Raw genomic sequence first — 57,671 nt, 5'->3', positions numbered from 1 at the left:
CCATGGCCGCCGGGCATGCCGGGACCGGACTTTCGATCGCTCTCGGCATCGCCGAGGGAGCCGCCAACCGAAACGAGCATTCCTGGACGATTGCCGTGGTCGGCGACGGCGCGATGACCTCGGGATCGAGCTTCGAAGCGCTGAACAACATCGTGCACCTGAACCCCGAACGGTTCATCGTCATTCTCAACGACAACGGAATGTCGATCTCCGAGAACATCGGGTTCCTGACAAACTGGCGCAAGCGCCTGATCACTCACCCCGAATACCAGGGGATCCTGGACCGGATGAAGGCCATTTCCAGGCGAGTTCCAACCGGCGACCTGATCTACAGCCTGGTGAAGCGGTTCAACACCGCCCTGGCCGGATTCATAGTCCCGACGATGTTCTGGACGGAGATGGGCTTCGAGTACCTAGGCCCGATCGACGGGCACGATTTCGGCCAGCTTGAACAAACCCTGCGTCAGGCCAGGGTCCCGGACCGACCGGTCATCGTCCACGTAGTGACTCACAAGGGCCACGGCTACGAACCCGCCGAGGACGACCCGGTAAGGTTTCACCAGCCCAGCTCGCCGCTGGACGGCGGATCAGGCGCGCCGACCTATTCGGCGGTGTTCGCCGAAACTATTACCCGCATCATGCGCGAAGACACGTCGGTGGCGGCGATTAGCGCGGCCATGCTCGAGGGCACCGGGCTGGTCGGTGTCCGGCGGGAATTCCCCGACCGGGTCTTCGACGTCGGGATTGCCGAACAGCACGCGGTCAGCATGGCGGCGGGGATGGCCTCGGCCGGGATCGTGCCGTTCGTATCGATTTACTCGACCTTCCTGCAGCGCTCGTTCGACCAGATAGTCCACGACGTCTGCCTGCAGAACCTGCCGGTGACCCTGATTGCGGACCGGGCCGGAATCGTTGGCGAAGACGGCAAGACCCACCACGGCGCGTTCGACATCTCGTACATTCGCTGTCTACCCAACATCGTCCTGGCCGCGCCCAAGGACGAGAACGAGTTACAGCACCTGGTTTACACGGCCTACAAGCACGCCGGTCCGTTCGCCATTCGGATCGCCCGGGGCGAGGCGGTTGGGGTGCCGATGGACGCGGATCCGAAAGAGCTACCGATAGGCAAGGGAGAGCTCATCAGGGAAGGGCGCGACGTCGTGATCTTCGGCCTGGGCAAATCGCTCTCGGCCGCCAGCGAGGCCGCCGAAATTCTCCACGAGCGGGGAATCTCGTGCGGGGTTGCGAATCCGATCTTCGTTAAGCCGCTCGACCTTGATTTGATCCTCGACGCGGCGCGCGCGACCGGGCGGATCGTCACCGTGGAGGAGAACGTGCTCGCCGGCGGTTTCGGTTCGGCGGTCGTGGAGGCCCTGGCTGAGGCGGGTCTTAGCGCAACGCTCGTCCACCGCATCGGCATGCCCGACTCGTTCATCGAGCATGGGGCGGCGGCCGACCAGCGGCGCCGGCTGCAGGTCGATGCCGAAGGCATCGCCGACCAGGTGTCCGGCGCACTGTTTCCCGAGCTGGTCCACTGATCGAAACCGGAAGCGCGGCTACCCGAACGTCAAGTTGCCGGTCGGCGAGATCTTGCGGCCGGTTTAGCTGACCAGGGACCCTGGCCGCAGTAGATTCCGCATCCCGGCCGTTTGGCCCGCCGAGGGAGTCAAGCCGCCGCGGATATCGCGATCAGCCGATTGAAACTCTCCGCTTCCAGCGAAGCGCCGCCGACCAGCGCTCCGTCAACATCCGGTTCGGCGGCGATTTCCGCCCAGTTGCCGGGATTGACGCTGCCTCCGTAAAGAATCCGTAGAACGTCGGCCGCGTCCCCGTAGCGGTCGCGGAGCCAATCCCGAACCGCGCGGCACGCGTCGCCGGCCTGCCGCGGGGTGGCATTGCGCCCGGTCCCGATCGCCCAGACCGGCTCGTAGGCGATCGTGACTCTCGAGACCTGTTCCCCGCCGACCGATTCGAGGCCGGCCGCCAGCTGGGCGGAAACCACCTCCAGGGTCGCGCCCGATTCCCGCTCGTCAAGGATCTCGCCCACGCAGAGCACGACCTCCAGGTCCGACTCGAGCGCGGTCGCTACCTTGCTCCCGATCAGGGTCGACGATTCGCCGTAGAGATGGCGCCGCTCGGAATGGCCGAGCAGGACCAGGGGACAAACTTCGGCGAGCATGGCGCACGAGACTTCGCCGGTGAACGCTCCGCTCTGGCGTTCGTGGGCGTTCTGGGCGCCGACCTGGAGCCTCCTGCCCGCAGCCGAGACTGCGGCGGACAACGAGACGAAGGGGACGAACAGGGCCACGTCGACCCCCTTATGTGAGCTCGCTGCCGCACCGATCTCGTCAGCCAGCCGGGCGGCCGCGGCCGGACCGTGGTGCATCTTCCAGTTGCCGGCCATGAGAGGGGTGCGGTTTGACATTGTTCGGGGTCGGGAGCGGTCTTGTGAGGAAACTAGCTTGCTTGCGGCGCGGTCGCCGGCGCCGAACGGTGGCGGTCCCGAACCTGCTGGATAAATTTTGCCAACCAGGCCCCGGTGTGCGACCCGGTGCTGCCGGCCACCGCGAGCGGCGGACCCTCGGCGACCAGGTCGCCGCCGCCGGCCCCGCCTTCGGGCCCCAGGTCGATCACCCAGTCGGCGCGCGCGATCACTGACAGGTCGTGCTCGATCGCCACGACCGTGTTGCCGTCCGCCACCAGCCGGTCGATGACCGTGAGGAGTTCGCGGACGTCGGCCGGATGCAGGCCCACCGTTGGTTCATCGAATATGTAGATCGTCCGACCGGTGGCGGGCCGGGCCAGTTCGGCCGCCAGCTTGACGCGCTGGGCTTCCCCGCCGGAGAGGGTGCGGGCCGACTGACCCAGGCGGACGTAGGAGAGACCCACGTCGGCCAGCGCGTCGAGCGGACGCTTGGCGCCGGGAACGTTGGCGAAGTGGGCGCGCGCTTCCTCCACGGTCATGGCCAGGACGTCGGCGATCGACGCGCCGCGGTAAAGCACCCGCAGCGTCTGCTGGTTGAACCGCCGCCCGGCGCAGACCTCGCATTCCATCTCCACGTCGGCCAGGAACTGCATCTCGACCCGCACCTGGCCCTCGCCGCGGCAAGCCGGACAGCGCCCGGCGCCCTCGTTGAACGAGAAGCGGCGCGCCGCGAACCCCAGCGCGCGCGACTCGGGGAGGCGCGCGAAAAGCTGCCGGATCGCGTCGAACGCGCCCACGTAGGTGGCCGGCGTGGAGCGGGCGCTGCGGCCGATCGGGCTCTGGTCGACAACGATCGCCTTGTCGAATTGCTCGACTCCCTCGATCCCGGTGTGGGCCCCGGGCAGTGCGTTCGCCCGGTGCAATCGGCTGCGCAGCGCGCGGGCCAGGATGCCGTTGACCAGCGAGCTCTTGCCGGACCCCGAGACCCCGGTGACCGCGCCGAAGCAGCCGACCGGGAACTCCACATCCAGATCGCGCAGGTTGTTGTGCGCCGCGCCCAGCACGCGCAGCTGCCCGCGCGCGGGGCGCGGCAGCATCCGCACCTTGGTCGGACCGAGCAGGCCGGCGAGGGCGTTCCCGGTCGCCGTGCCGGCGTCGATGACGTCGGTGGGCAAGCCGCTGGCGACCACCTCGCCGCCGTGTTCGCCGGCTCCGGGCCCGATGTCGATCACGTGGTCGGCGGCGCGGATCGTCTGCTCGTCGTGCTCGATCACTATCACCGTGTTGCCGATGTCGCGCAGGCGATAGAGCGACCGCAGCAGACGCTCGATATCGCGCGCGTGCAGCCCGATCGTCGGTTCATCCAGCACATAGATGGCCCCTACCAGGCGCGTCCCGATCTGCGTGGCCAGCCGGATCCGTTGCGCCTCCCCGCCGGAGAGGGTGGCGGTGCGCCGGTCGAGGGCCAGGTAGCCGAGCCCGACTTCGAGCAGGAAGGAGAGCCGGTTGGCGATCTCGCGCAAAGCCGGGGCGGCGATTTCACGTTCGTTGGGACTGAGCCCGAAGGAGTCCGGGTCGGCGCTGACGGCCGCGAAGTGTTCGGTGGCGTCGGCGATGTCCAGGCGCAGTATCTGCGGCAGGGTCAGCCCGGCGAACCGCACCGCCGCCAGGGCCGGCTGCAGGCGGTCGCCGCCGCAGCGGTTGCATTCCCGGGTCCGCATGAAGCGCTCCAGCTTGCGCTGTCGGTCCGGATTCTGCGAGCGTTCGTGCCAGCGCGCGAATAGCGGAATGAATCCCTCCCATTTGCGCTTTGAGACCGACTCGCTTGCACCGGTCTCGTTGCTGGATACCCAGCGGCTCTCGATCAACTCCTCGCCGGCGCCGTAGAGCAGCAGCCGGCGGTGCTCTTCGGTCAGATCGCGCCAGGGGCGGTAGAGATCGATTCCAAAGTGCGTGGCAAGGGCCTTGGCCCAGCGCCCCCACCAGTGCTCCATGGGATCCGATTCGATCAGGGCCACCGCCCCGCCGGCGTAGGAAAGTTTCGGGTCCGGCACCGCCAGGTCGGGGTCGATCTGCAGCAACGTGCCGAGCCCGTCGCAGGCCGGGCAGGCGCCCAGGTAGGAGTTGAACGAGAAGTGGCGCGGGGTCAGGTCGGCGCCCACTCCAGCCCCGCACTGCGGGCAGATGGCCGAGGTTGTGTAGGCCCGGTCGGCGGTCTTCCCGTCGGGGGTGGCCAGCTGGGCTGCGAGCCGGCCGGCGCCGCGCGCCAGGGTCAGCTCCACCGAGTCGCCGAGCCGGTCGCGGCGGTCGGGGCGCACCACCAGCCTGTCGATTACCACTTCGAGGCGGGCGTCCTCCGCGGACGCCAACTCATCCGGGAGCGCGGCCAGATCAATCAGTTCGCCGTTCAGCCGCGCCCGCACGAATCCCTCCCGCAGCAACCCGCGCAGCTGCTCGCGCAGGTCCTGCCCCGGATCCGGCTCGACGGGCGCGGCCAGCACCAGCCGGGTCCCGGCCGGAGACCGGGCCAGATCGTCGGCCACCTGGGTTGACGTCATTCCCGAAATGTCGCCGTGGCCGTTGGGGCAGAACGGGCGTCCGGCGCGGGCGTAGAGCACCCGCAGGTAGTCGTAAATCTCGGTCGAAGTCGCTACCAGCGAACGCGGCGTGCGCGAGGCGTTTTCCTGCGAGATCGCGATCGCCGGCGCCAGGCCGCTTATCGATTCAACCTGGGCGTCGTCGGGCCTTCCCAGGAATTGGCGCGCGTAGGCCGACAGGCATTCGACGAAACGGCGCTGACCCTCGGCGAACACGGTGTCCATCGCCAGCGTGGACTTGCCCGATCCGGAAACACCGGTGATCACGGTCAGCCGGTCCTTGGGGATGTCCACGTCGATCGAGCGCAGGTTGTGCTTGCGGGCGCCGGCGATCGAGAGCATGCGCTCCGGGCCGCGGCGCGGGCGCCGGCGCCGGCGCCCGTCGGGCCGGTCGCGGTCCGCGCCCAGGATCCCGGCCAGCAGTTTGCCGGTGTGCGATTTGGCTTTGGCCGCGCAATCCTCGGGGCTGCCGGCGAACATCAGTCGGCCGCCGCCGGCCCCGCCCTCGGGGCCCAGGTCGATCACCCAGTCGGCGCACTTGATCACGTCCGGGTTGTGCTCGACCACCAGTACGGTGTTGCCGCTGTCGACCAGCCGGTCCAGGACCGCCAGCAAGTTCCGCACGTCGGCGAAGTGCAGGCCGGTGGTGGGCTCGTCCAGGATGTAGAACGTGCGCCCGGTGGCCGGCCGGGCCAATTCGCTGGAGAGCTTGATGCGCTGGGCCTCGCCGCCGGAAAGCGTGGTGGCCGGCTGTCCCAGTTGCAAGTAGCCGAGGCCGACGTCCACCAGCGTCTGCAGGATTCGCGCCACCGCCGGGAGGTTGGTAAAGAACTCCAGGGCGTCGTCGATCCGCATCGCCAGGACATCGGCGATGCTCTGACCCTTGTAGCGGACCTTCAGCGTCTCGCGGTTGAAGCGCCGTCCTTCGCAGACCTCGCAGACGACCTCGACGTCGCCCATGAACTGCATCTCGACCTGGCGGGAGCCGCGCCCCTTGCAGGCCTCGCAGCGCCCGCCGCTGACGTTGAAGGAAAAGCGGCCCGGCGCGAATCCGCGCGCGCGCGCCTCGGGGAGCTGCGAGAAAAGGCGCCGGATGTGGGTGAAGACCCCGGTATAGGTCGCCGGGTTGGACCGCGGGTTGCGGCCGATCGGACCCTGGTCGATCTCGATGACCTTGTCGATCGCCTCCACGCCCTCCAGGCCGCGGTGCGGACCGGGGGCGGCAAGTGCGCCGTGCAGCTGCTGCGCCAGCGCCCGCCGCAGCACGTCGTCGACCAGCGAGGACTTGCCCGATCCCGAGACCCCGGTGACCGCAATCAGGGTGGCCAGCGGGAATTCCACGTCCAATTCGCGCAGATTGTTGGCCGCCGCGCCCAGTACCCGCAGGCTCGTTCCGCTGCCGGCGCGGCGGCGCCGGGGAGTGGGGATCTGTTCGTCGCCGCGCAGGAATGCCCCGGTCAGCGAACCGGGTTCGGAAAGTACGGCGGCCGGCGGGCCGCTGGCCACGATCTGCCCGCCGTCGTCGCCGGCCCCGGGCCCGAAATCAACAACGTGGTCGGCGGCGCGTATGGTCGCTTCGTCGTGCTCGACAACCACGACCGTGTTGCCCCGCTCGCGCAGTGCGCCCAAGGTCTGCAGCAGTCCGAGGTTGTCCTTCTGGTGCAGGCCGATCGAGGGCTCGTCGAGAACGTAGAGCACACCCTCCAGGCGCGAACCGATCTGGGCCGCCAGGCGAATGCGCTGAGCCTCGCCGCCGGACAGCGACGGGGCGCGACGGTCGAGATTCAGGTACCCGAGGCCGACCTTGACCAGAAACTCCAGCCGGGTACCGATCTCGCGCATGATCGGCGCGGCGATCTGGTTCTGGCGGGGATCGAACGCCAGCCCGCTCAATTGCTCTCTGGCCTCGGCTACCGTCAGGGCCAGGGTCTGGGCGATATTTCGCCCGCCCAGCCGCACCGCCAGCGCCTCGGGCCGCAGGCGCGCCCCGGCGCAGGCGCGGCAGGTCTGGTCACTCATGTAGGGAAGCGCCCAACTGGCGATGTCGTTGCCGCGCCGACAACGGTTGCGCAGGATCGGCAGGATCCCCCGCCAGGTCCGTTCGCGGACCGCCACCCGCCGCCAGCGTCCGTCGCTGGTGGCGCGGTTGATGCGCTCGGTGTACTTGCGCCTGCCAGCGCCGCTCAGGATAAGGTCGCGGACCTGTTGCGACAACTGGTTCCAGGGGGTGTCGACCGAGAAGCCGAACGCCTCGCCCAGCGATTCCCAGCCCAGCATGTCCATGCGCAGGTACAGCGTCCAGCCGCTGCGGTTGGTCAGCGCCAGCGCGCCGTCGGCGATGGAACGCTCGGGATGGGCGATCAGCTTCTGGGGGTCAAAATCGAACGTGGTTCCCAGTCCGTGGCAGGCCGGGCAGGAACCGCGCCGGCTGTTGAACGAAAACAACGCCGGTTCCGGCGGCTCGACCCCGGCGCCACAACTCGGACAGCCGTGGCCGGAACTGTACATCGCCTGCTCGTCCCCCCAGTCGACCAACAGCAGGCCGTCGGCGAGCTCGAGCGCGGTCTCGACCGCCCCGGTGATGCGGTCCAGGCCGACGGTCCCGATCGTGATCCGGTCCACGATCACGTCAATGTCGTGCCAGTGGGTGCGCGAGAGGTGCGGGGTCGGATCAAGGCGCATCGTCTCGCCATCGATCCGGGCCCGGACGAAGCCGCGGGCGCGCAATCGCTCCATCAGTTCGCGGTGCTCGCCGCGCCGGTGCCGGACTACCGGCGCCAGCAGCAGCGCCCGGGTCTTGTCCGGCAGGTCGGCCACCCGCTCGGCGATTTGCTGGGCACCAAGGGCCTCGATCTCCGATCCGCAGGCGTGGCAGTAGAGCTCGCCGACCCGGGCGTAGAGGAGCCGCAGGAAATCGGAAATCTCGGTGATGGTCCCGACGGTCGAGCGGGGGTTGCGGCCGGCGCTCTTCTGATCGATCGCCGCCGCCGGGGCCAGCCCTTCGATGTGCTCGACTTGCGGTCGCTCCAGCTGGCCCAGAAACTGGCGCGCATAGCTGGACAGGGACTCGACGTAGCGGCGTTGACCTTCCTTGAATATCGTGTCGAATGCCAGCGACGACTTGCCCGACCCGCTGACCCCGGTGAATACGGTCAGCGACTCGTGCGGTACGTCCAGGTCCACCGCTTTGAGGTTGTGCTCACTCGCGCCGCGAACCGAAATGGATTGAATTGGCAGGCCGCAGAACTCCTGGCCAGCGGCGCCTTTGCAAGCGCCGCCAATCTACGCAAATTGGGGGTAACTTGCCGCAAAAACACGGCTCTAATTATCCGATTTGCGTAGCGCGCAAGACAGATTGGGCCGGGTGGACGGCTGCCCGGATCTGATTGCGCCGCGACGTCCGCGGCCACGCGGCCGGCATCATTCGGGGGCATAAATTCCGCGCCCGCCGCGCTTGGACTGCGGCCCGTGGTTCAGACGGTGCCGGTTTTGATTCGATCCATCAACGCTAGGGAAGACGCATCCGCCGGGTCGGGATCAGGGACGCGGCAAAAAGCTGGTCGGCGCTCGGCGCGGACACGGTTCGGTTGCGGAGCGGTCGGGGCCAGCGGTAATGCAAGCCTGCCGCGGGCACAAAGTCCGGAATTCGCAATGGAGGGTTCAGATGTTTCGGGCCGGCCGGGCCATCAAACGGACTGGGCCTGAATCGCGTCCGCGATTCAGGGATGCCGGTACAACCCGCTCCTAGGGCGCATCGGGTTTAGTCGTTCCGGTCAGGTAGGAGGTCGCGTCTGGCGATTGCCGCAGCGCTCGCAGGACCAGTACTGTTCCTTCTTAAATCCCATCATGGTCTTGCGTTCCCGCAGCATGATGTTGGTCCGCTGGTGGCACGACGTGCACTCGGCCACCACTTCATCGCCGACGCGGTGTGTTGAATCTGCCATTTTCAGCTCCCCCCTCCCATCGAAAGCCGCGCCTTCTTAGACTTTCAATATAAATTCCGCACCGGCCGCGCGACGCGCATTTAAGCATCGCGGCGGCCGCAGGCGACTCCAGAAGACCAGGAGCGGTGGCCGGAATATGACAGTCAGCGTCCGAATCCCGCGCGTCCTGCGCGGCCACACCGACGGGCAGGCGATCGTGCAACTGCAGGCGGCCAACATGGCCGAACTGCTCGATTCGCTCTACCGCGACTTTCCCAGCCTGCGCGAGTCGCTCGGCGGCGGCTCCGAAGACGTCCTCAAGTTCACCAACTTCTTCATCAACGACACCGAAGTCGTCGAACGAGGCGGAATGGCGGCCGAGCTGTCCGACGGCGACACGGTCACGATCCTGCCCTCGATGGCGGGCGGCTACCGCTAGTTTTCGGCGCCCGGTCCGCGCCCCAGAATCGCATCCACGAATACACCCGGGTCGAAACCGGCCAGGTCGCCGATCCCCTCCCCGGTGCCCACGAACTTGACCGGAATCCCCAGCTCTTCCACCACCGACAGCGCGATGCCGCCCTTGGCGGTCCCGTCCAGCTTCGAGATCACGACCCCGTCCAGGCCGACTCCTTCGGCGAACTTGCGCGACTGCGAGAGCCCGTTCAATCCGCTCATGCCGTCCAGCACCAGCAGCGTTTGGTGCGGGGCGCCGGCGATCCGGCGGGCGAGCACGCGGGCGACCTTCTCCAGTTCGCGCATCAGGTTCGAATCGGTCTGCAACCGACCGGCGGTGTCGACGATCAGGTAATCGGCGCCGGATGCCTGCGCGGCGTCGGCCGCGTCGTAGGCAACCGATCCCGGGTCGGCGCCGGGCGCCTGGGCGATGACCCGCAGGCCGAGCACCCTGCCCCAGTGCTGGAGCTGCGCGATCGCGCCGGCCCGGAACGTGTCGCCCGCCGCCAGCACGACCGCGTGACCCTCCTGCTTGAGCCGCGCCGCCAGCTTGGCGATGGTGGTGGTCTTGCCCGACCCGTTCACCCCGACGATCAGGATCACCGCCGGTTTTCCGGGCGCGGGCAGGGAGACATCCGGTTCGCCCAAACGATCCAGCAGGCGACGGCGCGCGATTTCGACCAGCTCCGCATCAGATCCGGCGCCGGAGCCGCGCAGCTCCTCGACCAACTCGGCCGCGAACGTCGGGCCCACGTCGGCGGCGATCAACAGGTCTTCGAGCTCCTCCCAGTCGTCCTCGGATAGGCTGCCGCGGCCGAAAACGCCGGCAAGCTGGCTGGCCAGTCCGGAGCGAAGCTTGGCAACCCCGGCGAGCAGACGCGGGCGGTCGCCCTCAGCCATCGTCTTCGACCGGCTCCAGGCCCTCGGGTTCGGGCCCGAAGAGGCCGATTTCAGCGGCCGAGATGTACTCGCCGTGACCGTGATTGGAAAGGACTCTCAGGACGTACCAGCGGGTTTCGGGGCGCTCCGGGTCCACTTCCACGAATTGGGGATTGGATCCGACGGTTCTGGGCGATTCGAACGCACCCAGCAGCTCCAGGCTGCCGGAGTTGAGCCGCGGATCGACCGGCGCGCCGTAAACCTCGAATTCGGCGATGAAGGAGGCGGGTTCCTCCAGTTCGTGGTTCCAGATGACCACTTTTTCAAGCGGGAACGGTTCCTCGCTCCAGAAGACGAGATCGAGCGGGAACTGTGCCGGGCCGGACTGCCAGCCCGGGAGGTTCGGTTCCAGCAGGCCGTCCACCAGGCGCGCCGAGGTGTGCCGGTCCGACAGCGGCACTACGACCATGGTTCCGGAGCGGAACTTGTGATCGCCGCCGACCCCGTTTAGGGCGGCGACGTCACGCGGGTCCACCCGCAGTTGGTCGGCCAACCCGATCACGGTCTTGTCGCCGTCCAGCAGGAGACGCCGGGTGGCCCCGGCCGGGGCCCAGGCTCCACCGCCGTTTATGGCTTCGACCAGCGAAATCCCCTGCCCGTCCAGGGAGAAGTCCTGGGTGAAGCCGACCCGCGCCCGGCGGATGGTCTCGTAAGGGAGCGGAGTCGAGGCGAGGTTTATAAATACCACCGTGCCGCCGCCGATGATCAGCGCCAGAAACAGCAGCAGCGCCCCGAGGACTGCCGCCCGCGGCGAACGCAGCCAGGCGAAGAAGTTTGCCCTGGTCCAGCGCTGCGCTTCGGCCAGTTCGGCCGCCAGCTCGATTTCGGTGCTGCATTTGGGGCAGACGCGGACGTCTTCGACTACCTCGAGCGCCTCGGCGGAGAAGTATGAGCGGCAGCGACCGCAGGGGTCGGTGGCGAGTTTGGTCGGGAAATACGGGCAGCGCCGGGTGGGTGGCGCGCCACCGGTTCTGCGGCGCTCTTCAGGCAAATGAAGCCCTCGCGCTCAGCGCACCGCCGCTAGCGCCGGGCCGAATGACGGAGGTCGACGACCGGTTCGTTCATGTAGACCTCGCCGTTGCGGATCTTGAGATTGAACTTGCAGGTTGGATTAGTGCAAACCCACGCCTTGTAGTGGACCGATGCCCCGTGTCCGCCGAAGTCCGATAGAGGCACCAGGACCCCCTCGCCGCAGGCGATGCAATCGGGGAACTGCGATTCAGAATAGGCTTCGTCCACGATTAATCCTTTGAGCGTCGACAACCGCCCTGCACTGTCCGATTCACCGCACACACCAACACCCATCCTCGAAACGGAAGTGCGATGCCGCAGGGCGCTCTGATTTTAGTGGCGCATCGCCTATTGGGGCTCCCGGGCGCTGGCGTAGGACTCGGCCAGAAGTTCGGCCAAATGCTGGACCCGCATCGCGTTCCCGCGCAGATCCAGACCCTGGGCCAGGTGCATCTGGCAGCCCGGGTTGGTGGTGACCAGCCGGTCGGCGGCCGTGGATTCGATCGTGTCCAGCTTCTCGGAACGCACCTGCTCGGAAACGTCCGGGTTCAGCAGGCTGTAGATTCCGGCATTGCCACAGCACAGGAACGAGCGATCGGGCTCGATCAATTCCAGTCCCGGCACCCGGGAAAGCAGCGAGCGCGGCTGTTCGGTGATCTTCTGGGCATGGCGGAGGTGGCAGGCATCCTGGTAGCAGACCCGCGCGTTGATCGGCCCCAGTTCGCCTTCGAGCCCGATGTGGTCCAGCCATTCGGATAGATCGTAGGTCTTGGCCCGGACCCGGGCGGCGGCCGCGGACAGCCGGGGGTCGTCCTCGAGCATTTCCTGCCACTCCTTGGCCGAGGAGCCGCAGCCGGCCGAATTGATCACGACCGCGTCCAGGTCGTCGCGGTCAAAAGCGCGCACGTTGCGGCGCGCCATGGCGCGCGCAGTCGCCCGGTCGCCGTTGTGCCAGCTGAGACCGCCGCAGCAACCCTGCTGCCGCGGCAACACGGCCTCGCAGCCGTTCTCGGCTAGGACCTCCAGCGTGGCCCGGTTCACGTCGCCGAACGCGACCTGCATGATGCACCCGGTCAGGACTCCCACGCGGTAGCGTCGGCGGCCGCGCGGTGGGAACACCTGCAGGTCGGCCTGACCGCAGAACTCGGCCGACATCCGCGGGGCGCCGCGCGCCGCCCGGGCAAGCCCCGCCGGCAGGATCCGCATCCGCTGCAGGGGGCCGACCAGGCGGTCCAGACCCAGCTGCTGGGAGATCCGCAGGCCGCGCGCTATCAACCGCAGCAGCCAGATGCGGGAAAGAATGAGACGCATCAGGCGGTTGGCGGTCTGCAGCCCGGGCGGCAGATTTCCGGCCAGGGTCGCCTGGGCACGGGCGGCTTCAATGATCTGCCCGTATTCCACCCCGGACGGGCATGCGGATTCGCAGCCCCGGCAGTCCAGACACAGGAATATGTGCTCGCTGAACGAGGGTTCCGCCAGGTCCAGCCGGCCCTCGTGCACCGCCCGCACCAACTCAATGCGGCCGCGCGGCGAGTCGGTCTCCACCCGCAGGGCCCGGTAGGTCGGACATTCGGGCAGGCACATCCCGCAGTGGATGCAGGTGGAGATCAAACCCGGGTCGGGAGCGTCGGTGGCGGAGAAGGTCGAGCTCTGCTGCCAGATGGACATGGTGGGGCTGCCTCAGATTCCGCCCAAGTATCGGCCGGGCGAGATGACCGCGCGCGGATCAAGCGCGGTTTTCAGGCGCTCCATCGCCGCCTGCGCGACCGGATCGGCGGGGCCCCAGGGGTCGAGCTGCCCGGCCAGCTGGTCCGGCAGGTGTTCGAATACGCAGGCGCCGCGGCCGGCGGTGCATTGCTGTCTGAGCCATCCGAGCTCGCCGGCCAGCGCCCGCGGGCCGGTGGACCCGGCAAGGGCCACGTGGAACCAGCCGTGTTCGGTCCGGCCCCAACCCGAAAATTCGATTCCGGCCTCCCGCCAGCGCGCCAACCCTGCCTGCAAAAGCTCGACGCGATTGCGGGCCGGGAGGGCGATGGCGGCAACCGCGAAACCGGTTGCCTGACACTCCGGCTGCAGGGCGGCGGCGTTATTCCAGAATGCGGCCGAGTCCGCGCCGGCCAGGACCTGGGGATCCGGCGCACCGGCCCCGCTCAGCAGCGCGACCGCATCGGATTGTCCACGCGCGTTGGCGCTGGCCCGACCGCCGAACCGCAGCGCCAGCAGGAATTGCCCCTGACCGGCATTGCCCAGATGGGCCGCGGCACGGCCCAGGAAAAGGTCGGCGGCCAGCGGCCAGAACGGCGCTACCGCGAGCCGTTCAAGCAGGGGCAGCGGATTCGTTCCGGTTCCCAGCACGGTCAGTTCCGCCTCGGGCTGCGGCCAGACTTTCAGGTTCACGTCGGTGATCAGGCCGAGCGTTCCGTAGGCGCCGGTATGCAGCCGGGTCAGGTCGTAACCGGACACGTTCTTGACCACCTGCCCGCCGGCCCAGGTCAGGGTGCCGTCGGGATTGGCGACCCGCAGTCCAAGCAACTGGTCGCGCAAAGCCCCGTAGCGGCGTCGCAGGGGACCCTCGGCGCCGCTAGCCACCAGCCCGCCGAGGGTGGCAACGTCCCCCCAGGGCGGGTCGACGGCCAGGAACTGGCCCGCCGCGGCCAGTTCGGCCTGCAACCTTGCCAGCGGCACCCCGGTCTGGGTCGAGACTGTCAGGTCCGCCGGCTGGTGGTCGCTGACTTGATCCAGGGCGGCGGTCGACAGCAGAACGTTGGCCTTCCGGGGAAGACGCCCGCGGGCCAGTTTGCTGCCCGCCCCGACCGGGATGGCGGCAGCCTCGCTCTCGGCGCAGACCCGCAACGCCGCGGCTGCCAATTCCGGGGTTGGCGGCGACGCCTGCAGCAAGCCCGGGGCCGCCAGCATGGCGGCCAGTTTCGGATCCGCCGGACCGATCGCTGCTGACCCCAAAAGCTCTTCCAACTGTCGGCGGAGGCGCTCTTCGGTGATCGGAATCCCCTTTTTCGATCAAGCAACAAGGGCGCGGTCGGGCCTTGTGCGCCGCTTCAAATATTGCCCTATTGCGATAGCGGCCGGCCCAGGCCGGACGCTATCCGGAAGTCGGGATCCCAAGGCCCGCCAGGCGAACATCACATGGCGCCCTCGTAACTTCCAAGAGCGTTCACGCCCGACGGGCACCGATCTTCGCTCGGAAGTGACCATCGAGGATTCGCCGCAGTCTGCGGGGCGGTATCGGAGCCGACGCCTCGCACCCCCGCCTGCGGAGTCCATTGACATCGGTGAGCTGTCAGCCAACGACGCGAACGCCGGGCAAGGACTCGATTGACGCGCAAGAGCACCGACCCGCTCCGTCGGAATGTTCAGATACCGCGCCGGATCGAGATTCGTCTCGTTTCCGAACGCTTGCGAACACGGGCCCAGCGGCGCAAATTCCCTGTCACCCGCGGCGATTCGGATTGCGGCATTACCTGAATCATACCAAGTTATGATCAGGTATGAAAACTGCGATTTCAATTCCCGATGAGATTTTCCAGGCTGCCGACAAGCTGGCCAATGACCTCGGAACCACCCGAAGCGGCCTGTACGCACAAGCGGTAGCCGAATACGTCGCCAAGCACCAGCAGGCGGATTTGACTGCCCAACTGAACAAGGTCTATGCGAAGGTACCGAGCAAGCTGCCCGCCGACATTCGGCACTCCCAGACCCGCATCCTGGCGTCTTCGGATTGGTAGTCGAACGCGGCGAGATCTGGTGGGCTGACCTTGGCGATCCGGTCGGAGCGCAACCCGGTTTCCGCCGACCCGTTGTCATAGTCCAGGCGGACGGATTCAACCGCAGCCGCATAGAGACGACGATCGCGTTGAGCGTCACGTCGAACCTCCAATTGGTCGACGCACCCGGCAATGTCCTGTTGCCATCCGCCGTCACCGGTTTGCCGAAAGACTCGGTGGCCAACGTATCGCAGATCATGACGCTTGATCTTGAGCAATTGGTGGGGCCGGCCGGGCGGGTGGGCGGATCCGAATTGACCCGAATCTCGCGCGGGCTGCGGCTGGTGCTTGGCATCTGAACCGAGAGCGCGGCTGAGCTCTATACCGCAAGCCGGGCGGTTCGGAAGCCGAGATATACGCCGGCACACATCAAACCTGACTTGGCCTGCGACGCCCAGGCGATGGAACATCGCAAATCTTGAAATAATCTTGCGATGACTTGACCGCTGCGACCGGTCCCAATATCGACCGGCAAAGGATCAAAATTGGCAATGATGCGCAGCCAGAACCCGTGATCCTGGACCTGTTTCCGCTCAATACGGTCTTGCTACCGGGATGCCAGTTGCCGCTGCATATCTTCGAACCGCGCTATATGCAGATGACTCAGGACTGCCTCGAGCGTCGGCGCTGCTTCGGCATCGTCCTGATCACCAAGGGTTCGGAAGTGGCCGATCACGAGGCCGAATTCTGCGACGTGGGCACCAGCTGCGAAATCGTGGACTGCAAGGACAACTCCAACCAAACCCGCGAAATCCGGGTCGTCGGCCGACAGCGATTCAAGGTACTGGAAGTCCTCGAAACCGCTCCGCTGGTGAAAGCCGAGGTCGAGTTGATGCCCTGGGGCAAGGCCTCGCCCAGCGGGATGGCCGACGCCGAACGCCTGCGGGCCGGGTTCGCGCGCTACTGGAAGCTTGTTCTGCGGCTCAAGTCCTTCTACCGGAGCGCGCCGCCGCTCGGCCGGGACCCGCTCCAGGTCGCCTTGACCGTCGCCGCCAACCTGCAGGTTCCGGCGACCCAGCGGCAGCACCTCCTGAACGCGCCCGGGATCGACGACCTCCTCGAAGCCTGCCTGGAGCTGCTGGGCAACTGCACGCGCGAATTGCAAAATCAGCTAAGCAACCGCCGGGAGCAGCACTTCAACTGATGGCGCTGGCAGAAAAGATCACCGACCGGACCTACGACGTGGCCGCTTTGGCCGCCGAGCTGCGGCAGGCGCTGGGTCCGCGAAACGTGCTGGACAAACCGCACCAGACGATGCTCTACGAGAGCGACGGCTCGACCGACCGCCATCCCTGCGACATCGTCGCCACCCCGGAAAGCACCGAGCAGGTCGCCGAACTGGTGCGGATCTGCCGCCGCCACCACGTGCCGATCGTGGCCCGCGGGGCCGGAACGTCGCTCTCCGGGACCGCGGTTCCGGCCGAGGCCGGGGTGGTGGTTTCAACCGCCCGCATGGACAAGATCCTGAGCGTCGACCCGCTGTCGCGGACGGCCGTGGTCCAACCCGGCGTGGTCCAACTGGACATCTCGCACGCCGCAGCCGAGTTCGGGCTCTACTACGCCCCCGACCCTTCCTCGCAGAAATCGTGCACCATCGGCGGCAACGTCGGCACCAACGCCGGCGGGGCCCACACGCTCGCCTACGGAGTCACGTCCAACCACGTGCTGGCCCTGGAGTGGGTCGACGCCGACGGGGCGGTGGCGACCATGCACGCCAGCCGCGAGGGGCCCGGTTACGACCTGACCGGGCTGTTGATCGGTTCCGAGGGGACCCTGGCATTCGTGACCGAGATCACCGTCGGGTTGCTGCGCCTGCCCGAATCGACCCGCACCCTGCTGGCGAGTTTCGAGACGGTCACCGCCGCCTGCCACGTCGTGTCCGAGATCATCGGCGCCGGGATAATCCCGGCCGCCTGCGAGCTTATGGACCAGCCCTGCGCGCAAGCGGTCGCCGGCTGGGTGCCGTCGGCCGGGATACCGCAGAACGCGGGGGCGGTGATGGTCGTCGAGGTGGAGGGCATCGACGCCGGGCTGGACGAGGACGCGGCCGCCATCGAGCAGATCTGCCGGGCCAGCGAAGGCCTGATCGAAATACGGCGCGCCGCCGACGAAGCCGAACGCGAGGACCTCTGGAAGGCCCGCAAGGGGGCGTTCGGGGCGATCGGGGTCCTGGCCCCGGACTTTTACGTCCAGGACGGGGTGGTGCCGCGAACCCGGCTCCCCGAAGTACTGGAAGAGGTCGCCGCCATCGGCGAACGCTACGGTCTGCGGATCATGAACGTTTTCCACGCCGGCGACGGCAATATCCATCCAACCGTCCTCTTCGACCGCGCCGGCGACCCGGATTCGCTGGAGCGCGTCAAGGCCGCCGGAGCCGACATCCTGCAGGTGTGCATGGAGGTCGGCGGAACCCTGACCGGCGAGCACGGCCTCGGCATGGAGAAGAACATGCTTCTGGGCGAGCTGCTGGACCCGCCGTCGCTGGAGGCGATGGTCAAGGTGCGTGACGCGTTCGCTCCGCACCGCCTGCTCAACCCTTCCAAGCTCCTGCCGCTGCCGCTGTCCCGCTCGGACCTGGCCGACTACCGGCGTCCGAACCGGGCCGCCCGGGCCGCCTCGTACTCCTCCGGGTAGTTAAAGTGCGGCGGCGCCCAGGCCGGGTCCGCCGCGACCGCCAGCAGGCGATCGGAGTTGGCCGAAACCACCGCCCGCAATCCCAGCGACTGCTCGTCTACCGCGGCGAGTTCGGGGTAAAGCTCGGACCGGAACAGGACCGGGTGGATCCGGCGACCCGCCACCTCGGGGCAGACGACGAGCGCTTCAGGGCTCGCGCGGGCCGCGCCCAGCAGTAGCGCGACCAGCTCGCGGCGAAGCGGTTGGTCGACGTTGCAGAGGATCGCCGGGTCCGATCCCGCGGCGGCCAGGGCCGCCGCGCGCACCGAGGTCGAGCGCCCCGACCGGTGATCGGGGTTGTAGAGTGCGGCCACGCCGGGCAATCCCTCAAGCGCGGCTCCCACCGCAGCGTGCTCGGCGCCGGTGACGACCAGAACCTTCTCGCACCCGCCGGAAATAAGGGACCTGGCCTGCCAGACGACCAGCGGCACCCCGCCCCAATCGAGCAGCGCCTTGGCCTGCCCCATCCGCCGGCCCGATCCGGCGGCCAGGACGACTCCCAGGGCCACCGGTTCAGGGACCGATTCGGGCCAGTCCGCCACTTTCGGTCGATTCGTAGATCGCGTCGATGACCTGGGTCACGGCTCGGGCCTGCTGCGGCTCGACCAGCACCGGCCGGTCGTTCTCGACCGCGTCGACGAACCGGTCGATCGCCGCGCGGTGCTGCGCCTTGTAATCGAGCTCCTCGAACGGACCCGGCTCGATGTCGTAGAGAGCGTCGCCGTCGTCCCCGAAGAGTTTGAGCGGAAAGACCTGGGCGCCACCCCGATCGCCGGCGATGGTCAGCTGCTGCTGGGCGCGGGCCTGGAAGTTCGCCGCCCAGGAGCATTCGAAGTTCACGATCGCGCCGTTGTCGAATTTGACGCAGGCGAACGCCGAGTCGTCGACGTCGAATTCGGCATGGTTGTGCGGACCGAAGGAATTCCAGATGTCGTCACGGCGGCCCAGGTAGTCGAACGTGGATCCGAACGCGGCCACCGGCTTCGGCGAACCCATCAACCACATGGTCAGGTCCAGAATGTGCACTCCGACGTCGATCAGCGCCCCGCCGCCGTTGTGAGCGCGGCTGTGGAACATCCCCCAGGAAGGGATTCCCCGGCGGCGCAAGTACTGGGCGCGGGCAAAGTAGATCCGTCCCAACTCGCCCTGCTCGATCTTGGACTTGAGCAGCCTGGCCTGCGGGGTCTGCCGGGTCTGGAACTGCACCGAGAGTTTTTTGCCGGCGCTTTCGGCGGCGGCGATCATTTCGCCCGCCTCGGCGCTGTTCATCGCCATCGGTTTCTCGCATAGGACGTGCTTGCCCGCGCCGAGCGCGTCCACCGCGCAGTCCCGGTGCGCAAACGGCGGAACGCACACCGAAACCAGGTCGATTTCGGGCAGTTCCAGCAGCTGGCGGTAGTCGGCGAACGCCCTCGGCACCGAGAATTCGGCCGCCACCTCGCGGGCCCGTTCCTCGACTACGTCGGCGACCGCGCGCACTTCAACCCGATCGGCAATGGCCTGGTAGCCGGGGATGTGGCACATCGTTGCGATGCTGCCCACTCCGATGATGCCGACACCTAATTTCTCAGCCACGAAGCTATCCTGACCTGCTTGGTTTGGAGCGGTCTTTGGGTAAACCGACCGGGCGGTTGCCGGTCCTGCCGATTGGGCCGGTGCGGGCCCTGGCGGCCGGGTCCGCCAAACTTAATCTTGAGCATAGTCGCAGCACCGCCAGGGTTCTGCAATCCGGGAGCGGAACCGGTGGCTGCAACCGGCAGATGGGGATGCGCCAATGGCCAAAAACGACCCGACGCTGGTGATGATCCACGTCGACGACCTGGGAATGTCGCACGCCGCCAACCGTGGCGGGATCGAGGCGATGGAGGGGGCGGCCACCTGCGGCTCGATCATGGTCCCCTGCCCCGGCGTTGAGGAGATGGTCGCGATCGCCCTAGAGCGCGAAGATCTCGATTTCGGATGCCACATAACGCTCAACGCCGAATTCCCCGACTACCGCTGGCCGCCGCTGCTGGACGACGTTGCGACGTTGAGTGACGAAAACGGCTTCCTTTTCCAGACCGCGCGCGAGACCATCGCCCATGCCGACCCCGCCGAGGTCAAGCGCGAGATGCGCGCGCAGGTCTCCTACCTTCTCGACGCCGGGGTAAAGATCAGCCACATCGACGCCCACATGGGGACCGCCACCGATCAGAATTTCTTCGACGACTACGTGCAGCTCGCTGAGCACTTCGAGTTGCCGGTGCTGCTGCGCCGCCTGCCGGACGGCGCCGGCGACTTGTTCAACATCGAGCACGGCCTGCGGCGCGACCGCGAGCACTTCGAAACCGTCCTGGACCGGATGCAGGCCCGGGGCAATCCGGTGTTCGAGCGCTCGATTCCGGGCACGCCCTGGTACAACCCCTTCGTGGCCGCCGAGCACAATCGCGCGCGCCTCGAGCAGTGCCGACCGGGGCTCAACTACCTGGCGGTGCATTCGGCCTATCCGACCCAGGAATTGAAAGACTTCGCCCCGGACTGGATGATGCGCGACGCCGAGCGGTATCTCTACGCGGCCGGAGGGCAGATCGAAGCGGCTATCGCCGAACTCGGTTTCTCGACCGTCAACTACCCCGTTCTCCAGGGGATGATCCGGGCCGGGCAAATCTGAGCCCCGCGGCGGCATCCCTCGGAACAAGCGCGCCCGGGAACGGCGGCGGCGCGGTGGAAGCCTTCGTCGTAGTACACGTCGACGATCTCGGCATGTCGCGCCCGGCCAACCTGGGCGGCGTGGAAGCGATGGAGGGGGCGGCCACCTGCGGCTCGATCATGGTCCCCTGTCCGGGATTTGCGGAAATGGTCGAAATCGCCCGCGAGCGCCCCGAACTGGACGTCGGCTGCCACATCACCCTCAACAACGAATTTCCGGGGTTCGGCTGGGGGCCGGTCCTAGATGACGTGCCCAGCCTGTGCGGTCCCGACGGGAATCTCTGGCCGGATCCCGGCGACACGGTCGCCCACGCCGACCCCGAAGAGGTGCGGCGCGAAATGCGGGCCCAGCTCGAGCTGCTGCTTGAAACCGGAATAGACGTGACCCACATCGATTCCCACTGCGGTACTGCCTGGGACCAGGCCTTCTACCGCGAATACATAGAACTGGGACTGGAATTCGACATTCCGGTGCTTACCCTGCCGGTCAACATACCCGCCGAGGACCTCGCCAGCGCCGGCCTGCGCATTGATCCGGACCTGAATCGCGAGATGGAACACGCGGTGGCCGAGCTGGGATTCCCGGTTTTCGACCTCGTGGAAGTCGACACCCCAAATTACGACCACATGGAGGCCGAACAGCACCACCTGCGGCGAATCGACCGGCTGGTTGAGGGATCGAACTACTTCGTGCTGCACTCGGCGCTCGGGGGACCCGAACTGCGGGCGATCGCGCCCAACTGCCCGCAGCGCGACGCGGAACGGTACCTGTTTGCTCCGGGCGGGGCCCTGGAGGGCGAAATCGCCAGCCGGGGAATCGCCACCACGGGAATGCGCGAGTTGCGCGATCGGGCGCGGGCGGAGCGGACCCGATAGGCCGCCGTCCCCGGCCGGGCCGGCAACCGCGGAATTCCCAGCCCTTCCGGGGAAGATCAAGGAGGGGGTCTAAAGACAACCCGCGCCAAACTGCATTTGTGCCGGTCAAGTTGCAAGGACGCAGCTAATGGACAACTTCACGGTGATTCACGTAGACGATCTCGGCATGTCGCGCCCTGCCAACCTGGGCGGCGTGGAAGCGATGGAGGGGGCGGCCACCTGCGGCTCGATCATGGTCCCCTGTCCGGGATTTGCGGAAATGGTCGAAATCGCCCGCGAGCGCCCCGAACTGGACGTCGGCTGCCACATCACCCTCAACAACGAATTTCCGGGGTTCGCGTGGGGCCCGGTCCTAGATGACGTGCCCAGCCTGTGCGGTCCCGACGGAACGCTGTGGCAGAAGTCGCGCGAGACGATCGCCCACGCCGACCCGGCGGAGGTTCGGCGCGAGATGCGGGCCCAGCTCGAACTCCTGCTGGATACCGGCATCGACGTGACTCACGTCGACGCCCACATGGGCACCGCGCTGGACAAGGCCTTCTACCGCGACTACATCGAGCTGGGGCTCGAATACGACCTGCCGGTCCTGGCGCTGCCGCCGGCCATGTCCGACGACGTGGACATGCTCGCCCAGCACGGACTTCGGACCGACCCGGCCCTGACCCGGGAAATGGCCGCGTCGGTCACCCAGCGGGGATTTCCGGTCTTTGACCTCGTGGAGGCCGAAACTCCCTGGTACAACCCGTTCGTGGCCGAACATCACCACCGGCTGCGGATCGACGGGCTGCCCGACGCCAGGAATTACTTCATCCTGCATTCGGCCCTGGGCGGCAGCGACCTCAAGGCGTTTGCGCCCGACTGGATGCAGCGCGACTCGGAACGTTTCCTGTTTGCGCCCGGCGGGGCCCTGGCCGGTGAGTTCGCCGCCCGCGGCATAAAGACCCTCGGGATGCGCGAACTGCGCGATCAAGCCCGCTCCGGCCGCGGTTAGCGGACCGGTTCGGCGTTAACTAGGTCTCGTCTACCGCGCTTCGCACGTATTGGGTGGAGTAAAGCTGGCGGCACTCCGACGCGTCGTCAAACTCCAGCCCCAGTTCGCGCCCCAGGCGCCGACCCAGCCCGGCCGACTCGAACCTGGGCCAGGCGGACTCGAAAGAATCCAGGTCCTCGAACCGGCATTCGACCCGCAGCAGGTCGCGGTCGGCATTGCTGTGAAAGATCCGCGGCGGCGGCCAGCCGATCCCGGCAAACTGCCGCTGCAGCCAAATTCCAGTGTCCTCGGCGGCCGGCGGCTCGCCGTCCCCGGCCAGCCTGAGCGACCACTCGAAAATGATCAAGCGCACCTCGTGAAGCGTCTCGTCGCAGCGCCAAGCGATTATCGAATTTCCGGGCTCGGCCCGGCGGGGGCTTAAATTGACTGCGGCGCCCCCGAGGCCGATTGGCGGCCCGACCGCCGACCGGGAGGGAACATCGAAGCCGACGATCGCCGCCTGATTGTGGTATCCAACCGGTTGCCGGTGCGTCGCGACGACGAAGGGCGCTGGGTTACCAGTTCCGGCGGCCTGATCAACGCCATCGCCCCGGTCCTTCGACGGGGCCGCGGCAGCTGGGTCGGCTGGTCCGGCGTGCCGCAGGACGGTCCCTACGACTTCGAGCACGAGGGCTTGAACCTGCGCGCGGTACGCCTCAGCGCCGAGGAAGTCGACGACTACTACTACGGGTTCTGCAACGGGACCATCTGGCCGTTGTTCCACGACGCCTTGCGCACCCCCGAATATCACCGCCACTGGTGGCGGCCGTACGTGGATGTGAATCGCCGCTTCGCCGACGCCGCCTCCGGCTTGCTGCGTTCCGGCGACATCTGCTGGGTCCACGACTACCAGTTGAACCTGGTCCCGGGGCAGCTGCGCGCGTTGCGCCCTGACGTTGCAATCGGGTACTACCTGCACATCCCTTTCCCGCCGGTAGACCTGCTGGGTCAACTTCCCTGGCGCCGTGAAATGCTCGAAGGAATGCTGGGGGCTGATGTACTGGGATTCCAGACGCGCCGGGCCCGCAACAACTTTTCGCTGGCCGCCCGCCAGTACACCGCCGCCGAAGGGTCGTTCACCAGCCTGCGCTGGCAGGGCCGTGAAGTAACGCTCATGGAAGCGCCGATCGCGATCGACTACAAGTTCTTCGCCGACCTGGCGGTTACACCGGCGGTGAAGCGGCAAACCGCCCGTCTGCGCGAGATTTTCAGCAGCGATGCCGCGATCGTACTGGGAGTGGACAGGCTCGACTACACCAAGGGGATCGACATCCGCCTGCGGGCATTTGCCACGTTGCTAGAGCGCTACCCGCAGATTGCCGAACGCTGCGTCCTGGTGCAGGTGGCGGTCCCGACCCGCGAACGGGTCGGCGATTACGAGCGCATTCGCGAACGGATTGAAAGGCTCGTGGGCCAGATCAACGGCCGGTTCGCGCGCCTGGGCCGCGTTCCCGTCCACTACCTGTACCGCTCGCTGCCGGTCGAGGAGCTGATGAGTTACTACCTGGCCGCCGACGTGATGCTGGTAACCCCGCTGCGCGACGGGATGAACATGGTGGCGCTGGAATACTGCGCGGCCCGCCACGACAACAACGGGGTGCTGGTCCTCTCCGAATTCGCCGGCGCGGCCAACTACATGCCGGACGCGCTGCAAGTAAATCCGCACGATATCGACGGGCTGGCGCGAACGATGTACGAAGCGATCACCCTGCCGGGCAAAGAGCAGGAGCGCCGCATGCGCCGGTTGCGGCGAAGAGTACGGAACCGCGATGTATTTGATTGGGCGCAATTGAACCTGGAGGCGCTCGAGCGGGCCAATCGCGGTTGAGCATTCGGTTGGCCCGCCGGTCGGCCGTCCGAATTGGGCGGCGTCCGATCGGTTCGCTTGGTCGGATAGTCAATTCCGCCGCCAATCCAGGTCGGCGCCGGCCCCTGCGTCACCGTTTAGGAAAGACGCCTGAACCGTTGGGAGTCCCGGGGGATCACGTCCGGTCCCCGGCATCGGCGCCACGGCGATTCCCGGTGGTTGCGCGCCTTACCTAGAATTTGGCTTCCTTAGCGGTTGCGCCCCGCTTGCGGCCGCGACCCTCCCCCGACCCCCAACCACACCACGATGCCGACGTATCAGTACGCTTGCGACGCCTGCGGCGCGGGCTCCGAAGTCCGCCAGCGCTTCGCCGACGACCCGCTGGTCGACTGCCCCGACTGCGGGGCCCCCAGCCTGCGGCGCGTGATCTTTCCGGCCGGGGTGATTTTCAAGGGCTCGGGCTGGTACAAGACCGATTCGCGCCCCAAGCCCAAGACTTCCGAAGCCGTAGAGGCCAAGAAAGAAGCGGCGGCCAAAAAGGATTCGGACTCGGCGCCGAAGTCCGACGCGGCGCCCGCCAAGGCCGAATCCGCTTCGGCCAAATCCGAGTCACCGACCAAGTCCACCCCGGCCGGAGCCGCGGCCGGTGGCTGACGGCGGGCCTGGCCATGAAGGCGGTGCTGCAGCGGGTATCCGGCGCTAGCGTCCGGGTGGATGGCCGCGAGGTCGCGGCCATATCGCGCGGTCTGCTGGTGCTGGCCGGAGCGGCCGACGGCGACAGCGATGACGATGTCGACTGGCTGGCGCAAAAGATCGTTAATCTGCGCATCTTCGATCGCGACGGCAAATTCCAACGCTCGCTGATCGACTGCGGCGCCCAGGTGCTGCTGGTTTCGCAGTTCACCCTGCTGGGCTCGACCCGCAAGGGTCGGCGTCCGAGTTTTGGCGGGGCGGCGGCCCCGGAACTGGCCCGGAGACTGCTGGAGCGCCTGGCCGCCAGAATCGCGGATCTGGGCCCGGAGGTTGCCACCGGCGAATTCGGGGCCAATATGGAGGTGGAGTTGATTAACGACGGACCGGTCACCATCCTGCTCGACAGCCGCGAACGCCTCGAGCCCCGCCGGGCGGGACCGCGGTGAACACTTCGACGGTTGACCGCGTCGAGGGCACGCGCGACCTGCCGCCGCAGACTTGGGCCGCGCAGCGTGCGGTCTGCTCCCTCATGCTGGACGCGATCGCCGGATTCGGCTACCAGGGGGTTGGCGTTCCGCTGATCGAGGCGGTCGACCTGTACGAGCGCCGAGCCGGCGCAAGGGTCGTCTCGCAACTGCTCGAATTTCCGAACCGTGGCGGTCAAATTCTGTGCCTGCGGCCGGAATTGACGGCTTCGGTGGCCCGAGCCTGGGCCGCGGACCGGCGACGCCAGTGCCCGGCCCGACTGATGTACTCGGGGTCGGCATTCCGACGTGGCGAAGGCGGCGGAGGGGACATCGAACAGTTCACCGAGGTCGGCGCCGAACTCATCGGGATCGGCGGTCCAGCCGGCGACGCCGAGGTGATCGCGCTGGCCTATGCGGCGCTCTCGCAGGCGCAGTTGTGGGAACGCCGGATCGTGCTCGGACACCTGGGGCTGCTCTCAGACGTCCTGGCCCAGTTGGGGCTCTCGCCACGCGCCCGATCGATCCTGCTGGAGGGCCTGGCCGACCTGCGCGCGCCCGGCGGCGGCATCGATTCGGTGCGCGAGGATGCGCTCCGGAAGTACCGCGCCGCCGCGCCCCAGGACCTGGGATGGGGGCCGGGCCTTGACCGCGACCGACTCGACGCTCTGGTGGCCTCGATCGCCGGGGGCGGGGAAGATCCGATCGGGGCGCGCAGCCGCGACCAGATAGTCGACCGCCTGGCCGCCAAATTCGAACGCGGCGACGAAACCGAGCGTCTTAATCAGGCCTTCGACCTCCTGAGCGAATTGGCCACGTGCAGCGGTCCGGCGGATTCGGCGCTCGCATCCACCGGCATGGTGCTCGCCCAGCGCGGGATCGACGCCGGCCCGCTGGCCGAAATCGACCGGCTGGTCAAGCTTCTGCGCGCCAGCGGCGAGGACATCGACGGACTCGAGTTCGATCCGGCCCTGGGGCGCGGACTGCAGTACTACACCGGCCTGGTGTTCGACGTCTACTGCCGAAGCGCGGACCAGTGGCTGGCGGTCGGCGGCGGCGGTCGCTACGACGACCTGCTCTCCGCAATCTCCCCGCAGGCGCCGACGCCGGCGGTGGGACTCAGTTTCAGGATTGAAAACCTGCTTGAAGCCGGTGGGGAGCGGCTGACGGGATCCGGCCAGCGCTCCCCGGCCGACGTTCTGGTACTGGCCGACGGCGACGTCGGGGCCGCTCTGGCCCTGGCCAGGTCACTCCGCCGGGCGTGGCTCCGGACCCGCCTGGGTGATTCCGACCAGCCGGTCGAACCCCAGATCGACCGTGCCCGCCGCGAAGGACTGGCGGCGGCGGTCCAGGTCGGACCGCGGGATGGCGACGAGGTCGTCCTGCACGACATCGCCGGCGGCGCGCAGCGCCGGGTACCGCCCGCCGATGTCGCCGCGCTGGTGCGTGAATTGATGGCCGAGGACAAATGAGCGCCGACCGGCTCGATTTCACGGTTCCCAGCAAGGGACGAATCGGCGAGCAGACCATGGCCATGCTCGCCAGGTGCGGTCTGGCAGTCTCGATGCGCAGCCCGCGCAGCTACGCGGGTACGGTGCCGGCCCTGCCGGGAGTCGCCGCCCACCTGCAGCGCGCCAGCGACATCGTCGAACAGGTCCGCTCCGGCAACGCCGATCTGGGGATTACCGGACGCGACATCCTTGCCGAATCGGGAGCCGGAAGCGATGAGGTCGTCGTCCTCTGGGACGATCTGGGCTACTCGCGGGCGCGGCTGGCGATCGCGGTGCCCGACGCCTGGGTCGACGTGGTATCGGTAGCCGACCTGGCTGAGGTCGCGCTCGAGCTTCGCGGCGGCGGCCGGGCGCTGCGGGTGGCGACTTCCTTCCCTGCCCTGACCCGCAATTTCCTGATTGAACACGGGGTCTACAACCTGCGCGTGGTCAATACCTCCGGAAGCGTCGAAGCGGCCCCCAGTCTGGGTTCGGCCGACATCGTCTGCGACATCGTCGAGACCGGCTCGGCCCTGCGCCAGAACCGCCTCCGCGAACTTCCCGACGGGGTGGTGATGCGTTCGGCGGCCTGCCTCATCGGCAATGTCGCCGCGCTGCGGGCCGATTCCGCCAAGCGCGAATTGGCCGGGCGAATGCTCGAGTACGTCGAAGCCCACTTGGCCGCGGCCGAGGCCTACACGATCACCGCCAACGTGTCCGGCGCCTCACCGGAAGCGGTCGCCGCCTCCATCCTGGGCGACTTGGACCTTTCGGGCATAAAAGGGCCGACCGTCTCGCCGGTCTATGAAAAAAGCGGGCAGGCCAGCTGGTATGCGATCACGGTCACGATCGCCCGCGATCGGCTGATCGACGCGGTCGCGCACCTGCGTTCGGCCGGCGCGGCGTCGATCATAGCGCGCCGGGTGGACTACCTGTTCGGGGAATCTTCGGCGGCCAAGGCCCGGATGCTGGAGAAGCTGGGCATCGGGGAGTGACGCGGCTGCGAATCGTCGAGGGCCGGTCCCGGATTCAATCCGAGCTGCTGCACCGCCGCCCGCTCCCGGCACCCCGGCTCGGGCCGGAACAGCGCCGGGTCATGCGCGGGGTGTACGGGCGCGACCTGGCAGTGGCCGATTTCGTGGCCGAGGTCTTTGCAGAAATTCGCGGCGACGGCTTGGCGGCGGCCGAACGGATAACCCGGGCCCTCGGTCTGCCGTGGTCCAGGGATGTTCGCCTGGGCCCGGCATCGACCAGGGCCGCCCTGGCCGGGTTGCCCCGTCAAACCAGGGACGATCTGCAGTTTGCAGCAGACCGGGTGCGGGCTTTCTACGAGGCGACGATGCCGAATCCGGGCCCGGTCGGAATCGGCGGCTGCTGGCAGCGGTTTCACCCGGTCAAGGTTGCCGGAATCTACGCCCCCGGCGGGCGCGCCGTCTACCCATCGTCGCTGCTGATGACGGCCATTCCGGCCCGGGTGGCCGGGGTTTCCGAGATCGTCGTGGCCTCCCCGCCGGGTCCCTCCGGTGATGTTTCGCAGGTAGTCCTGGCGGCGGCGGCGGTCGCCGGAGTCGACGCGGTGTACGCGCTCGGCGGAGCCCAGGCGATCGCGGCCATGGCGCTGGGCGCCGCGCCGCTGCCGCGCGCGGACGTTCTGGCCGGCCCGGGCAACATCTTCGTGGTCCTGGCTCTGCGACATGCGTTCGGGGCCGCCGGCGTGCCCTCGCTGCCCGGTCCGACCGAGACCCTCATAGTCGCCGACAACGGCGCCGACCCCGCCCACGTTGCCGCAGACCTGCTGGCCCAGGCCGAACACGATCCCCTGGCGAGCCCGCTGCTGTTGACCGACAGCGCGGAATTGGCCGCCGCGGTCGAGAGCGAACTTGAGGGCCAGCTCGCCGACCTGCCACGCGCCGACATCGCCAGCGCCGCGCTCGCCCAGAACGGCGGAGTCGGCCTGCTGGCAGACCTTTCCGAAGCGGTCGATCTGGTCGACCAATACGCCCCCGAACACCTCTGCCTGCTCGGTGATCGCGCCGCCGAACTGGCCGATTCGATCACCGGCGCCGCCGGCGTCTTCGTTGGCGACTGGTCGCCGGAAGTCCTGGGCGACTACGTGGCCGGACCTTCCCACGTTATGCCGGTCGGCGGCACCGCGCGGTTTTCCTCGCCGGTAAGCGTGTACGACTTCCTAAAGCGCGTCAACCGGTTCGAACTGAGCCGCCAGCAGGCCCGCCCGCTGTTCGCGGTGGCCGCGCGCCTGGCCCGCCTCGAGGGGCTGGAGGGGCACGCCCGGGCCGCCGAACGGCGCTGACGGCGGCGCGCGATGTCGTACGCCAAACGCCATACTTTGAGGACACCGACCCGTCGACGCACCCCTTGCGGCCGGACGACGGGCTAGCCCCCGCAGAGACAAAATGCGAACCGGCAAGGCTGAACGGACCACCGCGGAGACCAGCATCGCGGTGCACATCAATCTGGATGGCACCGGGAGCGGCGAGATTTCCAGCGGCATCGCTTTTTTCGATCACATGCTCGCCCAGCTGTCCAAGCACGGCCTGATCGATCTGGATCTGCGCGCCAGCGGTGATATCGAGATTGACGCCCACCACACCATCGAAGACTGCGGAATCGTGCTGGGCCGGGCGCTCGCCCAGGCCCTCGGCGACCGCAGCGGAATCACCCGCATGGCCGATGCGCTGGTGCCCCTCGACGATGCCCTGGCGCGCGTGGTGGTGGACCTCTCCGGGCGCGGCTACCTGGCCTACGAAGGCGAATTCGACGGCTCCCGGGTCGGCGATCTCGACACGCAGTTGATCCGCGAATTCCTCTATGCGCTGTCCATCAACGCCGGATTGAATTTGCACGCTTCGATCCTGGCCGGACACAACGACCACCATCGCGCCGAAGCGCTGTTTAAGGCCCTGGCGCGCGCCCTGCGCCAGGCGGTCAGCATTGATCCGCGCCGCGGCGGCCAGGTCCCTTCGACCAAGGGGACCCTGGACGGCTGAGCAGGAAACCGACGGCTCCGATGCGAATCGGATTACTGCTTAGTCCGCGCGCCCGCGCCGACCGGCCGGCCGTGCGGGCAATCGCCGACGGCCTGGAATCGGCCGGACACGACACCTGGTCGGCGGCAGTCGAGTCGATCGCCGACTGCACTGCCCGAATGGAGCGCTCCGATCTCCTGGTCAGCCTGGGCGGCGACGGGGCGATGCTGCGCGTTGGTCTGGCAGCGGCGGCGGTCGAGGTCCCGTGCATGGGCATAAATTTCGGGCGCCTGGGTTTCCTGACCGAATTCGAGGCCCATGACTTCGTCGGCCGTATCCAGGATCTTGACTTTGCCGCCGGTTGGATCGAACGCCGCCTGCTTTTGGACTGGGCCCAGGTCCGCGACGGCCAGATCATCGATCGCGGCAGCGCGCTCAACGACATCGTGGCCGCGCGCGGCCAGGTCGCGCGCCTGGTCGATGTCCTGGTGCACATCGACGGAGTGGCGGTCCTGGGCTACCGGGCCGACGGAATCCTGGTGGCTACCCCGACCGGAACCACCGCCTACTCGCTGGCGCTGCAGAGTTCGATCGTCCATCCCGCCGCCGAGGTCATTTCGATCTCGCCGATCTGCCCATTCCGCAATTCGGCCAACGGGCTGGTCGTCGACGCCGGGGCCAAGATCGAAATCAAGCTGAGCGGGTTCAGCGAGGCGGCGCTGACGATCGACGGGACCAACCTGCACAAGCTGCGGGACGGCGACGTCGTCAGCTGCCGGCGCAGCGCCCGCACGGTGCACTTTCTGCGCTTTGGGCCGGCCGACTACTTCTACCGCGACCTGGCCGACCGGCTACAGCTCTCGCCTCCGCCGCGCAGCTGATGCTGACCCGGCTCTACCTGCGCGACTTCGCGCTGGTCAACGAATTGGTGGTCCGCCCCGGTCCGGGCCTGAACGTGTTCACCGGCGACACCGGCGCCGGCAAGTCGATCATCGTCAACGCGGTCGCGCTGCTCGCCGGCGGCCGGGCCGAATCGCACTTGGTGCGCAGCGGATCGAAATCCGCATTCATCGAGGGCGTGTTCGAATTGCCCGCCGCCCATCCGGTCTGGCCCGGTCTGACCGAGCTGGGAATCGACGACGATGAATCGGGTCAGTTGATAGTCCAGCGCGAGATCTGGCCGGGCGGGCGTTCACAGGTGCGGCTCAACTCGCGCAGCGTCACCTTGCGGGCGCTTGAATCGATCGGCCGGCTGCTGGTCGAGATAAACGGTCAGAACCAGCAGCTGGACCTGCTGCGGCCGGCCCGGCAGCTACTGTTCCTCGACGAATTCGCCGGATGCATCGATTTGCGGAACCGCTACCGGAGCGAATACGACCGCCTCGCATCCCTCGAAGCCGAACGCGAGCGCCTGGGGGCCGACGCCGCCGCCCGGGCCCGCGAGGTTGACATGCTCTCCTACCAGATTGGCGAGATCGACGACGCGCGGGTGGAACCGGACGAGGAGCGGCAACTGCTCGCCGAGCTGCGCCGCAGCAGCAACCTGGCCGAGCTGACCGCGCTGATCGACGGGGCACTCGGCGCGCTGGCGGGATCGGACGGAGCCTCGAATCGATTGGGCAGCGCGCTGGCGGGCCTTGCGCGCGCGCAAACCCTGGACCCCGACTCGGCCGATTCCCTGGAACAGCTCCGGGTGGCCCAGGAAATCGCCGACCAGGCCGCCGCCGATCTTCGCGCCCGACTTGAATCGCTCGACTCCGACCCGGGCCGGGCCGAACAGCTGGCGGCGCGGATGCGCCAGATCGACGACCTCAAGCGCAAATACGGAAAATCCGCCGCCGATATCGCCGAATTCGCCTCCCGCGCCGCGGCCCGCCTTGAGCAGTTGCAGGCGGCCGACAGCCGGATCGCCGAGATCGAATCGCAGGTTGCGGCGATCGGCAAGCGGATGGGCGAGTTGGCCGCCGAGTTGCGGGCCACCCGGCGCCGTGCCGGGAACCGGCTGGAGGCGGCGGTGCTGGAGAACCTCTCCGCCTTGGGAATGGCTGGGGCCAGGTTCGCGGTTGCCGTCGAAGCGCTGCCCGAAACGGCCGGCGCCTTCGCGTGTCGGGAAGTCGGCGGGATGGGTCCGCAGGGCGCCGACGGGGTCCGCTTCGATCTGGCCGCCAACCCCGGCGAACCGCTGGCTCCGCTGGCGCAGGTTGCCTCGGGCGGGGAGATCTCCCGCATCATGCTCGCGCTGCGTTGCGCTTTGCTGCAGGTCAATGCCCCGGCGGTGATCATATTCGACGAAATCGACGCCGGCATCGGCGGTCGCCGCGGTCTGGCGGTGGGACACCAGCTCTGGAAACTTGGCAACCGCGGCCAGACCGTGTGCGTGACCCACCTGCCGCAGATCCCGGCTTTTGCCCAGCGGCACTTTTTCGTGGCCAAAGAAGAACGCGACGGGCGCAGCCAGATCGCGGTCGAAGCGCTGGACCGGGACGCCCAGATGGCCGAATTGGCGGCGATGGCCGGCGGCGCCGAGGCTGCCGAGGCCGCGGCCCAGATCAAATCCCGCGCCGGCGAGCTGATGCGCACCTTCGAACCGGCCGGTTGAGACCGGCGGCGGGGAAGCCGCAGCCGCCAAACTAGAGGGAAGCCAAATACGGAGCGGAGCGCGCCCGTTGCCGAGCCAACCCAACATCGTCGTGCTGATCGCCGATGACCATCGTCACGATTGCCTGAGCGGGATCGGCCACTCCCAGGTCCGGACCCCGAACATGGACCGACTGGCGGCAGACGGCACCCAGTTCACCCAGGCCTACCTGCAGGGCTCAACCAGCGGGGCGGTTTGCATGCCATCGCGGGCCATGCTGATGACCGGCGCCGGCCTGTTCCATGTCTTTGCGCCGGGCCAGACCGACCCTTCCTACTACCCGATCCGGGACGATTTGCCGCTGTTGCCCGAGCTGCTGGGTCGGGCCGGTTATCAGACTCACGGAATCGGCAAATGGCACAACGGCCGCGAGGCGTTCGCGCGCGGTTTCGCCGGAGGAGCCCGCATCATGTTCGGCGGGATGTCGGACCACGATGCGGTTCCGGTGCACGATTTCGATCCCAGCGGCGCGTTTCCCCCCGAGGACGGTTACGAGGCCGACGGTTTTTCCTCGGAGATCTGGGCCGATTCGGCAGTCGATTTCATCGAGCGGCGCGACCGCGAGCGGCCCTTTTTCCTGTACGTGGCCTTCACCGCCCCCCACGATCCGCGCACCCCACCCGACCACTGGCGCGAGCAATATCCGCCCGACGAGATAGAACTGCCAGCCAATTACATGAGAGAACACCCGTTCGAAACTGGCATGCTCGACATCCGCGACGAGGTCCTGGCCGACCACCCGCGGCGCGACTGGGAAGTGAGGCGACACATTGCCGAGTACTACGGCATGATTTCGCACCTGGACGAATGCGTCGGCAGGATCCTGGACGCCATCGACCGCGAATCCCTGACCGAGGAGACGATCGTCGTCTACACCGCCGATCACGGGCTTTCCGTCGGACAGCACGGGCTGCTCGGCAAGCAGAACCTCTACGACCACAGCGCCCGCATCCCCTTGATCGCGCGCGGACCGGGGATCGGCCGCGGACGGCGCTGCGATTCGCTCTGCTACCAGCACGACCTCAATCCCACGCTCCTGGAAATGGCCGGCGCGGAAGCGCCGGGCGGTGATTTCAAGAGCCTGCGACCGGCATTCGATGACCACCGGGCGGTCGTCCACGAGGAGATCTACGGCAACATGCAGCTGGCCCGCAGCAGCGATCCGGACACCCCGCACCAGCGCATGATCAGGCGCGGCGACCACAAACTGATCCGGATCGCCTATCGGGGGTTCGAACGCTGGCAACTCTTCAACGTCGTAGATGATCCGCACGAGCTTCGCGACCTGGCCGAGTGCGCCGACCAGGCTACCCTGCTCGCCGACCTAAAGCAGCGGCTCGCCCATGCACGGGCGACCGCCGACGACCCGATGGCGTGAGGCCAGCCGGAAAAAACGCCCGGCCTTTTTCGGCGGCGGGTCGGGCATGAATTTGCTCCGGCCCCTGTCCGGTCGGCGGCCCCGCGGCCGATTCCGGGCCGTGCCCCCGGCCGGCGACGCCGCGCCCGCCCTGCGGGGACTGCTCGGATCGGCCGCGGCAAGACTGCGGCGCCTGGAGGTGGCGGCCAACCTTCCACGGGCGACGGCGGTCCCGATGGCCGCGACGGCGCTGGCCCTGCCCACGTGGCAATTGCAACTTGAGGCGCTGGCGGTTCTGATGCTGGCGCTGGGCGCGGGATGGGCGGCCTGGAATCTGGCGCCGGCCTTCTCGGCCCCCGACGCGGTCGCGGTGGCGCATCGCCTGGACCGGGCCAACGCGCTCGACGATCTCCTGGCCAGCGCGCTGACCGTCGACCGGTCCGAACCGGGCATGGTCGCCGAACTCCATCGCCGGGCCGCCGAACGCGCGGCGGGGATCGCGCCGCGTTCGGTGGGCGGCGGGAGGTTCGACCGCGGCGGCGTGGCCGCAATGGGGTTGGCGCTGGTCCTGGTGGGAATGTCGGCCGCACTCGTTATTGAGCGGGACAGAGCTGCCACCCCCGCAACCGTCCCGGCCCTTGCCACCGATTCTGCTCAGGCCGCTCGCCAGACCGAAGCCATGGAAGCGGCGCGGGCCGAGCTTGCCGGCGCGCTGGATCCCGCCGCGGAATCCCGCGCGGCCGGGCTGGAGGAACTGGCCCGGACATTCGCCGAGGATCCGACAACCCGCGACGCCGGCCGGGCCATGGCCTCCGGCGACGCCGCCGGTGCGGCCGCCGAACTCAGCCAGCTCGGCGAACGCCTGAGCGATTTGACCGCCCTGGAGCGGGCAAACCTGCAGTCAACCCTGGAAAAGGCGCTCGCCGAATCGGCCGCCGATCCGCTCCTGGCCGGTCCGTTGGAAGACGCCCGCGACGCCCTGTCCGAACACCGGCTGGCCTCGGCCGCCAACGCTCTGGGCGAACTCGGCGAAGCGCTGCAAAGTACGCAGGCGCAACTGGCCAGCCAGTCCGAACTGCGCGAGCGCATGGAAGAACTTGAGGAGCAGCTGGGCGGCGGGGCCTCGGCGCTGCAGCCGGCGACCTCCGAAAACCCGGGCCCGCCCAGCGGCGGCGGCGACAACGGGTCCGGCGAGGGCTCGGTCGAGCGCATCCGCACGGACGGAACGGTCGAGCTTGTCCCGCTCAATCCAGAGTCCGATCCGGCCTCGCTGCAGCCGCGACCGCTAGAACTGGGCATTGAAACCGAGCCCGGCCGCAACCCCTCGGCCGGATTGCTCGGATTCACCCGTACCGCCCCGGCGACCCGTTCGCCCGCGGGAATCGAGGACGACCAACTGCTGCGTTCCTACATCTTTGCGGCCGACGATGAGTAGCCACGCCGACGAGGCCCGCATGGCCGATGTCCTGGATCTCGAGCAACGCCTGCGCGATCAGATCGGTCGCGTCCTGGTGGGGCAGGACCAGGTCGTCGGCCAGGTGCTCACGACGCTGCTGGCCGACGGGCACTGCCTGCTCGAAGGGGCGCCCGGACTTGGCAAGACCCTGCTGGTGCGGACGTTGGCGGCATGCCTGGGGATGGAATTCTCCCGGGTGCAGTTCACCCCCGACCTGATGCCGGCCGACATAACCGGAACGACCTTCGTCCGCCAGGACACCGGGGGCCAGCATCACTTCAATTTCGAACCCGGACCGCTGTTCGCCGAGGTCGTTCTCGCCGACGAAGTGAACCGCGCCACCCCGCGGACCCAGTCGGCGCTGCTGGAGGCGATGGCCGAGGGCTCGGTCACGGTCGGTTCGCAGACCCACCGGCTGCCGGAGTGCTTCTTCGTACTCGCCACCCAGAACCCGATCGAAATGGAAGGCACCTACCCCCTGCCGGAAGCCCAGCTCGACCGATTCCTTTTCAAGATCCTGGTCCCGATGCCCAGCCCCGGACAGGTCGTCGAAATCCTGGCCCGCACGACCACGAGCGTCCAGACCACGCCCGCCCCGGTCGCCGGCCGCGACGAATTGGTCGCCGCCCAGGCCACCGTGCGCGACGTAGTTCTGGCCCCGCACGTGGCCGGGTACGCGGTCGAACTTGTAAACGCCACCCACCCCGGCAGAGACGCCCCCGCGGTGACCAACCGATTCGTCCGCTACGGGGCGTCCCCGCGTGGGGCCCAGGCGCTGGTGCTGGGCGCCAAGGTAGCCGCTCTGCGGGCCGGCCGCGCCCAGGTCTCGCTGGACGACATTCGCGCCCAGGTGCAACCGGCGCTCCGTCACCGGCTGGTCCTGGGTTTCGAGGCCGAGGCCGAGGAACTGGATGCCGACCAGGTCCTGGAAGAGATCGCCATGGCGACACGTCCCGGCTGAACCGCCGTCGCCAAATGGCCCCGTTCGATCCCGAGCGCTCCCTGCCGCCGGCCCTGCTGGTCCAGCTCGAACGCCTCAATCTAGTAAGCCGGCGACGGCACGACAACACGCGTCAGGGCAGTCGCGCCTCGCGACTGATGGGGTCCTCAATCGAATACTCCGGCTACCGCGAATACACCCCTGGCGACGACTGGCGGCACCTGGACTGGAACATCTACGCCCGGTTGAACCAGCTGCAGGTAAAGCTCCGCGAGGCCGAGGAGGCCCTGGTGGTGTGGCTGCTGCTCGACGGCAGCAGTTCGATGGACGGCAAGCTCGGCTTCGCGGCCGGGCTGGCGGCGGCCGTCGGCTACGTGGCCCTGACCGGCGGCGACGAGGTCCGGCTCAGCGTCCTGCGCGAAGGATCGGCTACCGCGCCGGTGCAGCTGACCAGCCGCCGCCAGTTCCGTCAGCTGACCCGGCAACTGGCCGAACCGCGTGCGTACGGGACCACCGACCTGGCCATGGCGGTCCGCCACCTGCTCGACTACGGCGGCCCGCACGGAGTCTGCCTGCTGATTTCCGATCTGCTCGACGACGGCGCCGAGCGCGCCCTGGCCAGCCTCGCCGCCGCCGGCCACGAGACCTGGGTCCTGCACGTCCAGAGCCGTTTCGACCGCGACCCTGACATTCCGTCCGCCGCCGTCCTGGTCGACGCCGAGACCGGCGCCGAACTGACCCTGGACGGATCGGTCGACCCGATCACCGCCTACCGCTCCAACCGCTCGGCCTGGTTCACCCACCTCGAGCGCTACTGCCTCCGGGCCAGCATCGGCTACCTGCGGCTTTCCAGCGAACAGGAGGCGGGCGAGGCGGTGCTGGGTCCGCTGCGGCGGCGGGGGCTGTTGCGCTGACCCTTTTGGCCGCCGGAGCGCTGGGGTGGCTGGCGCTGGGCCTGGTCCTGTACCTGTTGCACCGCCTGCGGCCGCCGCTGCCGCTGATCGAAGTACCTTCGCTGCACCCCTGGCGGCGACCGCCGCGACAGGGTCGCCGGCGCCTGCGCGACTGGCTGCGGCGGCACCTGGCGCTGCTGCTGCAACTACTGGCCCTGGCCCTGCTGGCGCTGGCGCTGGCCAGTCCCAGCGTGCGCCTGCCGGGAGGGGGCGGTGGAATCGTCGTGACCGTCGCCCAGCCGGGGCTTGACCCGGCGCCGCTGGCGGCGGCGCTGGAGGGCCTGGAGCATCGCCGGCACGCGCTGGTACTGGCCCAGCCACACCCCCGCCTCGCGCTGGTGGACGGCGATCCTGAGGCGGTGTTGATCTCCCTGGCCAGGGTCCCGGGCAGTCACGGTGGCGGGGACTTGAGCGCGGCGCTTGATCTGGCCTCCGGGCTTATGGCAGGCCAGGACGACGCCCGCGGATTGCTGCTGGCGGCCGGCACCGGGGAGATTTCCGCCGGTCCACGCTGGAGCGTGCTCGCTCCGGCGGTTCCGGACGGCTTTCGGTTGGGACCGCTGCTTTCGGTCGGGGGCCGGCCGGGCGAGTCATTGCTCTACCACCTCTACGGGCGTCCGGGTTCCGAATTCGAACTGCTGGCCGAAACCGGGCCCGACGGGTCCGCGGACGGCCCGGGCGAACGCGCCAGGATCGTGCGGTCGGGTCGAATGCCGCCGAGCGGCCGGTTGGACGGCTTGCTGGAAGACCTGCCGGCCGACGCTCAAATCCGGCTGTGGCTTGGCGGTCCAGACAGCGGTGACCACGTCAGCGCGGCCATCGGTCCCGCCGACCAGACCCGCGGAAAAGTCCTGGTTGTTGGCCCCGACCCGGTCGCCTACGAGCGGGCGGCGCGGGCCGCCGGACACCAGGTGGCCTCCGGCCCGGAGGACGAATACGACATTGCCGTATATGTTGGCGAAGTGCCCGAGCAGTTGCCGGCCGTCGGGATAGTCCTGGTCGACCCACCGGCCGGAACGGGCATCCTGGAACGCGCCGAAGCTACTTTCGACCTGGCCCTGGCGGACCCGACCGGCTCGCTGCTTTCCGGGGTGCCGGCCACGGCGCTGGCCCCGGGCGCGGTCCGCGCCCTACTCGCCCCGGCGGCGGCGCGCAGCCATGCCGCCTCGGGCTCGGGGAGCTGGCTCTGGCAGGCCCGCATGGCCGGTCGCGAAATGGCGGTCCTGGCGCTGAACCCGGCAGCCGGGCTCTCCGGGCAGGCGGCGTTCCCGCTGTTCGTGCGCGACCTGCTGGCCCTGGTCGACCCCATGAACCCGCTGCCCGGTTCACTTCCCGCCCGCGCCGGCGTGGCGGCCCTGCTGCGGCCGCACCCGCGCGCCGACGCGCTGTCGATCCTCGATCCGGAGGGACAGGTAGTCCTTGCAACCGACCTGTCGCGCGCCGAGCCCCTTGCCCCTGACTCGGTCGATCCCCAGTTGGCCGGCCGGGGGGTCGCCTGGCGCCCGCAGCGGACTGGTCTGCACTGGATTCGCCAGGCGGCCGAAGGAAGCACCATCCTGCAAACCGCGGTCTGGGTACAGGCTGTCGGTCCGGCGGTCGCACCGGGCGCCATACCCGAACCGCTGGGCGGCGGCACCGCCAGCCGGGTGTTCGAGTTGTGGCCGCTGTTGGCCACCCTGGCGGTGGCGGCCCTGATTGGCGAATGGGCCTGGTTCAGCCGTCGGCGGGGGGCGTTCTAGCCATGGACCCGGGACTGGCGATCTGCGGCGGTTGGACTTCGCTGGCGCTGGCCGGCGTGGCAGTGGTTGCGGTGGCGGCGATCGCCGTGCTTTCACTGCGTTCGCGGGCCCTGATCGGTCCGGTCCGTCTCTGGACGGCCGCCGCCGTGCGGATCCTGGCGGTGTTGGCGCTGTTCCTGGCCCTCGATCTGGGGGTCTGCAACCTGCGCGATCGGGACGGGGCGGTCGTGGCCGTTGACGGATCGGAAAGCGTGCAGCTGGCGGCCCAACTTGCGGCGCGCGATTCGGCGCGCGAGCTGCTTAGCCATGGGGCGGTGGCCGGGGCCTTCGAATTCGGAGCGTCCGGAAGCGATCTCGCCGCCGCGATCGCGGCCGGCGTAGGCGGCGGGGGCGACCTGTACCTAGCCAGCGACGGGGCCGCCACCGGCGGCGACTTGGAATCGGCGCTGGCGCACGCGGCGGCGGAAGGCAGCGCCATTCACGTCCTGCCGGTCGAGGAATCCGGAGAGCCCGACGCCGCCCTCCTGGCGGTCCTGCACCGCTCGCAAATTGAGGCCTCCCAGCCCTTCGCGGTCCAGGTCCAGGTGTGGGCGGCCGGGCAGCGGCGCGGGCGGATCCGAATCTGGAGCGGCCAGGACCTCCTGGTCGACGATTCGGTCCTGCTCGAGGAGGGCGTTTCGGTATTCAATTCCCGCCTGCGGGCGCCGGCAGTGGCGGGTCCGGCCAGCCTGGTTACCGAATACCTGGATCCGCGGGGCTCCAACGCCAATGACGTGATGGCCACGGTGCTGGACGTGCGCGCCCCGCGCCCCTTGCTGCACGTAGGCGAATCCGGCCCGCTGGCGGAGACGATCGCCGGGTTGGGTCACGAGTTGGTGCTGCTCGACTCCGCACGGCTGCCGGACGACCCCCAGGAACTGGCCGGATTTGCCGCGGTGCTGCTCAACGACGTGGCAGCATCCGATTTGTCCGCGGGTCAGATCGCAGCCCTTGAAGCGGCCGTCTCCGAATACGGGACCGGGCTGGCGGTTGTCGGCGGCCCGAATTCGTTTACCGCCGGCGGTTACGCCGATTCGCCGTTCAACCACCTGCTGCCGGTGGACTCGGACCCCTGGCGCGACCAGCAGCAGGCCGAAATAGCCCTGCTTTTGTTGATCGACCGCTCGACCTCGATGGCGATCTCGCAGGCCACGCCCGACAGCAAGCTGGCGCTGGCCCGCGAGGCCGCCATCGCCGCCCTGGAGCTGCTCGAAGACGGCGACCAGGTCGCGGTGGTGGCGTTCAGCGGCGAGCCTGAGTTGATCGTCCCGCTTACCCGGCTCGGGCCCGATTCGGACCGCGCCGCGCTGACCGCCGAGATCGCCGCCATCGGGCCGGACGGGACCACCGACATCTTCCGCGCCCTCAATTTTTCGCGTCGCCAGCTGGCCGGCCAATCCGCCCAAATCCGCCACATCATCCTCATCACCGACGGGCAGGCCAGCTACGGACAGTTCGGAGCGCTGGTTCAGCAGGCGCGCAACGATGGGATCTCTATCTCGACCATCGCGGTGGGCGACGACGCCGAATTGGATCTTCTCAGCTCGCTGGCAACCGGCGCGGGCGGACGCTTTCACGTGGCCCGCGACCCGGCCCAGATCCCGGCGGTTCTGACCCAGGAAGCGGAGCTGGCCAAGAACTTCGTCACCGTCTCCAGCCCCATGCAGCCGCGGCTGGCAAGTCCCAGCGAACTGTTCGCCCTCACCCCGGCCGCGGCGGCCCTGCCCTGGCTGGGCGGGTACGTCCGTACCGAGGTCCGTCCGCAGGCCAAGACCGTGCTGGCCTCCAACGAGGGTGAGCCGATCCTGGCGAGCTGGCACTACGGCCGCGGCCCGGTCGTCGCCTGGACCAGCGATCTGAGCGGGGTCTGGTCATCCGAATGGACGTCCTGGGATCAGTTCCCCGCGTTCGCGGCCGCGCTGGTCAATCAGATCAGCGGAGCCTACGTCCCCGAGGTGGAATGGCGGATCGCCAACGGCGCCGGCGGAGCAGAACTCGAGATTAGTTTTCCTGATCCGGCCGCCGCGCCGGCCACGACCGTACTTGAACTCGAGCTTTCCGGGGAACAAGGACAGGTGAGCACGTCCCTGTCGGCGGTCTTCCCGGGGACCTACCGCGGGCGCGTCGGCCTTTCCCCGGGTACGTGGTCTTACGTACTCGGCGACGGCGAGCGGGATCTTTCGGTCGGGCGGGTCGCGATCCCCTACTCGGGAGAGTTGCGACCCGACCCCGGGGCGCAGGCGCGACTGGCGCGCATCGCCGCCCTGACCGGTGGCCGCTTGCTCGATGCCGCCCCGGCAACCGGGGTCCCGGCGCCGAACTGGCTGACTGCCGCCATAATCTTGCTGCTCGGCGACACGCTGATCCGCCGTCTGCGGGTCTCACCGCGACAGGCGGCGAGACAACTCTGGGGGCAAATGCGCCCTAAGCTTGGCTTTGAGGGAGTTTTGCGGCGGGGCGGTTGAAGCCGGGTTACCACTTGCGGGCGTTGGCATTGGATTTTCTGGGCGATATCGCAATTGTTTTCGAGCGGGCCGGGCATTCCATATACCTGGTCGGCGGCTCGGTGCGTGACCGCATCCTGGGCCGCGCGGCGCCCGATTTGGACCTTGCCACCTCGGCCCTGCCGGAAGAGATTTCGCGTTTGCTGCGGCAATCGGGCGGCAAAGCGATCGTCGAGATCGGATCGGCGTTCGGCACAGTTTGCGCGCGCTTCGGCGACGGTCAGGTGGACGTGACCACTTTCCGCTCGGAGTGGTACCCCGATCCGCATTCGCGCCATCCCCAGGTCCAATTCGGCACCAGCCTTCGGCAGGACCTGGAACGACGCGACTTCACGATCAACGCGATCGCCCAGGACATCTCCAGCGGACACCTGATCGACCCATTCGACGGAGTCGGGGACATCGCCCGGCGACGGGTGCGGGCGGTCGGCCGGGCCGAGGACCGCTTCTGCGAGGATCCGCTGCGGATGATGCGCGCCATCCGCCTGGCGGCGCAGTTGGACATGGAAATCGACGCCCCGACCCGGTCGGCGATTGCCGCCAGCGCCGGTCGCCTGCAATTTATCTCCGCCGAACGCATCCGGGCCGAGCTGGAAAAGATATTGCTATCCGAGGACCCGGCCGGCAGCCTGGCCGACGTGATCGATTTGGGGCTGTGCCGGTTCGTGATCCCGGAGCTGCTGGAGTTGGCCGAAACCGACAACGACGAGCGTTCGCGCCAGAAAGACGTGCTCTCGCACACTCTGCGCGTGGTTAATGGGGTGCGGGCGCATCTGCCCCTGCGCCTGGCCGCGCTGCTGCACGACATCGGCAAGCCGGCCACGCGGCGGGTGCGCGGCGGCAAGGTGCATTTCTTCCGCCACGAGCTGGTCGGGGCCCGCATGGCGCGGCGGATTTTGGGCCGGTTGCGGTTCGACCGCGCGACCACCGAAGAGGTCAGCTCGCTGGTCGCCCTGCACATGCGCTCGAACCTCTACTCGCGCGACTGGACCGACGGGGCGGTGCGACGCTACCTGCGCGAGGTCGGCGGCCACCGCGAATTGTTGCTAGAACTTTCGCGCGCCGATATCACCAGCTATCGGCACCGCAAGATTCGCGACGGTCTTGCCAGGGTGGCCGAACTGGAAGCCCGCTGCGAACGCCTGGGGGCCGACGGCGTCGTGGCGCGCATGCGCAGTCCGCTGGACGGAAACGACCTGATGGAGCTGCTGGACCGACCTCCCGGACCCTGGATAAAACCGCTCAAAGAACACCTTCTCGGGCTTGTGCTGGACGGCCAGCTCGATCCCGACGACCGCGAACGCGCCGCCGCGATCGCCGTCGAACTGGCGGCGCCGGAAGGCGACCCGCCCGTCGCGCCGGCCCCGGTCGGCGGGGAAAAATCGGGGTAGGGACGCATGCTGCGGTTCGACCGGGGCAAGGACCACCCACCGCCTCGCCACCAGACCACCTGGCTTTCCTGCCTGGGAACGATCGCGGCCGTGATCGGGGGGTTCATCCTCATGGGGGTGCTGGGAGTCGGCCTGGCGTTACTGCTGGGCCTTTTCGATACGGTCAATTCCCCAGCCCCGGAGGCGTTGGCGGCAATCATCGCCTAAGCCCGCACACGGCGGTACTTTCGCGAGTAGGTGATGCTGCACGGTCCGCAACGTGGGCTACGCGTTGCGCAGCTGGCGACGTTCGTCCGCGCGCTCGAGTCCCAGTTCGATCAGACGGTTTAGCAACTCTGGATAGGGCAGGCCGGATTCGGACCAGAGCTTGGGATACATGCTGATCGGCGTAAACCCCGGCATCGTGTTGACCTCGGAAATGTAAAGGTCGCCGCTGTCGGCCGAGAGCAGGAAATCGACCCTCGCCAGGCCGGCCAGATCCAGGGCCACAAATGCGCTCCGGGCAGCTGCCGCCACCGCGCGCGCGGTGGCCGGGTCCAGATCCGCCGGGGCCTGGGTGCGGGAAGCCGAATCCTCGTACTTGGCGGCATAGTCGTAGAACTCGCGCGCTGGGAACACCTCTCCCGCCACCGAGACCTCGGGCTCGTGATTGCCCAGCACCGCGATCTCGATTTCGCGCGCATCGGGGACCGCCTTTTCGCACACGATGCGGGTATCGTAGGCGGCGGCCAGATCGATTGCCGCAGCCAGGCTTTCGCGGCCGTCGGCCTTGCTGATCCCCACCGACGAACCCAGGTTGGCAGGCTTGACAAATTGCGGCAGACCCAGTGCGCCGATCAGACCCTGGAGGATCCCGGCGCGGTCGTTTTGCCATTCGGTTCGCCGCACCAGCCGCCAGGGCGCGGTCTTGAGGCCGGACCGTTCAAAAACCGATTTCATCACCGCTTTGTCCATCCCGGCGGCCGAGCCCAGCACGCCTGATCCGACGTAGGCGATGCCGGACATCTCCAGCAGCCCCTGGACGGTGCCGTCTTCCCCGTAGGTGCCATGCAGCAAGGGGAACACTATGTCGCAGCCGGAGACCAGCTCGCGCGCCGCCGCCGGGGCCGACTGCGCCGGCGGAGGCCGATCGGACCGCAGCTGGTCCGGGGTGCACGGTACGATCCAGCCCCCGTCGCGGTCGATACCGACCGGCGTCACCTGGTGGGGGGTTTGCGCCAGGCCGGCAAGGACCGAATCGGCCGAAACGATTGAGACCGCGTGCTCGCCGGACCGCCCGCCGAACAGCAGGGCCAGACGAACCGGGCCGGTCAATTAATTTCCAGCGAGGAGGTGGTAAAGAGCGAGTCCAGCCTTATCTCGAATTCCCGGAAACGGGCCAGTCCGCCCTCCTCGCGATCGAGCACGCAAACGCAGGTGTCCAAATGCACCCCGAACCGGCGCAGGCGGCCGGCGGCGGTGAGGGCCTGGCCCCCGGTGGTGACCACATCCTCGACCAGGAGGACCTTCTGGCCCGCCGCGATCGATCCTTCGAAAAAGCGGGCCGTTCCGTACTCCTTGGGCTCGCGGCGCACGATCACAAACGGCAGTCCCGATTCAAGCGACATCGCCGCCGCCAGCGCGACCGCGCCCAGCTCCGGGGCGGCCAGGACCTCGGTGCCCGCAGGGATGCGGGCCGCCAGCGCCTTGCCTACCGGTCCCAGCAGCTCGGGCCTGGTTTCGATTAGGTACTTGTCGAAGTAGTAGCTGGAGCGGCGGCCCGAGGAGAGGACGAAATCGCCCCGCAGCAGCGCCGCGGCGCACAGGTCGCGTCCCAGCGCGGCCAGTTGATCTGCTTGCAACTTCTCTCCTCGTTCCTGGCCCGGTCGGCCCCGGCCCGAAGGGTGCCGGACTGCCGTATTCGCCCGTCCCGATCAGCCGTCGGCATCCGGGCTCTGGCAACCGGGCCGGGATTTCAAAAATGGGGCACGCCTATAATTTTGCGCCTGTTCGAATTCTCGGTTTGCGCGCGTGCTTTCCCGACCGCGCCGAAGGACTGGAAGCAGCTCCATCACTGGCCTAAATCGCGCGTTAGCGGCAGCGTTCCGCCTGATCCCCCCGCGGGGCGCTCTTCTGCCCCTTGCGCTGACCGCAGCCCTGGCCCTGTCCGGTTGCGGCGAATTGCCGATGACCATCATGCAGCCGGCCGGCGACAACGCCCGCCAGACGCTGGATCTTTTCATCATCCTGCTGATCGGTTCCGGCATCATCCTGGTCGGGGTCGAGGGCTGGATCATCTACGCCCTGATCGCCTACCGGCGCCGCGCCGGCAACGATGGGATCCCGCCGCAGACGCACGGCAATAACACCCTGGAAGCAGTCTGGACCGCGATCCCGACGGCGATCGTGATCGCGCTGGCGGTCCTGACCATCCGCACGATCATGGTCCAGGCCGCCGAGCCCGGACCCGACGCACTTCGCGTGAACGTGTACGGCAACCAGTGGTGGTGGGAATTCGAATACCCCGAATATGGAGTCACGACCGCCAACGAGATCTACCTGGTGGTCGACCGCGAGGCGGCCCTCACCCTGCAGTCTGATGACGTGATCCACGGGTTCTGGATTCCCAAGCTCTCCGGCAAGATGGACGTGGTCCCGGGCCGGGTGAACGGATTCAAATTCACCCCCGAAGAAGTGGGCGTGTACGAGGGCCAGTGCACCGAGTTCTGCGGCTGGGCGCACGCCGACATGCGGATTAAGACTTTCGTAGTTACCCAAGCCGAGTTCGACGACTGGGTAGCGATCCAAACCCGTGACGCGAGCGTCGAGCAGCAGGAGTCGGAGGGCGCGCGGCTTATGGTCAGCAAGACCTGTAACGCCTGTCACGCCATACGCGGCACCATCATCCAGGGTCAGGAAGGCCCCGAATTGACGGCATTCGGCATTCGCACTGTAATCGGGTCGAACATAGTCCCCAACACGCCGGAGAACCTGCGTGCCTGGATACAGAATCCAGAACAGATCAAACCGGGCGTGCTGATGCCTGCCCTCGGCCTCACCGATGCCGAAACCGACACGATCGCGACCTTTCTGGAAGGCCTGCGCTAGATGGCCGTACTGACCGGAACCCACGCCGGCGCCGCCCACGCCGATCACTCCCTACCGACCGAGGAATACGGGCTCTGGGCCTGGATCACCACCGTCGACCACAAGCGCATAGCCAAGCTCTACCTCTTCACGGCGCTTTTCTTCTCGCTCGTCGGCGGCGGGCTGGCGGTGGCCATGCGCACCCAGCTCGCGGTCCCCGACAACGACTTAATGGACGGGGGGACCTTCAACCAGTTCTTCACCATGCACGGCCTGATCATGATCTTCCTGGTCATCATGCCGATCAACGCCGCGTTCTTCAATTTCGTCATACCGTTGCAGATCGGGGCCCGCGATGTCGCGTTCCCGCGGCTAAACGCGCTCTCGTACTGGATATTCCTGTTCGGGGGCCTGATGTTCAACGTTTCCTGGTTCACCGGCGGGGCCGCCGACGCCGGCTGGTTCGCCTACCCGCCGCTGTCCGACGACCAGTACTCGGCCAGCAACGGCATGAACTACTACCTTGTCGGACTGGGCATCCTGGGGACCTCGTCGATCATGGCCGGGGTCAACTTCATCGTCACGATCCTGAACATGCGCGCCCCGGGGATGACCTTCACCCGGCTGCCGATATTTACCTGGATGTCGCTGGTGACCCAGTTCCTGCTGGTGTTTGCGCTACCGCCGCTGACGGTGGCGTTCATCCTGCTGCTCTTTGACCGCACCGTCGGCACGACCTTCTTCCAGGCCACCGAGCCGGGCGGCGACCCGATCCTCTGGCAGCACATGTTCTGGTTCTTCGGCCATCCCGAGGTTTACATCCTGATCCTGCCCGCGATGGGCATGATCTCGGACGTGATCCCGGTGTTCGCGCGCAAGCCGATATTCGGTTACACCGCGATAGTCTTCTCGGGAATCTCGATCGGGTTCCTGGGCTTTACGGTCTGGGCCCACCACATGTTCGCGGTCGGGATGGGCCCGATCGCCAATAGCGTTTTCGCCGCCCTCACGATGCTGATTGCCATCCCCACCGGGGTGAAGGTCCTCAACTGGTCGGCGACCCTATGGAAAGCCTCGATCCAGATCACCACGCCGATGCTCTTTGCGGTCGGGTTCGTGGCGATGTTCACCATCGGCGGTCTCTCCGGGATGATGCACGCGACGGTGCCGGTCGACCAGCAGCACACCGACACCTACTTCATCGTGGCCCACTTCCACTACGTGCTCTTCGGCGGCTCGGTGATGGGGATCCTGGCCGGCATCTACTACTGGTGGCCCAAGATGTTCTCGCGCCCGCTGAGCGAACGCCTGGGCAAGTGGCACTTCTGGCTCACGATGATCGGCTTCAACGTCACGTTCGGGCCGATGCACATCTCCGGCAACGACGGGATGCCGCGGCGGGTCTACACCTACCCGGCCGACTTCGGCTGGGAGTTCTGGAACATGCTCTCCACGATCGGGGCGTACCTGACCCTGGTTTCGGCGGTCCTGTTCGCCTACATGATCGTCAAGAACCTGATGTCGAAGGAAGTCGGCGACCCCGACCCCTGGGACGGCCACACCCTGGAATGGTCCATCCCCACGCCGGTTCCGGTATACAACTTCGCCGCCCTGCCGCGGGTCTTCTCCAACCGGCCGTTCTGGGACTCCAAGCACCCCGAGGCGACCGAGATCCATGATGCCGGCTCGGGCAACGGGCACAGCACCGCCCCGCTCGAAATGCCGCCGCTGTACGGACCGCCCGACGAGCACATCCACATGCCGCCGCCATCCTATTGGCCAATCATCCTGGCCGGCGGGTTGACCCTGTTCGGGTTCGGAATCATCTATTTCCTGCCGCTGGCGGCGGTAGGCGTATTGGTGATGATCGGTTCGATCTTCGCCTGGGCCAAGGAACCGGTCTAGGCATCCATGGCCTCCCACGCTGACGCCCACCACGCCCCCTCCGGGGTCGGCCTGGGGCTGGACATGCGCAAGCTGGGCATGTGGACCTTCATCGGCTCGGAATCGCTGTTCTTCGCGACCCTGATCGCCAACTTCTTCATCTGGCGCGGCAGCTCCGAAGGCGGCCTGGGGCCGCACGACCTGGACATCAACCTGACCGGGCTGGGCGCTTTCGTGCTGCTGATGTCGTCACTGACCATGGTCCTGGCGCTGCGCGGCCTGCGCGCGGGCAACACCATCGCCTACCGCAACAACATCCTGGCCACCGCCGGGCTGGGCACGTTCTTCCTGGGCATCCAGGTCTACGAATTCACCCATTTCGGCATGCACGGGCTGGGCATGACGTCGAGCATGTTCGGGGCCTCCTTCTTCGTGCTGACCGGATTTCACGGCGCGCACGTCTTCTGGGGCGTGGTCTGGCTGCTGGCGCTGCTGGTCTTCAAGGTCGGCGAGAACGCCCGCCGCCCCCTCCAGTTCGCGGTCGGCGTGGAAGAGGGTCTGCCCTCCGGACCTGACGCCGGGACCGACGGCGGATCGTACGTCTCGGTCGAAATGTGCGGACTGTACTGGCACTTCGTCGACCTGGTCTGGGTCTTCATCTTCACCCTGATCTACCTGCTGCCGGCGCCGGTCATCGGGCCCCCCGTCGCGCACTGATGCAGGCCGATATCCGATCCGAGATAGCGGCTGAACGGCGCCGCGTCGTCGAGGAGGCGCGCGCGGCCGTCGAGCACCACAAGAAGCATCATCCCAACTACGTGGTGGTCGGCATCTGGCTGTTCATCATCACCGTGGTCGAAGTCGCCGTCGTATTCATGCCGATCGGTCTGTGGCCGATAGTCGTGTCCCTCTTCGTGCTGATGGCCCTGAAAGCCCTCGGCGTGCTCGGCTACTACATGCACCTTTTCTCCGACGCCAAGACCTTTTCGATGCTGATGGGCGGGGGGCTGCTGATCGCGATCGCGATGCTGCTCTCGTTCGGGGCGCTGTTCGGCGTGCTGCCGGGAATGGACCCGGTCTTCTAGACCCGGTTCCACAACCCCGAAAGCCTGGGCCGGGCCAGTCGCTCAAGCATTCGCCAAGCGGTCGGAAGCGCAAGCAGCACCAACGGGGGCCGAGCATGAAACTGGACGGGAAAGGCGCGATAGTTACCGGCGCCGGGAGCGGCATTGGCGAGGCGGTGGCCCGCACCCTGGCCCATGAGGGTGCCGAAGTCGTAACCGTCGGCCGCACCCTGGCCAAACTGGAAAGCGCCAGGGTGGCGGCCGGTGAATCCGGCAAGCGCCTCCACCCACACGCTGCCGATGTGTCCGACCCGCAGGCCGTTAAGGAGCTCTATGCCTGGGGCGGGTCCCGCCTGCCCCAGGTCGACATCCTGGTCAACAATGCCGGAACCAACGTTCCCGACCGGGCACTCGCCAGAGTTAGCCGCGAGGATTTCGACCAGGTGGTGCGGGTAAACCTTAACGGGGTCTTCTATTTGATGGACGCGGTGCTGCCCGAAATGCGGGCGCGTGGCGCCGGCGTGGTAATTACGATCGCTTCAATTGCCGGCGTGCGATCCGGGGTGGTACCGGGGGCCGCCTACAGCGCGAGCAAACACGGCGCGCGAGCGCTGAGCCTCAGCGCCCATCTGGAAGAAGGCGGCAATGGAATCCGCTGCTGCCTCATTCACCCCGGTGAGGTCGACACCCCGATCATGGACCGACGCCCGAACGCCCCCTCGCCGGCGCGCCGAGCGACCATGCTGCAACCCGAGGATCTGGCCCAGGCGGTGCTTTTCGTCGCCACCCTGCACCCCCGCGCGAACGTCCCAGAAATGATGATTACGCCGACGGTACAGCCCTACTCCTAAGGTCCACCAATCCGGACCTGAGGGGCGAGAAGAGCTCTTGCCCCTGTAAACCGGGCTAAGCTCCATCGCGCTCGTCGAGGAACTGCGCGAGCACACTTACGTGGTTCCTGAGCTGGGTTGAAGCACGCACCATTACCGTGGCGTCGGAACTTTCGCGATGCTCACGGCCGCAGACGGCCTCCAAACCATATCGGAGCAAATCACCTATCATGAACCCGAATTTGCCGGCACAACCGATTGAGGACCGAATTTGAAGTTAGCAGGAAAGGGCGCAATTGTGACCGGGGCCGGCAGCGGCATGGGCGAAGCAATTGCCCGCAGCCTGGCGCAGGAGGGGGCCGAAGTGGTCACCGTGGGTCGAACCCTTGCCAAGTTGGAGCAAGCCAAAATCTCCGCCGCGTGCGCCGGAGCCCGATTGCATCCATTTGCGGCCGACGTCGCGGACCCGGATGCGGTCCGGGAACTCTACGCATGGACCCGCACCCGCCTGCCGCAGACCGACATTCTTGTCAACAACGCCGGCACCAATGTTCCCGAGCGGATGTTCGCGGATGTAAAGCGCGAGGACTTCGACTACATCGTCAGGGTGAACCTGAACGGGGTCTTCTACTTGATGAAAGCGGTTCTGCCCGAAATGCGCGAGCGGGGTTCCGGCGTCGTGATAACGATCTCTTCGATCGCCGCGGTTCGGTCGGACATGATCCCCGGCCCCGCCTACAACGCCAGCAAGCACGGCGCGCGGGCGCTGAGTCTGAGCGCGCACCTGGAGGAAGGCGGAAACGGAATCCGCTGCTGCGTTATCCATCCCGGCGGAACCGACACGCCGATCATGGATTCGCGACCCAACCCCCCTTCGGCGGAGCGCCGCGCGAAGATGCTGCAATCAGAGGACATTGCCCAGGCGGTGCTATTCGTAGCCACCCTCCACCCGCGGGCGAACGTCCCCGAGTTGGTGATGGTGCCGACCGGCCAGCCCTATTCGTGAGATTTGGCGCCGGGTTTCGCCAGTCCGGCGGGGCCTTCGGGCGGAATAGCCCTTTCTAGATCTGGTACCCGGTAAGGTCGCTGGCACTCTGCATGGCAAGGTCGGCCAGGCTGGTCTGGCGCATGGCCGCCAGCGCCGCCTGTTCGGCCCGCTCGATCCCGATGCAGCCGCTGCCGGGCGGCTCCATGCCGAGATCGAAGAGGATCCTGTCCAGGGTTAATCCGGTCGAGGCGACCGCCAGCTGGTAGCCACCATTGGCACCGCGCCGCGAGCGCACCAGCCCGGACCGGACCAGCGAAGAGAGCACCTGCCCCAGGATGCTCGGCGGCACTCCCTTGCGTTCGGCGATGTCCTGGGCCCGGACGAATTCGCGGTTCCCGTGCTGGGCGAGATCGACCAGCGCCGCCACGCCGTAGCGGGCGTGTGAATTAATGGCAAACAACGCCCGCCTCCATTCTTTACTGAATCCGTCAAGATTATGCGAAATCGGTCGCCCCTGACCGGCTGGTGGAGCATCAGGCGCCGGGAACAACCACGCCCTTCAGATACCCGGGAGCATGCGATCGCAGCATGTCGAAACCCTCGGCAATCCCGTCCAGCGGCAGGCGGTGGGTTACCACCAGGTCCATCGGGAAAACTCCCCGCGCCAGCGCGGCCAGGGCACGCCGGTAGTCGGCCGCCATGTCGGGCGAATAGGCGGGATGGGCCGAGTGGGCGATCAGGCCCTGATAGGAAAAGTTGCGCAGGTGGTATGTGTCATCGAGCTGGTGGTAGCCGCCCATGATCAGGCGCCCCTGCCCGCGGCGCAGCATGTCGGTGGCCAGCCTGAGTCCGCCCGGTTTGCCGACCAGTTCCACCACCACATCGGCACCGCGTCCGCTTATGTCCATGACTTCGCTGACCGGGTCGTCAATGGTGACGTGAGTCGCCCCAGCGGCCAACGCCAGCTGGCGGCGCTCGGGCAGGGCGTCGACCGCGATCAGCGAACCCAAGCCCTGGTTCCGCAACGCCGCGATCGTCAGCAGGCCCATCTGCCCGCATCCCACGACCGCCACGTGGTCGCCGAATCTGGGGGAGGCGGCTCGAGCGATATTTGCGACGCAAAACAACGGTTCGCCGAGCGCGTGCGCCATGTCGACTCCGTCGGGGACTTTAAAGAGCATGTCGGCGTCACCTATGGCGTGGGTGGCAAACGCCTGCCAAATGGCTCCGGTGACCCGTTCGCCTTCGGCAAATCCCTCAACTCCCGGTCCGACCGCGACCACCACGCCCGACCCCTCGTGACCGAGGAACGCCGGCATGTCCACCGGGCGGTCGCCGGTGTAGACCGGAATCTCGGAACTGCAGATTCCGCAGGCCGAAACCTCCACCAGCACCTCTCCGGGCCCCGGCGCCAAGTCGACGTCAATGAGCTCGAATCGTTTGGGTTCAACCAACCCTGCCCGCGTGCTCTGCATCGCCAGTAGACCTTCCGCTCCGTCTGCTACCCACGTGATCGGCCCGACCGGAATCACCCTCCGGCCGCGTCCCGCAGCACCACCATTCTTCCAGACCAATTCCGCGCATGCGGCCCGGACCGCCGCCCGCTCAAATATCCCGGTGCGACCGATCACCGCGGCCAGCGACACCGTCGCCGATCGGAAATCGGCAAGGCAGGACCGGCAAGACTCGGTGCGGGTGGCAAAGCGACCATAACCGGCGGGAATTGCTCATTGATCCGATCCGGTTGTATCCACCGCTTTTGCCCAATACCATTGGCGGGGGCGCCGGCGGCCGGACCGCCGACATACGCCTCCTCGAATCAAAGTTCCGAACTGACCAAGGCGATGTCTGTCCCGGCAATAGATGTAGAGGCCCTGCTGGACGGAATCCAGAATCCGGTCCATTACGTCGGCGGGGAATGGAACAGCCGCAACCGCGACTGGGATTCGGCTCCGGCAAGGATCTGCCTGGCTTTTCCCGACGTCTACCAGATCGGCATGTCCAACCTCGGCATCCAGATCCTCTACGAGCTGGTCAACGGTCGTGAGGACATGCTCTGCGACCGCGCCTTCTGTCCCTGGCCGGACATGGCCGGCCGGCTCCGCGAGCGCGGCGTCCCGCTTTTTGGCCTGGAAACGCGCCGCCCGCTGGCGGCATTCGACATGGTCGGTTTTTCGCTGCCCTACGAGCTCGGCGTCACCGGCATGCTGGAGATGCTCGATCTTGGCGGGATCCCCCTGCGCGCCGCCGGCCGCGGCGAACGGGACCCGATCGTTATCGGCGGCGGGGCCTCGCTGGTCAACCCCGAGCCGCTGGCCGATTTCTTGGACCTGGCGGTCATTGGCGACGGCGAGGAACTCTTGCCCCGGATCGTGGAACTGCAGGGCGCGGCCAAGCGCGCCGATCCGCGGAATTGGCGGAGACGTTTCCTGGAGCGCGCGGCCGGACTGCCGGGGGTCTACGTCCCGGCGTTCTACGACGTTTCGTATCGGGACGACGGGAGCCTGGGCGCGGTAACGCCCAACAATCCGGCCGCCCCGGCCCAGGTCGAGCGCGCTTACGTGGACATCAACGACTACATCGGTCCGACCCGTCCGGTGGTCGCGCACGGCAAGACGGTATTCGACCGGGCTTCGATCGAGATCCACCGCGGCTGCGCGCGCGGCTGCCGCTTCTGCCAGGCCGGCTTCATAGACCGGCCGCTGCGCACCCGCCGACCCGAGAAAATCCGCGAGGCGGCGCGGGCGGTAATCGAGTCCACCGGCCATCGCGACCTGACGCTCCTCTCGCTCAACGCGGTCGACTACCGGGACATCCAGACCCTCATCCGCGACCTGCGCGAAGAGCTTGACGACCAGGGCCTCGACATCAACATTCCCTCCACCCGGGTGGAGCCGTTCAACATCGACATTGCCCAGGCCCTGCGGCCGGAGGGCAGCGGCCGGCGCCGCTCGATCACGTTCGCGCCGGAGGCGGCCAGCGACCGAATGCGCGAGGTGATCCGCAAGGAGATTCCCGACCGTGAGCTGCTCGACACCGTCGCGGTCGCGTTCGCCCAGGGATTCCACACCGTCAAGCTCTATTTCATGATTGGCTTGCCGACCGAGGAACAGGCCGACGTGGCCGGGATCGCGCGCTTGGCGCGCAAGACGCTCGATATCGGCCGCCGCCACGTGGGCGGCCGGGCCCGGGTGCGGGTTGGGGTTTCCACCTTCGTGCCCAAGGCGCATACGCCTTTCCAGTGGTTCGCCCAGGCGGACGTTGCGCAAATCGAGGAAAAGCAGGCCTTCCTGCGATCGCAGCTGACCGACCGGGCGATCAAGTTCAACTGGAACAACCCGTTGAATTCGGTCATTGAAGCCCTCCTTTCGCTCGGCGACCGCCGGGTTGGGGCGGCGATCGAGAACGCCTGGCGGCTGGGCGCGCGGCTCGATGCCTGGGACGAGCACTTTGATCCCGAGACCTGGAATCGCGGCTGCGCCGAGGCCGGAATAGACGTCGATTGGTACGTCCTACGCGAGCGCGACGACGACGAGCTGCTCCCCTGGGAACACATCGGAGTCCACACCCCCAAGTGGGTATTGCGCTGGGAGCGTGACCGGGCGCTGGCGGCGGCCCGCGGCGAAAACGCCCGGATTCCATCGGCCGCCTACCGCCCCAAGTAATCAAGGTCGGCGCGGGTGTTGCTGGATACCGGCGACACGATCGCGGCGCTGGCCACCGCCCCCGGTCCGGGCGCGATCGCGGTCGTTCGCGCATCCGGTCCCGACGCGGTTGCGGCGGCGCTGAAGGTTTTCAGCCCCCGACCCGGTGAACGGGTCGCTCACCGCCACGTCACCCTCGGCAGCCTGACCGATCCCCGCGACGGGATCGCGTTCGACGAGGCCCTACTGACTTTTTTCCGCGGGCCCAGCTCCTACACCCGCCAGGACCTGGTCGAAATCTCCTGCCACGGCGGGAGCGTGGCCGCCGCGACGTGCCTCGCGGCGCTGCTGCGGGAGGGCTGCCGGTTGGCCGAACCCGGCGAATTCACGCTCCGCGCTTTCTTGAGCGGCCGCATCGACCTGGCCCGCGCCGAAGCGGTCGCCGATATGGTCGCGGCGCCTAACGATCTGTCACTCAAGTCGGCGCGCGCCCAGCTGGGTGGGTCGCTGTCGGAATCCGTTCGGGCGATCCGGGAACGGCTGATCGGATTGCGCGCCCAGCTGGAGGCCGAAATCGACTTCGCCGAAGATGACGTCCCGCCGATGCCGCGCGATCAGATCGGCGCGGTGCTGGAGTCGGCTCAGATCCGGGTCGCCGCGGCGCTGAAGGGGTCGGAAACCGGCCAGCTGCTGCGCACCGGGGTGCGAATCACGCTCGTGGGCGCCCCCAACGCCGGCAAGTCTTCCACGATGAACCTGCTGCTGGGCCGAGATCGGGCGATCGTGACCGAAGAGGCCGGGACGACCCGCGACGTCCTGGAGGAATCGCTCAGCGTGGACGGGCTGACGGTAGTGCTTTCCGACACCGCCGGGATCCGGTCCGGGGCCGGCAGAATCGAGTCCGAAGGAATCGTTCGAACCGAGCGCGCCCTGGGGGAGGCCGACCTGGCCCTGCATCTGGTCGACGGGTCCCGGCCGCTTGCGGAAGCTGACTACCAGACCGCCGCCCTGATCGCCCGGGTGGGGTTGCCGGCGATCGTGCTTTTGAACAAGTCGGACCTGGGTACGGTCGTGGGGGACGCCGAGCTGGAGCGGATCGGAATCGCGCGGCAGGTTCCGTTCTCGGCCCTGCGCGGCGACGGCGTCGATCGGCTGCAGGAAGAGCTATCCGACCTGCTGGAGACCGGCGGTCTGCGCGCCACCGACCTACCGCAAACCACGAACCGGCGTCACATTCGCGGACTGCGCCAGGCCGAAACCGAGCTTGCGGGATCCGAGCGCGCCCTGCGCGACGGGTTGCCGGCCGACTTCATCTGCATCGGTTTGGCCGGGGCTATTTCAGAGCTGGGCCTGATTACCGGCGAGGATGCAACCGAAGACCTTCTGAGCGCGATCTTTACCAAGTTTTGCATCGGCAAGTGAGCCGACTCGGCGGGAATCTACCCCGCCCGGCGCTAGACGGTCTTGGTGGCGACGATGTTAGCGCTCTCGATCGCCCCCTGCCAGCGCTGGCGGCGCCAGGGAACCGAAGACACCAATTCGACCCGCCCGAACCCGGCGCCGCGGATCCGGTCCAGGTAAACGTCGCGCGGTTCGGTGCCCCCTAGGCAGGCCACCCAGTCCTCCATCGCCTCCCCGCCGTCGGGCTCGGCATCCGGTGAGCGGACCAGGTCCGAAATCATCAGCCGACCGCCGGTCTTGAGGATCCGGTGGGCCTCGGCGAACACCCGGTCCTTGTCCGGCGCCAGGTTGATCACGCAGTTGGTGATGATCGCGTCCACCGAATCGTCGGCCAGCGGCGTGGCCTCCATCTCGGCGAGTTGGAATTCGACGTTCTCAAGCCCGGCTTCCCGCGCGCCCTGACGGGCCAGATCGATCATGTCCGGGGTCATGTCGATGCCGATGACCCGGCCGCGCGGGCCTACCGCGCGGGCCGCGATGAAGCAGTCGATCCCGCCGCCGCTGCCGAAGTCGACCACCGTTTCGCCGGGACGCAGCGTGTCGATCGCGTGCGGGTTTCCGCAACCCGCCGAGGCGGCCCGCGCGCCGTCCGGAACCCCCTCGGCTTCACCGCCGCAGTAAAGCTCCGGCTGACCGGGTTCGCAACATGAATCGGGGCCGCAGCACCCTGCCGCTTCGGATCCGGAGCGGCGCGCCAGCTCGCCGTACGCCTCGCGAACCACGTCCTTGATCCTGACTTCGTCGTGCACCTGCAAACCATCTCCGATTGATCGTCCGGCCCCAAATCTACTACGCCGAACCGGGTGCGACGGGCCCGACCTAGCGGGCGATCCGTTCGTCATTTGACTCCCAGTCCCTCGAGGAATCCAAAGTAAGCCGGCTTGGGATCCAGGTAGTCGTCAAACAGCAACGGCCATTCCGGATTGCCCCAGCGATCGATCAACCAGCTTTCGCCGTCGCGCAGCCCCCAGACCGTGATCGCATACCGGTTTTCGGGCGGCAAGGCGACGAACGCCGCCACTATTGCCCTGACTCTCAGGAACTGATCCACGCTGCGGGATCGGGTGAGTTCGGTCTGATCGCCGTCGGGATTGACCCGAACGTCCAACTCGGACACGTGTACCAGCAGACCGCGGCTAACCAATTCATGCATCACCGCTTTGATCTGCCCGATATCGGGAAACGAGTAGGTCACGTGCATTTGCAGGCCGACCCCGTCGATCGGGATCCCGCGCCGCTGGAAATCATCGACCATCGCAAGCATCGCGGCCCGCTTGGCGCCGTCCCAGGTGGTGCCGAATTCGTTGTAGAAGAGCAATGCGTCCGGATCGGCCTCGTGCGCGTACTGGAACAAGCGCGCCACGTAGTCGTCACCCATGCGGCGCCGAAACACCGTGTCGCGGAGGCGGCCGGATCTGGGATCAAGGGCTTCGTTGACCACGTCCCAGCTGGTCACCCGGCCCTTGTACCGACCGACCATCGCGGCGATGTACTCGCGCACCGCGTCCTCGAATTCTTCGTCGCTGCCTGCAAACTCCTCCAGCCAGCGGGGAGTCGATTGGTGCCAGACGAGGGTGTGCCCGTGCACCTGCATTTGGTTGGCTTCGGCGAACTTGACCAGTGCGTCCACGTTGTGCCAGCGGTAGGCATCGGGACCTGGGGCCACGTGCCGCATCTTCATCTCGTATCCGGCGGTGATGCTGCTGAAGACCGATCCGGCTACCTCCCGGAAGAGTTCGGATTGAAGCTGGGCCGCTTTCAGGGACACGCCCACCGGGAATTCGGCGGCCTCGCGAAGTGCGACATACGGGGCCGGCGAGGGGTCGGCAGGCGGGACCGGAGCGGGCTCCGGTGCGGGCGCAGGTGCCAATTGGGC

At 67.6% G+C, this 57,671-nt stretch carries 50 protein-coding genes (1 of these 50 running past the window's edge); 34 read left to right on the top strand and 16 right to left on the bottom strand.

Going from position 1 to position 57,671, the window contains the following annotated elements; genetic code table 11:
- Positions 1–1,538, top strand: partial view of a 1-deoxy-D-xylulose-5-phosphate synthase gene (dxs, locus tag F4X41_09820; protein ID MYB17306.1) — the 3' portion only. The gene continues 334 nt to the left of window position 1, outside the view; the window shows 1,538 of its 1,872 coding nt (coding positions 335–1,872); the start codon falls outside the window, past its left edge; it ends in the stop codon at positions 1,536–1,538.
- A gap of 128 nt (positions 1,539–1,666) precedes the next feature.
- Here dxs and F4X41_09815 read toward each other — a convergent pair whose 3' ends face one another.
- Positions 1,667–2,425: a triose-phosphate isomerase gene (locus F4X41_09815; GenBank protein MYB17305.1), complete on the bottom strand. Its 759-nt coding sequence runs from the start codon at positions 2,423–2,425 to the stop codon at positions 1,667–1,669.
- A 32-nt stretch (positions 2,426–2,457) separates the two neighbouring features.
- The gene (gene uvrA / locus F4X41_09810; GenBank protein MYB17304.1) at positions 2,458–8,253 is read right to left on the bottom strand and encodes an excinuclease ABC subunit UvrA; all 5,796 of its coding nucleotides are present in this window, start codon (positions 8,251–8,253) and stop codon (positions 2,458–2,460) included.
- Between the two features lie 849 nt (positions 8,254–9,102).
- Here uvrA and F4X41_09805 point away from each other — a divergent pair.
- A complete protein-coding gene (locus F4X41_09805) occupies positions 9,103–9,384 on the top strand; it encodes a MoaD/ThiS family protein (GenBank protein MYB17303.1) in 282 nt (93 codons plus the stop codon).
- On the opposite strand, the gene ftsY is transcribed toward F4X41_09805, so the two are convergent.
- The 5 genes from ftsY to F4X41_09780 all read right to left on the bottom strand — a co-directional run bounded on the left by ftsY (position 9,381) and on the right by F4X41_09780 (position 14,324).
- Positions 9,381–10,301, bottom strand: a complete 921-nt coding sequence (ftsY, locus tag F4X41_09800; protein ID MYB17302.1) for a signal recognition particle-docking protein FtsY — start codon at positions 10,299–10,301, stop codon at positions 9,381–9,383. The two genes, F4X41_09805 and ftsY, sit on opposite strands and share 4 nt — an antisense overlap.
- Positions 10,294–11,331, bottom strand: a complete 1,038-nt coding sequence (locus tag F4X41_09795; protein MYB17301.1) for a hypothetical protein — start codon at positions 11,329–11,331, stop codon at positions 10,294–10,296. Before F4X41_09795 ends, ftsY begins: the two co-directional genes overlap by 8 nt.
- A 29-nt stretch (positions 11,332–11,360) precedes the next feature.
- On the bottom strand, positions 11,361–11,579 hold the full coding sequence (locus F4X41_09790; GenBank protein MYB17300.1) for a hypothetical protein: 219 nt from the start codon (positions 11,577–11,579) through the stop codon (positions 11,361–11,363).
- Between the two features lie 120 nt (positions 11,580–11,699).
- On the bottom strand, positions 11,700–13,019 hold the full coding sequence (locus tag F4X41_09785; GenBank protein MYB17299.1) for a (Fe-S)-binding protein: 1,320 nt from the start codon (positions 13,017–13,019) through the stop codon (positions 11,700–11,702).
- A 12-nt stretch (positions 13,020–13,031) separates the two neighbouring features.
- A complete protein-coding gene (locus tag F4X41_09780; protein ID MYB17298.1) occupies positions 13,032–14,324 on the bottom strand; it encodes an FAD-binding oxidoreductase in 1,293 nt (430 codons plus the stop codon).
- A gap of 533 nt (positions 14,325–14,857) precedes the next feature.
- Between F4X41_09780 and F4X41_09775 the strand changes: the two genes are divergently transcribed.
- From F4X41_09775 to F4X41_09760, 4 genes are all read left to right on the top strand, one after another.
- Positions 14,858–15,094 carry a hypothetical protein gene (locus F4X41_09775; GenBank protein ID MYB17297.1) on the top strand — a complete coding sequence of 79 codons (237 nt, stop codon included), beginning with the start codon at positions 14,858–14,860 and terminating at the stop codon, positions 15,092–15,094.
- A complete protein-coding gene (locus F4X41_09770) occupies positions 15,088–15,432 on the top strand; it encodes a type II toxin-antitoxin system PemK/MazF family toxin (protein ID MYB17296.1) in 345 nt (114 codons plus the stop codon). The genes F4X41_09775 and F4X41_09770 overlap by 7 nt, the downstream gene beginning before the upstream one ends.
- Before the next feature lie 140 nt (positions 15,433–15,572).
- On the top strand, positions 15,573–16,277 hold the full coding sequence (locus F4X41_09765) for a hypothetical protein (protein ID MYB17295.1): 705 nt from the start codon (positions 15,573–15,575) through the stop codon (positions 16,275–16,277).
- Entirely contained in the window at positions 16,277–17,767 is a 1,491-nt protein-coding gene (locus tag F4X41_09760) for an FAD-binding protein (GenBank protein MYB17294.1), read from the top strand. Before F4X41_09765 ends, F4X41_09760 begins: the two co-directional genes overlap by 1 nt.
- Here the strand turns inward: F4X41_09760 and F4X41_09755 are convergent.
- Positions 17,716–18,348 (bottom strand): nucleotidyltransferase family protein, encoded by a 633-nt coding sequence (locus tag F4X41_09755; protein ID MYB17293.1) that lies wholly within the window; start codon positions 18,346–18,348, stop codon positions 17,716–17,718. The genes F4X41_09760 and F4X41_09755 overlap by 52 nt on opposite strands.
- Positions 18,320–19,381 carry a Gfo/Idh/MocA family oxidoreductase gene (locus F4X41_09750; GenBank protein ID MYB17292.1) on the bottom strand — a complete coding sequence of 354 codons (1,062 nt, stop codon included), beginning with the start codon at positions 19,379–19,381 and terminating at the stop codon, positions 18,320–18,322. Before F4X41_09750 ends, F4X41_09755 begins: the two co-directional genes overlap by 29 nt.
- A 199-nt stretch (positions 19,382–19,580) precedes the next feature.
- On the opposite strand from F4X41_09750, the gene F4X41_09745 reads away from it, so the two are divergent.
- From F4X41_09745 to F4X41_09735, 3 genes are all read left to right on the top strand, one after another.
- On the top strand, positions 19,581–20,456 hold the full coding sequence (locus tag F4X41_09745; GenBank protein MYB17291.1) for a ChbG/HpnK family deacetylase: 876 nt from the start codon (positions 19,581–19,583) through the stop codon (positions 20,454–20,456).
- Between the two features lie 53 nt (positions 20,457–20,509).
- Positions 20,510–21,370, top strand: a complete 861-nt coding sequence (locus tag F4X41_09740) for a ChbG/HpnK family deacetylase (GenBank protein ID MYB17290.1) — start codon at positions 20,510–20,512, stop codon at positions 21,368–21,370.
- A 127-nt stretch (positions 21,371–21,497) separates the two neighbouring features.
- Complete coding sequence (locus F4X41_09735; GenBank protein ID MYB17289.1) at positions 21,498–22,361, top strand: ChbG/HpnK family deacetylase; 864 nt, start codon at positions 21,498–21,500, stop codon at positions 22,359–22,361.
- 19 nt (positions 22,362–22,380) lie between these two features.
- On the opposite strand, the gene F4X41_09730 is transcribed toward F4X41_09735, so the two are convergent.
- A complete protein-coding gene (locus F4X41_09730) occupies positions 22,381–22,707 on the bottom strand; it encodes a hypothetical protein (protein MYB17288.1) in 327 nt (108 codons plus the stop codon).
- Positions 22,708–22,839: 132 nt separating this feature from the next.
- Between F4X41_09730 and F4X41_09725 the strand changes: the two genes are divergently transcribed.
- The 17 genes from F4X41_09725 to F4X41_09645 all read left to right on the top strand — a co-directional run bounded on the left by F4X41_09725 (position 22,840) and on the right by F4X41_09645 (position 43,065).
- Entirely contained in the window at positions 22,840–24,228 is a 1,389-nt protein-coding gene (locus F4X41_09725) for a trehalose-6-phosphate synthase (GenBank protein MYB17287.1), read from the top strand.
- Between the two features lie 285 nt (positions 24,229–24,513).
- Positions 24,514–24,861, top strand: a complete 348-nt coding sequence (locus F4X41_09720) for an FmdB family transcriptional regulator (protein ID MYB17286.1) — start codon at positions 24,514–24,516, stop codon at positions 24,859–24,861.
- Between the two features lie 14 nt (positions 24,862–24,875).
- Entirely contained in the window at positions 24,876–25,346 is a 471-nt protein-coding gene (locus F4X41_09715) for a D-tyrosyl-tRNA(Tyr) deacylase (protein ID MYB17285.1), read from the top strand.
- Entirely contained in the window at positions 25,343–26,836 is a 1,494-nt protein-coding gene (locus F4X41_09710) for a hypothetical protein (GenBank protein MYB17284.1), read from the top strand. The genes F4X41_09715 and F4X41_09710 overlap by 4 nt, the downstream gene beginning before the upstream one ends.
- Complete coding sequence (hisG, locus tag F4X41_09705) at positions 26,833–27,849, top strand: ATP phosphoribosyltransferase (protein MYB17283.1); 1,017 nt, start codon at positions 26,833–26,835, stop codon at positions 27,847–27,849. Before F4X41_09710 ends, hisG begins: the two co-directional genes overlap by 4 nt.
- Before the next feature lie 101 nt (positions 27,850–27,950).
- Positions 27,951–29,165, top strand: a complete 1,215-nt coding sequence (gene hisD, locus F4X41_09700) for a histidinol dehydrogenase (protein MYB17282.1) — start codon at positions 27,951–27,953, stop codon at positions 29,163–29,165.
- A gap of 103 nt (positions 29,166–29,268) precedes the next feature.
- On the top strand, positions 29,269–29,862 hold the full coding sequence (gene hisB, locus F4X41_09695; GenBank protein MYB17281.1) for an imidazoleglycerol-phosphate dehydratase HisB: 594 nt from the start codon (positions 29,269–29,271) through the stop codon (positions 29,860–29,862).
- A 20-nt stretch (positions 29,863–29,882) separates the two neighbouring features.
- Positions 29,883–30,722 (top strand): NAD(+)/NADH kinase, encoded by an 840-nt coding sequence (locus F4X41_09690; protein MYB17280.1) that lies wholly within the window; start codon positions 29,883–29,885, stop codon positions 30,720–30,722.
- Complete coding sequence (recN, locus tag F4X41_09685; protein ID MYB17279.1) at positions 30,722–32,440, top strand: DNA repair protein RecN; 1,719 nt, start codon at positions 30,722–30,724, stop codon at positions 32,438–32,440. Before F4X41_09690 ends, recN begins: the two co-directional genes overlap by 1 nt.
- Positions 32,441–32,486: 46 nt before the next feature.
- Positions 32,487–33,857, top strand: coding sequence for a sulfatase-like hydrolase/transferase (locus F4X41_09680; protein MYB17278.1), 1,371 nt, complete (start codon positions 32,487–32,489; stop codon positions 33,855–33,857).
- A 100-nt stretch (positions 33,858–33,957) separates the two neighbouring features.
- Positions 33,958–35,271, top strand: coding sequence for a hypothetical protein (locus F4X41_09675; protein MYB17277.1), 1,314 nt, complete (start codon positions 33,958–33,960; stop codon positions 35,269–35,271).
- Positions 35,264–36,253 carry a MoxR family ATPase gene (locus tag F4X41_09670; GenBank protein MYB17276.1) on the top strand — a complete coding sequence of 330 codons (990 nt, stop codon included), beginning with the start codon at positions 35,264–35,266 and terminating at the stop codon, positions 36,251–36,253. The genes F4X41_09675 and F4X41_09670 overlap by 8 nt, the downstream gene beginning before the upstream one ends.
- Positions 36,254–36,267: 14 nt before the next feature.
- Complete coding sequence (locus F4X41_09665; protein ID MYB17275.1) at positions 36,268–37,146, top strand: DUF58 domain-containing protein; 879 nt, start codon at positions 36,268–36,270, stop codon at positions 37,144–37,146.
- 5 nt (positions 37,147–37,151) lie between these two features.
- Positions 37,152–38,924, top strand: a complete 1,773-nt coding sequence (locus F4X41_09660; GenBank protein MYB17274.1) for a hypothetical protein — start codon at positions 37,152–37,154, stop codon at positions 38,922–38,924.
- Positions 38,888–41,428: a VWA domain-containing protein gene (locus tag F4X41_09655; GenBank protein MYB17273.1), complete on the top strand. Its 2,541-nt coding sequence runs from the start codon at positions 38,888–38,890 to the stop codon at positions 41,426–41,428. Before F4X41_09660 ends, F4X41_09655 begins: the two co-directional genes overlap by 37 nt.
- 29 nt (positions 41,429–41,457) lie before the next feature.
- Entirely contained in the window at positions 41,458–42,858 is a 1,401-nt protein-coding gene (locus F4X41_09650) for an HD domain-containing protein (GenBank protein MYB17272.1), read from the top strand.
- 6 nt (positions 42,859–42,864) lie between these two features.
- Entirely contained in the window at positions 42,865–43,065 is a 201-nt protein-coding gene (locus F4X41_09645) for a hypothetical protein (GenBank protein MYB17271.1), read from the top strand.
- A gap of 57 nt (positions 43,066–43,122) precedes the next feature.
- Here the strand turns inward: F4X41_09645 and F4X41_09640 are convergent, their stop codons facing one another.
- The gene (locus F4X41_09640; GenBank protein ID MYB17270.1) at positions 43,123–44,172 is read right to left on the bottom strand and encodes a D-alanine--D-alanine ligase; all 1,050 of its coding nucleotides are present in this window, start codon (positions 44,170–44,172) and stop codon (positions 43,123–43,125) included.
- Positions 44,169–44,699 (bottom strand): orotate phosphoribosyltransferase, encoded by a 531-nt coding sequence (gene pyrE / locus F4X41_09635; protein MYB17269.1) that lies wholly within the window; start codon positions 44,697–44,699, stop codon positions 44,169–44,171. Before pyrE ends, F4X41_09640 begins: the two co-directional genes overlap by 4 nt.
- Positions 44,700–45,024: 325 nt before the next feature.
- Between pyrE and coxB the strand changes: the two genes are divergently transcribed.
- The 6 genes from coxB to F4X41_09605 all read left to right on the top strand — a co-directional run bounded on the left by coxB (position 45,025) and on the right by F4X41_09605 (position 50,708).
- Positions 45,025–45,945 (top strand): cytochrome c oxidase subunit II, encoded by a 921-nt coding sequence (gene coxB / locus F4X41_09630; GenBank protein MYB17268.1) that lies wholly within the window; start codon positions 45,025–45,027, stop codon positions 45,943–45,945.
- Entirely contained in the window at positions 45,946–47,829 is a 1,884-nt protein-coding gene (gene ctaD, locus F4X41_09625; protein ID MYB17267.1) for a cytochrome c oxidase subunit I, read from the top strand.
- A gap of 6 nt (positions 47,830–47,835) precedes the next feature.
- Positions 47,836–48,525, top strand: coding sequence for a cytochrome oxidase subunit III (locus tag F4X41_09620; GenBank protein MYB17266.1), 690 nt, complete (start codon positions 47,836–47,838; stop codon positions 48,523–48,525).
- The gene (locus F4X41_09615) at positions 48,525–48,893 is read left to right on the top strand and encodes a cytochrome C oxidase subunit IV family protein (protein MYB17265.1); all 369 of its coding nucleotides are present in this window, start codon (positions 48,525–48,527) and stop codon (positions 48,891–48,893) included. Before F4X41_09620 ends, F4X41_09615 begins: the two co-directional genes overlap by 1 nt.
- Positions 48,894–48,988: 95 nt before the next feature.
- Complete coding sequence (locus F4X41_09610) at positions 48,989–49,723, top strand: SDR family oxidoreductase (protein ID MYB17264.1); 735 nt, start codon at positions 48,989–48,991, stop codon at positions 49,721–49,723.
- Between the two features lie 298 nt (positions 49,724–50,021).
- Positions 50,022–50,708 (top strand): SDR family oxidoreductase, encoded by a 687-nt coding sequence (locus F4X41_09605; protein ID MYB17263.1) that lies wholly within the window; start codon positions 50,022–50,024, stop codon positions 50,706–50,708.
- Positions 50,709–50,763: 55 nt separating this feature from the next.
- On the opposite strand, the gene F4X41_09600 is transcribed toward F4X41_09605, so the two are convergent.
- Both F4X41_09600 and F4X41_09595 read right to left on the bottom strand, forming a co-directional pair.
- Complete coding sequence (locus tag F4X41_09600; GenBank protein ID MYB17262.1) at positions 50,764–51,240, bottom strand: Rrf2 family transcriptional regulator; 477 nt, start codon at positions 51,238–51,240, stop codon at positions 50,764–50,766.
- The gene (locus F4X41_09595; protein MYB17261.1) at positions 51,224–52,336 is read right to left on the bottom strand and encodes an alcohol dehydrogenase catalytic domain-containing protein; all 1,113 of its coding nucleotides are present in this window, start codon (positions 52,334–52,336) and stop codon (positions 51,224–51,226) included. The genes F4X41_09600 and F4X41_09595 overlap by 17 nt, the downstream gene beginning before the upstream one ends.
- 198 nt (positions 52,337–52,534) lie before the next feature.
- On the opposite strand from F4X41_09595, the gene F4X41_09590 reads away from it, so the two are divergent.
- Positions 52,535–54,355, top strand: coding sequence for a TIGR03960 family B12-binding radical SAM protein (locus tag F4X41_09590; protein MYB17260.1), 1,821 nt, complete (start codon positions 52,535–52,537; stop codon positions 54,353–54,355).
- A gap of 15 nt (positions 54,356–54,370) precedes the next feature.
- Positions 54,371–55,756 (top strand): tRNA uridine-5-carboxymethylaminomethyl(34) synthesis GTPase MnmE, encoded by a 1,386-nt coding sequence (gene mnmE, locus F4X41_09585; protein MYB17259.1) that lies wholly within the window; start codon positions 54,371–54,373, stop codon positions 55,754–55,756.
- 32 nt (positions 55,757–55,788) lie between these two features.
- Here mnmE and F4X41_09580 read toward each other — a convergent pair whose 3' ends face one another.
- Complete coding sequence (locus F4X41_09580) at positions 55,789–56,637, bottom strand: methyltransferase domain-containing protein (protein MYB17258.1); 849 nt, start codon at positions 56,635–56,637, stop codon at positions 55,789–55,791.
- Positions 56,634–57,671: endo-1,4-beta-xylanase (locus F4X41_09575; protein MYB17257.1), on the bottom strand; the 1,038-nt coding region annotated here is incomplete at its 5' end. The genes F4X41_09575 and F4X41_09580, both read right to left, overlap by 4 nt.

This window comes from Chloroflexota bacterium, assembly GCA_009840625.1.
GTDB lineage: Bacteria > Chloroflexota > UBA11872 > UBA11872 > VXNJ01 > VXNJ01.
The sequence above is the reverse complement of the archived record's forward strand: the minus strand, read 5'-3'. Positions and strand labels throughout refer to the sequence as shown.

Coding starts and splice junctions, on each gene's coding strand:
- F4X41_09815 (MYB17305.1), bottom strand. CDS start 2,425: ATGTCAAACCGCACCCCTCTCATGGCCGGCAACTGGAAGATGCACCAC.
- F4X41_09805 (MYB17303.1), top strand. CDS start 9,103: ATGACAGTCAGCGTCCGAATCCCGCGCGTCCTGCGCGGCCACACCGAC.
- ftsY (MYB17302.1), bottom strand. CDS start 10,301: ATGGCTGAGGGCGACCGCCCGCGTCTGCTCGCCGGGGTTGCCAAGCTT.
- F4X41_09785 (MYB17299.1), bottom strand. CDS start 13,019: ATGTCCATCTGGCAGCAGAGCTCGACCTTCTCCGCCACCGACGCTCCC.
- F4X41_09775 (MYB17297.1), top strand. CDS start 14,858: ATGAAAACTGCGATTTCAATTCCCGATGAGATTTTCCAGGCTGCCGAC.
- F4X41_09760 (MYB17294.1), top strand. CDS start 16,277: ATGGCGCTGGCAGAAAAGATCACCGACCGGACCTACGACGTGGCCGCT.
- F4X41_09745 (MYB17291.1), top strand. CDS start 19,581: ATGGCCAAAAACGACCCGACGCTGGTGATGATCCACGTCGACGACCTG.
- F4X41_09735 (MYB17289.1), top strand. CDS start 21,498: ATGGACAACTTCACGGTGATTCACGTAGACGATCTCGGCATGTCGCGC.
- F4X41_09720 (MYB17286.1), top strand. CDS start 24,514: ATGCCGACGTATCAGTACGCTTGCGACGCCTGCGGCGCGGGCTCCGAA.
- F4X41_09715 (MYB17285.1), top strand. CDS start 24,876: ATGAAGGCGGTGCTGCAGCGGGTATCCGGCGCTAGCGTCCGGGTGGAT.
- hisG (MYB17283.1), top strand. CDS start 26,833: ATGAGCGCCGACCGGCTCGATTTCACGGTTCCCAGCAAGGGACGAATC.
- hisD (MYB17282.1), top strand. CDS start 27,951: ATGCGCGGGGTGTACGGGCGCGACCTGGCAGTGGCCGATTTCGTGGCC.
- hisB (MYB17281.1), top strand. CDS start 29,269: ATGCGAACCGGCAAGGCTGAACGGACCACCGCGGAGACCAGCATCGCG.
- F4X41_09690 (MYB17280.1), top strand. CDS start 29,883: ATGCGAATCGGATTACTGCTTAGTCCGCGCGCCCGCGCCGACCGGCCG.
- recN (MYB17279.1), top strand. CDS start 30,722: ATGCTGACCCGGCTCTACCTGCGCGACTTCGCGCTGGTCAACGAATTG.
- F4X41_09670 (MYB17276.1), top strand. CDS start 35,264: ATGAGTAGCCACGCCGACGAGGCCCGCATGGCCGATGTCCTGGATCTC.
- F4X41_09665 (MYB17275.1), top strand. CDS start 36,268: ATGGCCCCGTTCGATCCCGAGCGCTCCCTGCCGCCGGCCCTGCTGGTC.
- F4X41_09655 (MYB17273.1), top strand. CDS start 38,888: ATGGGCCTGGTTCAGCCGTCGGCGGGGGGCGTTCTAGCCATGGACCCG.
- F4X41_09645 (MYB17271.1), top strand. CDS start 42,865: ATGCTGCGGTTCGACCGGGGCAAGGACCACCCACCGCCTCGCCACCAG.
- coxB (MYB17268.1), top strand. CDS start 45,025: ATGACCATCATGCAGCCGGCCGGCGACAACGCCCGCCAGACGCTGGAT.
- ctaD (MYB17267.1), top strand. CDS start 45,946: ATGGCCGTACTGACCGGAACCCACGCCGGCGCCGCCCACGCCGATCAC.
- F4X41_09620 (MYB17266.1), top strand. CDS start 47,836: ATGGCCTCCCACGCTGACGCCCACCACGCCCCCTCCGGGGTCGGCCTG.
- F4X41_09615 (MYB17265.1), top strand. CDS start 48,525: ATGCAGGCCGATATCCGATCCGAGATAGCGGCTGAACGGCGCCGCGTC.
- F4X41_09610 (MYB17264.1), top strand. CDS start 48,989: ATGAAACTGGACGGGAAAGGCGCGATAGTTACCGGCGCCGGGAGCGGC.
- F4X41_09605 (MYB17263.1), top strand. CDS start 50,022: ATGGGCGAAGCAATTGCCCGCAGCCTGGCGCAGGAGGGGGCCGAAGTG.
- F4X41_09590 (MYB17260.1), top strand. CDS start 52,535: ATGTCTGTCCCGGCAATAGATGTAGAGGCCCTGCTGGACGGAATCCAG.
- F4X41_09580 (MYB17258.1), bottom strand. CDS start 56,637: ATGACGAACGGATCGCCCGCTAGGTCGGGCCCGTCGCACCCGGTTCGG.